This is a genomic window from Streptomyces sp. NPDC101181 (assembly GCF_044767975.1).
In the GTDB taxonomy this organism is placed as follows: domain Bacteria; phylum Actinomycetota; class Actinomycetes; order Streptomycetales; family Streptomycetaceae; genus Streptomyces.
On record NZ_JBIWOX010000020.1, the window covers coordinates 57,672 to 114,479 of the forward strand.

Annotated in this window: 45 protein-coding genes, 1 tRNA gene and 2 pseudogenes (1 of these 48 cut by a window edge); 22 read left to right on the forward strand and 26 right to left on the reverse strand. The window is 72.6% G+C overall.

From position 1 onward, the window contains the following. A protein-coding gene (gene rpsA, locus ACIRRU_RS25390; protein ID WP_018512105.1) for a 30S ribosomal protein S1 crosses the window boundary here: on the reverse strand, window positions 1–105 show its 5' end (the start). It extends 1,407 nt beyond the left edge of the window; 105 of the gene's 1,512 nt are visible here — the first part of the coding sequence; it begins with the start codon at window positions 103–105; its stop codon lies off the left edge, out of view. A 410-nt stretch (window positions 106–515) separates the two neighbouring features. Here rpsA and ACIRRU_RS25395 point away from each other — a divergent pair, with 410 nt between their 5' ends. Both ACIRRU_RS25395 and hrpB read left to right on the forward strand, forming a co-directional pair. Beyond that, complete coding sequence (locus ACIRRU_RS25395) at window positions 516–1,355, forward strand: class I SAM-dependent methyltransferase (RefSeq protein ID WP_403684177.1); 840 nt, start codon at window positions 516–518, stop codon at window positions 1,353–1,355. 58 nt (window positions 1,356–1,413) lie between these two features. Further along, window positions 1,414–3,924 carry an ATP-dependent helicase HrpB gene (gene hrpB, locus ACIRRU_RS25400; protein ID WP_403684179.1) on the forward strand — a complete coding sequence of 837 codons (2,511 nt, stop codon included), beginning with the start codon at window positions 1,414–1,416 and terminating at the stop codon, window positions 3,922–3,924. Window positions 3,925–3,990: 66 nt separating this feature from the next. Here the strand turns inward: hrpB and ACIRRU_RS25405 are convergent, their stop codons facing one another. The 3 genes from ACIRRU_RS25405 to ACIRRU_RS25415 form a co-directional block, all read right to left on the reverse strand. Next, on the reverse strand, window positions 3,991–4,947 hold the full coding sequence (locus ACIRRU_RS25405) for a DUF3068 domain-containing protein (RefSeq protein ID WP_403684181.1): 957 nt from the start codon (window positions 4,945–4,947) through the stop codon (window positions 3,991–3,993). 25 nt (window positions 4,948–4,972) lie between these two features. Next, window positions 4,973–5,110, reverse strand: a complete 138-nt coding sequence (locus ACIRRU_RS25410; protein WP_403684183.1) for an SPW_0924 family protein — start codon at window positions 5,108–5,110, stop codon at window positions 4,973–4,975. 160 nt (window positions 5,111–5,270) lie between these two features. Beyond that, on the reverse strand, window positions 5,271–6,995 hold the full coding sequence (locus ACIRRU_RS25415; RefSeq protein ID WP_403684184.1) for a lytic murein transglycosylase: 1,725 nt from the start codon (window positions 6,993–6,995) through the stop codon (window positions 5,271–5,273). Window positions 6,996–7,181: 186 nt separating this feature from the next. Here ACIRRU_RS25415 and ACIRRU_RS25420 point away from each other — a divergent pair, with 186 nt between their 5' ends. Next, window positions 7,182–8,054 carry a DUF4184 family protein gene (locus ACIRRU_RS25420; protein WP_403684186.1) on the forward strand — a complete coding sequence of 291 codons (873 nt, stop codon included), beginning with the start codon at window positions 7,182–7,184 and terminating at the stop codon, window positions 8,052–8,054. A gap of 96 nt (window positions 8,055–8,150) precedes the next feature. Here ACIRRU_RS25420 and polA read toward each other — a convergent pair whose 3' ends face one another. Next, window positions 8,151–10,862: a DNA polymerase I gene (gene polA / locus ACIRRU_RS25425; protein WP_363203195.1), complete on the reverse strand. Its 2,712-nt coding sequence runs from the start codon at window positions 10,860–10,862 to the stop codon at window positions 8,151–8,153. A gap of 118 nt (window positions 10,863–10,980) precedes the next feature. Between polA and ACIRRU_RS25430 the strand changes: the two genes are divergently transcribed. The 7 genes from ACIRRU_RS25430 to ACIRRU_RS25460 all read left to right on the forward strand — a co-directional run bounded on the left by ACIRRU_RS25430 (window position 10,981) and on the right by ACIRRU_RS25460 (window position 20,439). Continuing rightward, window positions 10,981–13,260 (forward strand): FdhF/YdeP family oxidoreductase, encoded by a 2,280-nt coding sequence (locus ACIRRU_RS25430; protein WP_403684188.1) that lies wholly within the window; start codon window positions 10,981–10,983, stop codon window positions 13,258–13,260. Window positions 13,261–13,349: 89 nt separating this feature from the next. Beyond that, window positions 13,350–13,820 carry a hotdog fold thioesterase gene (locus tag ACIRRU_RS25435; RefSeq protein WP_403684189.1) on the forward strand — a complete coding sequence of 157 codons (471 nt, stop codon included), beginning with the start codon at window positions 13,350–13,352 and terminating at the stop codon, window positions 13,818–13,820. An 855-nt stretch (window positions 13,821–14,675) separates the two neighbouring features. Further along, entirely contained in the window at window positions 14,676–15,911 is a 1,236-nt protein-coding gene (locus tag ACIRRU_RS25440) for a branched-chain amino acid ABC transporter substrate-binding protein (RefSeq protein ID WP_363203192.1), read from the forward strand. A 100-nt stretch (window positions 15,912–16,011) separates the two neighbouring features. Then, window positions 16,012–16,941 (forward strand): branched-chain amino acid ABC transporter permease, encoded by a 930-nt coding sequence (locus ACIRRU_RS25445; protein ID WP_403684190.1) that lies wholly within the window; start codon window positions 16,012–16,014, stop codon window positions 16,939–16,941. Next, window positions 16,938–18,776, forward strand: a complete 1,839-nt coding sequence (locus ACIRRU_RS25450) for a branched-chain amino acid ABC transporter permease (RefSeq protein ID WP_403684192.1) — start codon at window positions 16,938–16,940, stop codon at window positions 18,774–18,776. The genes ACIRRU_RS25445 and ACIRRU_RS25450 overlap by 4 nt, the downstream gene beginning before the upstream one ends. A gap of 2 nt (window positions 18,777–18,778) precedes the next feature. Beyond that, window positions 18,779–19,726 carry an ABC transporter ATP-binding protein gene (locus ACIRRU_RS25455; RefSeq protein WP_403684194.1) on the forward strand — a complete coding sequence of 316 codons (948 nt, stop codon included), beginning with the start codon at window positions 18,779–18,781 and terminating at the stop codon, window positions 19,724–19,726. Continuing rightward, window positions 19,723–20,439 (forward strand): ABC transporter ATP-binding protein, encoded by a 717-nt coding sequence (locus tag ACIRRU_RS25460; RefSeq protein ID WP_403684195.1) that lies wholly within the window; start codon window positions 19,723–19,725, stop codon window positions 20,437–20,439. The genes ACIRRU_RS25455 and ACIRRU_RS25460 overlap by 4 nt, the downstream gene beginning before the upstream one ends. 101 nt (window positions 20,440–20,540) lie before the next feature. Here the strand turns inward: ACIRRU_RS25460 and ACIRRU_RS25465 are convergent, their stop codons facing one another. Further along, window positions 20,541–21,197, reverse strand: a complete 657-nt coding sequence (locus tag ACIRRU_RS25465; RefSeq protein ID WP_403684197.1) for an ANTAR domain-containing response regulator — start codon at window positions 21,195–21,197, stop codon at window positions 20,541–20,543. Window positions 21,198–21,296: 99 nt separating this feature from the next. On the opposite strand from ACIRRU_RS25465, the gene ACIRRU_RS25470 reads away from it, so the two are divergent. After that, window positions 21,297–21,371: transfer RNA gene (locus ACIRRU_RS25470), tRNA-Leu, on the forward strand. 107 nt (window positions 21,372–21,478) lie between these two features. Further along, window positions 21,479–22,255, forward strand: coding sequence for a transcriptional regulator (locus ACIRRU_RS25475; RefSeq protein ID WP_403684199.1), 777 nt, complete (start codon window positions 21,479–21,481; stop codon window positions 22,253–22,255). A 6-nt stretch (window positions 22,256–22,261) separates the two neighbouring features. Here the strand turns inward: ACIRRU_RS25475 and pyk are convergent, their stop codons facing one another. Together pyk and ACIRRU_RS25485 are read right to left on the reverse strand one after the other, a co-directional pair. Next, window positions 22,262–23,701: a pyruvate kinase gene (gene pyk / locus ACIRRU_RS25480; protein ID WP_403684200.1), complete on the reverse strand. Its 1,440-nt coding sequence runs from the start codon at window positions 23,699–23,701 to the stop codon at window positions 22,262–22,264. Window positions 23,702–23,821: 120 nt separating this feature from the next. After that, window positions 23,822–24,526 carry an SIMPL domain-containing protein gene (locus tag ACIRRU_RS25485; RefSeq protein WP_403684202.1) on the reverse strand — a complete coding sequence of 235 codons (705 nt, stop codon included), beginning with the start codon at window positions 24,524–24,526 and terminating at the stop codon, window positions 23,822–23,824. Window positions 24,527–24,666: 140 nt separating this feature from the next. Between ACIRRU_RS25485 and ACIRRU_RS25490 the strand changes: the two genes are divergently transcribed. After that, window positions 24,667–26,481, forward strand: coding sequence for a bifunctional metallophosphatase/5'-nucleotidase (locus tag ACIRRU_RS25490; protein WP_403684204.1), 1,815 nt, complete (start codon window positions 24,667–24,669; stop codon window positions 26,479–26,481). A gap of 204 nt (window positions 26,482–26,685) precedes the next feature. Here the strand turns inward: ACIRRU_RS25490 and ACIRRU_RS25495 are convergent, their stop codons facing one another. The 5 genes and pseudogenes from ACIRRU_RS25495 to ACIRRU_RS25515 form a co-directional block, all read right to left on the reverse strand. Continuing rightward, window positions 26,686–28,113 (reverse strand): lysine N(6)-hydroxylase/L-ornithine N(5)-oxygenase family protein, encoded by a 1,428-nt coding sequence (locus ACIRRU_RS25495; protein WP_403684205.1) that lies wholly within the window; start codon window positions 28,111–28,113, stop codon window positions 26,686–26,688. Then, the gene (locus ACIRRU_RS25500; RefSeq protein WP_403684207.1) at window positions 28,110–29,657 is read right to left on the reverse strand and encodes a pyridoxal phosphate-dependent decarboxylase family protein; all 1,548 of its coding nucleotides are present in this window, start codon (window positions 29,655–29,657) and stop codon (window positions 28,110–28,112) included. Before ACIRRU_RS25500 ends, ACIRRU_RS25495 begins: the two co-directional genes overlap by 4 nt. A gap of 652 nt (window positions 29,658–30,309) precedes the next feature. Further along, the gene (pepN, locus tag ACIRRU_RS25505; RefSeq protein ID WP_403684208.1) at window positions 30,310–32,955 is read right to left on the reverse strand and encodes an aminopeptidase N; all 2,646 of its coding nucleotides are present in this window, start codon (window positions 32,953–32,955) and stop codon (window positions 30,310–30,312) included. A 370-nt stretch (window positions 32,956–33,325) separates the two neighbouring features. Beyond that, window positions 33,326–33,658: pseudogene (locus ACIRRU_RS25510) on the reverse strand (chorismate mutase); the annotation flags it as partial. Window positions 33,659–33,703: 45 nt separating this feature from the next. After that, the gene (locus ACIRRU_RS25515; protein WP_363203178.1) at window positions 33,704–34,582 is read right to left on the reverse strand and encodes an AraC family transcriptional regulator; all 879 of its coding nucleotides are present in this window, start codon (window positions 34,580–34,582) and stop codon (window positions 33,704–33,706) included. Between the two features lie 148 nt (window positions 34,583–34,730). Here ACIRRU_RS25515 and ACIRRU_RS25520 point away from each other — a divergent pair, with 148 nt between their 5' ends. Next, on the forward strand, window positions 34,731–36,638 hold the full coding sequence (locus ACIRRU_RS25520) for a beta-galactosidase family protein (RefSeq protein WP_403684210.1): 1,908 nt from the start codon (window positions 34,731–34,733) through the stop codon (window positions 36,636–36,638). A gap of 40 nt (window positions 36,639–36,678) precedes the next feature. Here ACIRRU_RS25520 and ACIRRU_RS25525 read toward each other — a convergent pair whose 3' ends face one another. The 3 genes from ACIRRU_RS25525 to ACIRRU_RS25535 form a co-directional block, all read right to left on the reverse strand. Further along, window positions 36,679–37,458, reverse strand: a complete 780-nt coding sequence (locus ACIRRU_RS25525; protein WP_363203176.1) for a serine protease — start codon at window positions 37,456–37,458, stop codon at window positions 36,679–36,681. Between the two features lie 496 nt (window positions 37,459–37,954). Then, window positions 37,955–38,383 (reverse strand): hypothetical protein, encoded by a 429-nt coding sequence (locus ACIRRU_RS25530; protein WP_403684212.1) that lies wholly within the window; start codon window positions 38,381–38,383, stop codon window positions 37,955–37,957. A gap of 65 nt (window positions 38,384–38,448) precedes the next feature. Then, window positions 38,449–39,720, reverse strand: coding sequence for a hypothetical protein (locus ACIRRU_RS25535; RefSeq protein WP_403684213.1), 1,272 nt, complete (start codon window positions 39,718–39,720; stop codon window positions 38,449–38,451). Between the two features lie 654 nt (window positions 39,721–40,374). Here ACIRRU_RS25535 and ACIRRU_RS25540 point away from each other — a divergent pair. Further along, a complete protein-coding gene (locus ACIRRU_RS25540) occupies window positions 40,375–41,280 on the forward strand; it encodes a hypothetical protein (protein WP_403684215.1) in 906 nt (301 codons plus the stop codon). Between the two features lie 30 nt (window positions 41,281–41,310). After that, on the forward strand, window positions 41,311–42,096 hold the full coding sequence (locus tag ACIRRU_RS25545) for an ankyrin repeat domain-containing protein (RefSeq protein ID WP_403684217.1): 786 nt from the start codon (window positions 41,311–41,313) through the stop codon (window positions 42,094–42,096). Here ACIRRU_RS25545 and ACIRRU_RS25550 read toward each other — a convergent pair. The 3 genes and pseudogenes from ACIRRU_RS25550 to ACIRRU_RS25560 all read right to left on the reverse strand — a co-directional run bounded on the left by ACIRRU_RS25550 (window position 42,062) and on the right by ACIRRU_RS25560 (window position 44,676). Next, window positions 42,062–42,640, reverse strand: a complete 579-nt coding sequence (locus tag ACIRRU_RS25550; RefSeq protein WP_403684265.1) for a GNAT family N-acetyltransferase — start codon at window positions 42,638–42,640, stop codon at window positions 42,062–42,064. The two genes, ACIRRU_RS25545 and ACIRRU_RS25550, sit on opposite strands and share 35 nt — an antisense overlap. A 453-nt stretch (window positions 42,641–43,093) precedes the next feature. Then, window positions 43,094–43,546: pseudogene (locus ACIRRU_RS25555) on the reverse strand (VOC family protein); the annotation flags it as partial. Between the two features lie 206 nt (window positions 43,547–43,752). Then, complete coding sequence (locus tag ACIRRU_RS25560; RefSeq protein ID WP_403684218.1) at window positions 43,753–44,676, reverse strand: SDR family oxidoreductase; 924 nt, start codon at window positions 44,674–44,676, stop codon at window positions 43,753–43,755. A 96-nt stretch (window positions 44,677–44,772) separates the two neighbouring features. Here ACIRRU_RS25560 and ACIRRU_RS25565 point away from each other — a divergent pair, with 96 nt between their 5' ends. The 4 genes from ACIRRU_RS25565 to ACIRRU_RS25580 are packed head-to-tail and all read left to right on the forward strand — an operon-like array spanning window position 44,773 to window position 48,249. Then, window positions 44,773–45,528, forward strand: coding sequence for an enoyl-CoA hydratase family protein (locus tag ACIRRU_RS25565; protein ID WP_403684220.1), 756 nt, complete (start codon window positions 44,773–44,775; stop codon window positions 45,526–45,528). Between the two features lie 35 nt (window positions 45,529–45,563). After that, window positions 45,564–46,421: a CoA transferase subunit A gene (locus ACIRRU_RS25570; protein ID WP_403684267.1), complete on the forward strand. Its 858-nt coding sequence runs from the start codon at window positions 45,564–45,566 to the stop codon at window positions 46,419–46,421. Beyond that, the gene (locus ACIRRU_RS25575; RefSeq protein WP_403684222.1) at window positions 46,418–47,167 is read left to right on the forward strand and encodes a CoA-transferase subunit beta; all 750 of its coding nucleotides are present in this window, start codon (window positions 46,418–46,420) and stop codon (window positions 47,165–47,167) included. Before ACIRRU_RS25570 ends, ACIRRU_RS25575 begins: the two co-directional genes overlap by 4 nt. Then, on the forward strand, window positions 47,167–48,249 hold the full coding sequence (locus ACIRRU_RS25580; RefSeq protein ID WP_403684224.1) for an NAD(P)H-dependent flavin oxidoreductase: 1,083 nt from the start codon (window positions 47,167–47,169) through the stop codon (window positions 48,247–48,249). Before ACIRRU_RS25575 ends, ACIRRU_RS25580 begins: the two co-directional genes overlap by 1 nt. A 120-nt stretch (window positions 48,250–48,369) precedes the next feature. On the opposite strand, the gene ACIRRU_RS25585 is transcribed toward ACIRRU_RS25580, so the two are convergent. The 5 genes from ACIRRU_RS25585 to ACIRRU_RS25605 all read right to left on the reverse strand — a co-directional run bounded on the left by ACIRRU_RS25585 (window position 48,370) and on the right by ACIRRU_RS25605 (window position 53,227). Beyond that, a complete protein-coding gene (locus ACIRRU_RS25585) occupies window positions 48,370–49,989 on the reverse strand; it encodes a DEAD/DEAH box helicase (protein ID WP_403684226.1) in 1,620 nt (539 codons plus the stop codon). Between the two features lie 195 nt (window positions 49,990–50,184). After that, complete coding sequence (locus ACIRRU_RS25590; protein WP_030583235.1) at window positions 50,185–50,388, reverse strand: cold-shock protein; 204 nt, start codon at window positions 50,386–50,388, stop codon at window positions 50,185–50,187. Window positions 50,389–50,615: 227 nt separating this feature from the next. Beyond that, window positions 50,616–51,773 (reverse strand): acetyl-CoA C-acetyltransferase, encoded by a 1,158-nt coding sequence (locus ACIRRU_RS25595; RefSeq protein ID WP_403684228.1) that lies wholly within the window; start codon window positions 51,771–51,773, stop codon window positions 50,616–50,618. Between the two features lie 29 nt (window positions 51,774–51,802). Beyond that, complete coding sequence (locus ACIRRU_RS25600) at window positions 51,803–52,414, reverse strand: TetR/AcrR family transcriptional regulator (RefSeq protein WP_403684229.1); 612 nt, start codon at window positions 52,412–52,414, stop codon at window positions 51,803–51,805. Between the two features lie 30 nt (window positions 52,415–52,444). Continuing rightward, on the reverse strand, window positions 52,445–53,227 hold the full coding sequence (locus ACIRRU_RS25605) for an SDR family oxidoreductase (RefSeq protein WP_403684231.1): 783 nt from the start codon (window positions 53,225–53,227) through the stop codon (window positions 52,445–52,447). Window positions 53,228–53,337: 110 nt separating this feature from the next. On the opposite strand from ACIRRU_RS25605, the gene ACIRRU_RS25610 reads away from it, so the two are divergent. Both ACIRRU_RS25610 and ACIRRU_RS25615 read left to right on the forward strand, forming a co-directional pair. Next, the gene (locus tag ACIRRU_RS25610) at window positions 53,338–54,483 is read left to right on the forward strand and encodes an acyl-CoA dehydrogenase family protein (protein ID WP_403684233.1); all 1,146 of its coding nucleotides are present in this window, start codon (window positions 53,338–53,340) and stop codon (window positions 54,481–54,483) included. Further along, window positions 54,483–55,469 carry an acyl-CoA dehydrogenase family protein gene (locus ACIRRU_RS25615; RefSeq protein WP_403684235.1) on the forward strand — a complete coding sequence of 329 codons (987 nt, stop codon included), beginning with the start codon at window positions 54,483–54,485 and terminating at the stop codon, window positions 55,467–55,469. Before ACIRRU_RS25610 ends, ACIRRU_RS25615 begins: the two co-directional genes overlap by 1 nt. A gap of 18 nt (window positions 55,470–55,487) precedes the next feature. Here ACIRRU_RS25615 and ACIRRU_RS25620 read toward each other — a convergent pair whose 3' ends face one another. Further along, window positions 55,488–56,009 (reverse strand): pyridoxamine 5'-phosphate oxidase family protein, encoded by a 522-nt coding sequence (locus tag ACIRRU_RS25620; RefSeq protein WP_403684269.1) that lies wholly within the window; start codon window positions 56,007–56,009, stop codon window positions 55,488–55,490. A 55-nt stretch (window positions 56,010–56,064) separates the two neighbouring features. Further along, entirely contained in the window at window positions 56,065–56,637 is a 573-nt protein-coding gene (locus ACIRRU_RS25625) for a HutD family protein (RefSeq protein WP_403684237.1), read from the reverse strand. Between the last annotated feature and the right edge of the window lie 171 nt (window positions 56,638–56,808).

Sequence of the window (56,808 nt, forward strand, 5' to 3'; positions counted from 1 at the left end):
GTACTTGATCGTCTCGTCGATCGCCGCGAGGAACGCGTCCGCGTCGCCGATGTCGTTGACCGCAACCTGCGGAGTGGTGGCGGTGGTCTCGGTGCTGCTCGTCATGTGGGAAAGGGCTCCGGTACGGACAGAGAGTCGTAGGTACTGCTACGCCGAAAGCCCGTATCGCCTCTGCAGAAGCCGGACAGCCAGGAAAGCGCGCTATCCGATCACCGGAGAGGCGCCTCGACAACCGAGGGGACATGCAACAGACGCGAGCGCGGCCTGCTAGGTCTGAGGAGCGCAGGCTCGCGGCGCAACTTGTAGCATACGGGGGCAGCCGGACACGGTCAATGCGCGAAGGCGCACACCCGGGGCGCATCGCCCCATTCCCGGCACAACTCATGTTCTGCGAGGCCACATCGGCCTCGGAACACTACGGCACAGCACCACGGACGCGCTGCCGTACCCCCGGGGCACGTCCCTTGGTACGTACCGCGCGCGGCGGGTGAAGGCAAACTACAACGACGGGCACGATGAGCCAAGAGATCCACGGGACCTACTCCTCACCGGCCGGCCCGTCCGCCGAGCCGGAGGCCACCCGCCGGGCCGCGGACGAGGCGGAAAGCAGCCGGGCCAGCCGCGGCTGGTGGAACCGCAACGCCGACGAGTACCAGATGGACCACGGCGGTTTCCTGGGCGACGACCGCTTCGTCTGGGGCCCCGAGGGGCTCGACGAGGAGGAGGCCGCCCTGCTGGGGCCCGCGGCCGCGCTCGCGGGCCGCGACGTCCTGGAGATCGGGGCCGGGGCCGCCCAGTGCTCGCGCTGGCTGGCCGCCCAGGGCGCCCGCCCGGTGGCGCTCGACCTCTCCCACCGCCAGCTCCAGCACGCTCTGCGCATCGGCGGGGACGTCCCGCTCGTCGAGGCGGACGCCGGAGCGCTGCCGTTCAGGGACGGCTCCTTCGACCTCGCCTGTTCCGCGTACGGGGCGGTGCCGTTCGTCGCCGACCCCGTGCGGGTCTTCCGGGAGGTGCGCCGGGTGCTGCGGCCCGGCGGGCGGTGGGTGTTCTCCGTGACGCACCCGGTCCGCTGGGCGTTCCCGGACGAGCCGGGGCCCGAGGGGCTGTCCGTCGCCGCCTCCTACTTCGACCGGGTCCCCTACGTCGAGCAGGACGAGAACGGTGACGCGGTCTACGTGGAGCACCACCGCACGCTGGGCGACCGGGTGCGGGACGTGGTGGCGGGAGGGTTCCGGCTGGTCGACCTGGTGGAACCGGAGTGGCCCGCGTGGAACGACCAGGAGTGGGGCGGCTGGTCACCGCTGCGCGGCAACCTGATCCCGGGCACGGCGATCTTCGTGTGCGAGCGGGACTGACCTCGTCGACGGGCGGACCGGCCTGCCCCGGCCGCCCGGCGGGTACGACACTGGGAGCGTGATCCGCACCGATGCCCTGGAACGCCTGCCCGTCCGCACCGCCGTGCCCGCCCTGGAGCGTGCCCTCGACGACCGGGGCGTCGCCGTGCTGTGCGCCCCGCCGGGGACCGGCAAGACGACCCTCGTACCGCTGGTCCTGGCCGGGCTGGCCGGGCTGACCGGCAACGGGCCGGTGCGCCGGGTGGTGGTCGCCGAGCCGCGCCGGATCGCCGCGCGGGCGGCGGCGCGCCGGATGGCCTGGCTGCTGGGCGAGCGGCCGGGCGGGCGGGTCGGGTTCACGGTGCGCGGCGAACGCGTGGCGGGGCCGGGGACGGTGGTGGAGGTCGTGACCACCGGGGTGCTGCTCCAGCGGCTCCAGCGGGACCAGGAGCTGGCCGGGGTCGACGCGGTGATCATCGACGAGTGTCACGAACGGCATCTGGACGCGGACACGGCGGCGGCCTTCCTGCTGGACGTCCGCGGGACGATCCGGCCGGATCTGCGGCTGGTGGCGGCCTCCGCGACGACGGACGCGGAGGGGTGGGCGCGGCTGCTGGGCGATGCCCCGGTCGTCGAGGCGCAGGGGGTCGCGCATCCGGTGGAGGTGGTCTGGGCGCCGCCCGCGCGGCCGGTGCGCCCGCCGCACGGGATGCGGGTGGACCCCGCCCTGCTGGCGCACGTGGCGGCCACCGTGCGGCGGGCGCTCGGTGAACGGGAGGGGGACGTCCTGTGCTTCCTGCCCGGGGTCGGCGAGATCTCGCGGGTGGCGGGGCAGTTGGCCGGGGTCGACGCGGAGGTGCTCCAGGTGCACGGGCGCGCCCCGGCCGCCGTGCAGGACGCGGTGCTGGCCGGATCGACGGGGGCGCGGCGGGTGGTGCTGGCGACCTCGGTGGCGGAGTCGTCGCTGACGGTGCCGGGCGTGCGGGTCGTCGTGGACTCGGGCCTCGCCCGGGAGCCCCGTACGGACCACGCCCGCGGCCTGAGCGCCCTGGCGACCGTACGCGCCTCGCGGGCGGCCGGGCGGCAGCGGGCCGGGCGGGCGGGGCGGGAGGCGCCGGGGTGGGTGTACCGGTGCTGGGAGGAGGCCGAGGACGGGCGGCTCGCGCGCTTCCCGGCCCCGGAGATCATGGTGGCCGACCTCGCGGCGTTCGCGCTCCAGGCGGCGTGCTGGGGCGATCCGGACGCCTCCTCGCTCGCCCTGCTGGACGCGCCGCCCGCCGGGGCGATGGGCGCGGCCCGGGAGGTGCTGGCGGCGGTCGGCGCGGTGGGCGGCGGCGGCCGGGTGACCGGGCGCGGTGTCCGGATGTCCCGGCTCGGGCTGCACCCGCGGCTGGCGCGGGCGCTGCTGGACGGAGCGGCGGAGGCCGGGGCGCGGCGGGCCGCGGAGGTGGTGGCGCTGCTGAGCGAGGAGCCGCCGCGGGAGTACGGGGACGATCTGGCGGCGGCGCTGCGGACCGCCCGCCGGGGCCAGGACGCGTATGCGGCGCGCTGGAAGCAGGAGGTACGGCGGCTGTCGGCCCAGGTGGAGGGGGTGGGCACCGGTGCGGCGCGCTCCGACGACGCCGTCGCCGGTCTCGTCGCCGCCCTGGCCTTTCCGGAGCGGGTCGCGCGGGCCCGGGGCGAGGGGGCGTTCCTGATGGTGTCGGGTACGGGCGCGGAGCTGCGGGAGGGGTCGGGGCTGCGCGCCGCGCCGTGGCTGGCGGTCGCCGTCGCGGACCGGCCCGCGCACGCGCCCTCGGCGCGGGTGCGGCTGGCGGCGGTGGTCGACGAGGGGACCGCGCTGCTGGCGGCCGGGCATCTGCGGGTGCGCGGCGAGGAGGTCCGCTGGTCGGACGGTGATGTGGTGGCCCGCTCGGTGGACCGGGTGGGGGCGGTGGAGCTGGCGGTGCGGCCGCTGCGGGAGCCCGGTCCGGGGCTGGTGCGTGACGCCCTGCTGGACGGGCTCGGGCGGGACGGTCTCGGGCTGCTGCGGTGGACCGGGGACGGTGAGCGGTTGCGCTCGCGCCTCGCGTTCCTCCACCGGGTGCTGGGGGCGCCGTGGCCGGACGTGTCGGACGGGGCGCTGCTGGCCGCGCCGGAGGACTGGCTGGAGCCGGAGCTGTCGCGGGCCCGGCGGCGGGCGGACCTCGGGCGGATCGACGCGAGCCAGGCGTTGCGCCGGCTGCTGCCGTGGGCGACGGGTGAGGCCGCCCGGCTGGAGGAGCTGGCGCCGGAGCGGATCGAGGTGCCGAGCGGGTCGCGGGTCCGGGTGGAGTACGGCGGTGAGCAGCCCGTACTGGCGGTGAAGCTCCAGGAGTTGTTCGGGCTGGCCGAGACGCCCCGGGTGGCCGGGGTGCCGGTCCTGGTCCATCTGCTGTCCCCCGCCGGGCGGCCCGCCGCCGTCACCGCCGACCTGGCGTCGTTCTGGCGCGGCGGCTACCAGGCCGTACGGGCGGAGCTGCGCGGCCGGTACCCGAAGCACCCGTGGCCGCAGGACCCGGCGACCGCGGCGGCGACGCGGTACACCTCGGCGCGGCTCAGGCGGTCGTAGGGCCTGTCGTGACACTGCTTCCGTCGCCCAGGCGTCGCGCGGCAGACGGCAGTTCGACAACAGCCCCTAGGCGGCCGGTGAGGTCCGCGAGCGCGCTTCCAGCCACAGGGCGAGCGCGAGGAGTCCGACGCCGAGGCCCAGGAAGCCCCAGGGCAGGTAGGAGGTGAGGAGGAGGACCAGGACGCGCTGGGACTTCACCAGCTCGACGGTGTCGGCGATGTAGTCCTCGCGCATCTTCACATGGCCGTCGAACGCGGTGACCGTGTCCTTCGGCATGCCCATCTTCTTCGCGTCGCGCAGCTCCTCCGTGTGGATCTCCTCGCCGTTGACGGGGGCGCCGGTGACCGGCTCGACCCAGAACATGCGCCGGCTGGTGTACCAGCGGGTCAGGCCGGTCCGCGCGATCTGCTCGGCGGTGACGCCCGCGATGGGCATCTTCCTGGGGATCGGGACCCTGGTCCACGGGATGGTCTGCTCGAAGTAGTAGACCTCCAGGCCGCGGAAGGTGCGGGTGCCCCGGTAGTGGATGGGTGCGCTGGTGCGGGTCTGGGCGTCGAAGTAGGCGTAGTCCCGCTTCTCGGTGAGGAAGGGCCACTTGAACTCGATGCCCTCGCGCCGGACCGGGTCCCCGTCGACCATCTCGCCGGTGGCGTTGACGGGGGCCTGGGTGTGGGCGTCGAAGATGTAGCGCTCGGGGATCTGGGAGACCATCGCGCCGTCGGGGCCCTGGACGTGGGAGAGCGCGTCCCAGACGACGACGTCGCGTCCGGCGCTGCGTTCGATCTTCTCGGACTCCTCGACGTTGCCCTTGAGGGTCTGGACGATGGTGATCTTCTCGACCCTCTCGGCCCTGAGGGTGGAGTAGTCGAGGAGGACGGCGGGCTTCGCCTCCAGGACGACCTCCTGGTACTGGTTGGGCGGGACCTTGGCCAGCCGGGGGAACGCGTACCAGCGCAGCAGCGGCGCCAGGGCGGCGAAGAAGACGGCGAAGGCCAGGAGGACGAGTCCGGCTCGGCGGCGCATGGCGGTGACCTCTCCGTCCGCGGTGCTACCTCTTGGGGCCCGGGACCGTGGTGAGCAGGGGTTTCGGCGAGGTCTCACCCGACGGGGAGCCGACGGCGGAGAGGGCGGACACGAGCGCGAAGGCGGCGGCCAGTCCGATGGCGGCGGCGAGAAGGGCGCGCATGCTCGGCCTTTCGGGGCGGTGTGCCGACGATGACGGCCTGATCGACCCGAACTGATGGGTCGTCAGAGATGGGGCACCGTAGCAACCCGGGCGCGAGATGAGAACAGAGCCGACAGCCCCCGCGCCGGGTGGGCGCGGGGGCTGTCGGAGAGGTGCGTGCTCAGGCTTCGGGGGTCGCCGTCTCCTCCGGGGCCTTCACGGTCAGCTTCACCGTGACCGAGGCGCCGCCCTCGGTGGTGAGGCGCAGCGTATACGTGCCCGGGTTCTCGTCGGCGTGGATCGCCGGGAGCAGCAGCATCCCCTCGGCGTCGGTGGTGAGTTCCAGGGTGCGCAGCGGCTTGCCCTGCGCGTCCTTGAAGTACGGGCCCTTGTCGTTGTCGACGACACCCAGCGGGTCCTTGACCATCCTGGCGGTGACGGCAACGCCTCCGGCGGCCGCGTCCTTGTAGGTGGCCTTGAGGCTCACGGGGTCGGTGAACTTCTCGCCGGGCGCGGCGACAAGTTCCTTCTCGTCGGTCCGGACGATGGCGTCGGCCTGGCGGGCGGTGACGGTCGCCGCGTAGGTCAGGGTGCGCTGGCGGGGGCTGCCCGCGACGGCGGTCACGGTGAAGTCCCCGGGCTTCTCGCCCGCCTGGAGCGCGGGGGCGGTGGCGGTCCCGTCGGCCCCCGTCTTCACGGTCACCGTCTTCCTGCCGCCCGCGAAGAGCGTGCCGGTGTCCCCGGTGACGGTGAAGGTGACCGGGACCTTGGCGAGCGGGGCGCCGAGCGCGTTGCGGGCGCGGACGCCGATCCGCTCCTCGAACGGGGTGCCCGCGGTGGCGCGCAGCGGTCCGGTGCCCGCGTTCTCCAGCGAGCCGAAGGTCTCCGACGGGCTCGGGGTGGGGGTCGGTGTGGGGGTCGGTGTGGGCTTCGGGCTGGTGGAGCCTGTGCCGCCGGGCTTGGAGGGGCCCGGGGTCGGCTTCGTGGCGCCCGGCTTGGACGGGGAGGGCGCCGGGCCGGGGGTGCCGCTCGGGCGAGGGGTGGGGCGGGGGCCCGGGATGGAGCCGACGGGGGTGCTCGGGGCGGTGGGCAGCACGCCGGTGCCGTCGGGGACCTCGTGGGTGCCGCGCTGGTAGAAGGAGTACCAGGAGCGCACCGTCCGCAGGTACTCCGTCGAGCGGTTGTAGCTGAGCACGGCCCGGTCGAGGTCGGCGGCGAGCGCCAGATCGCGGTCGTTGGCGCAGAGGTAGCGTCCGGCTGCCAGGGCGGCGTCGTAGATGTTGTTGGGGTCCTTGCGGCCGTCGCCGTTGGCGTCCTGGCCCCAGGCGGCCCACGTCGACGGGATGAACTGCATCGGGCCGACCGCGCGGTCGTGGACCGCGTCGCCGTCGAAGGCCCCGCCGTCGGTGTCCTTGATCAGCGCGAACCCCTGGCCGTTGAGGGCCGGGCCGAGGATCGGGGACAGCGTGGTGCCCTCGGCGTCGACCCGCCCGCCGCGGGCCTGGCCGGACTCGACCTTCCCGATCGCCGCGAGGAGTTGCCAGGGCAGCCGGCAGGACGGGTCGGTGGTGGCGACGGTCTGCTCGGCCTGCCGGTAAGCGGCCAGGATCGACGCCGGAATGCCCGATTCCGAACCGCCGGCCACCGGGAGGTTGCTCGACGATCCGGGCTTGTCGGGCGTCACGAGGGGCGGAAGGTCCGTGAAGTAGGGCGAGTTGCCGGTCGCCGCGCCGTCCTCGGCGCCCCCGGTGTCCTCACCGGCCGCCGCCGGGTCCCCACCGCCCGTGGAGCCGTCGGCCAGCGGTGCCGCGGGGGCCTGCGAGGCCGCGAGCGCGGCCACGGCGGCCGCCGCCACCGCGGTGGTCGTGGCCCCCTTGCGCAGACGTCGGCGAATGTGCGCTCCCATACGTTCCGGTCCCTCCCCCTCGACGGCTGCCCGCGCTCCCCAGCGCCAGGCTCAGACGACCCTACGACACCGGCGGACGCCCAGGTACCGGGCGCTGACCGCTTCTTACGGTTTTCTCACGTTCCCCCGCGAACGTTGTCCGGCAGGTCACGGAAGGCTGCCCCGGGAGTCCCGCATACTGCCGCCATGCCGTTCACACTCAGCCACGCCGCCGCGGTGCTCCCGGCGATCCGCCGGGACGGGACGGCACGGTGGCCGCTGTACCCCTCGGCCCTGGTCGCCGGTTCGTTCGCGCCCGACGTCACCTACTTCGCGGACACCGTGGTCCCGGGGGCGATGGAGTTCGGCGCCTTCACCCATACCTTCCTGGGCGTCGTCACGGTGAACGTGCTGATCGCCGCCGTGCTGGTGGCGGTGTGGGCGGCGCTGCGCGAGCCGCTGGTGGCACTGCTTCCGGTACGGGCCCGGGGCCGCGTCCACACCTTCGTACGGGGGCGGCGCTGTGGCCGCGGGTCCTTCGGGCCGTCCGCCTGGCTGTGGTTCGGAGGGTCCGCCGCGCTCGGCGCGGCCACGCACGTGGTGGCGGACGCCTTCACCCATCACGGCCGCTGGGGGACGGAGGTGCTGCCCCTGCTGAACCGGAGCGTCGGCGGTGTCCCGCTCCACCAGGTCGCGCAGTACGGCAGTTCGGCCCTGGCGATGGTGGTGCTCGGCTGGTTCCTCGTCACGGGTCTGCGGCGCACGGTCGCCGCCCCGGTGCCCGAGGCGCTCCCGACGCTCTCCCTGGGCGAGAGGAGGGGCGCGTTCGCCCTGCTGGGCGGCTGTGTGCTGGTGGGCCTGATCCACCGGTGCGCCCGGTGGTACGCCCACTTCGGCGGGGTCGACAGTTTGCTCGACATCATCCCGACCGCCTGCTTCGGCGCGGGTGCCGGGCTGGGCGCGGGGCTCCTGCTGTACGGGGTGTGGATGCGGCTGCTGCGGAGGCGGCGCCCCCGGAGTGGCCCGGGGCCGGTGCCCGTGACCGGTCAACGCCCGACGGAGAACGCCGGGCGGAAGTGAGAGGCACGGAGAGGGGCCCGGACCACGGTGTGGTCCGGGCCCCTCCTCCTGACGGGCCGGCTCGGCGAGCAGGCCGGGCGATGCGCGTTGGGCCGTTCAGTGGGCCGCGGACTCCCAGTCCTTGCCGACGCCGACCGAGACGTCCAGCGGGGCGCGCAGTTCGACCGCGTTCGCCATTTCGTGGCGCAGGATCTCCTCGACCTGCTTCCGCTCGCCCCCGGCGATCTCCAGGACGATTTCGTCGTGGACCTGGAGCAGCATCCGCGAGGTCAGCTCCGCCTCGCGCAGCGCCTTGTCCACCCGCAGCATCGCCACCTTCACGATGTCCGCGGCGGTGCCCTGGATCGGGGCGTTGAGCGCCATCCGCTCGGCGGCCTCGCGGCGCTGGCGGTTGTCGCTGTTGAGGTCGGGGAGATAGCGGCGGCGGCCCAGGATGGTCTCCGTGTAGCCGGTGGCCCTGGCCTCCTCGACGACCCGGTGGAGATAGTCCCGTACGCCGCCGAACCGCTCGAAGTAGGTGTCCATCAGCACCCGGGCCTCGGCGGGGTCGATGTTCAGCTGCTGGGAGAGGCCGAACGCGGAGAGTCCGTAGGCCAGGCCGTAGGACATGGCCTTGATCTTGCGGCGCATCTCGGCGTCGACGGCGTCCTTGCCGACGGAGAAGACCTGGGAGGCGACCGTGGTGTGCAGGTCCTCGCCGGAGGTGAACGCCTCGATGAGCCCGGCGTCCTCGGAGAGGTGCGCCATCACCCGCAGCTCGATCTGGCTGTAGTCCGCCGTCATCAGCGTCTCGAAGCCCTCGCCGACGACGAAGCCGCGGCGGATCGCCCGGCCCTCGTCCGTACGGACGGGGATGTTCTGCAAATTGGGGTCGGTGGAGGAGAGACGGCCGGTCGCGGCGACCGTCTGGTTGAACGTGGTGTGGATGCGGCCGTCGGCGGCGATCGTCTTGATCAGGCCTTCGACCGTCACCCTCAGCTTGGCCTGCTCGCGGTGGCGCAGCATCAGCACCGGCAGCTCGTGCTCGGTCTGCGCGGCCAGCCAGGCCAGCGCGTCCGCGTCCGTGGTGTATCCGGTCTTGGTCTTCTTCGTCTTCGGCAGGCCCAGCTCGCCGAAGAGGATCTCCTGGAGCTGCTTGGGCGACCCGAGGTTGAACTCGCGGCCGACCGCGGCGTGCGCCTCCTTGACCGCCTGCTGCACGGTCCCGGCGAACTGCTGCTCCATGGACTCCAGATGGGCCCGGTCCGCGGCGATGCCGTGCCGCTCCAGCCGGGCCAGGAGGATGGAGGTCGGCAGCTCCATGTCGTGCAGCAGCTCCGCCGCGCCCACCTCCTTCAGCCGGGTGGTGAACGCCTCGCCCAGGTCGAGCACGGCGCGGGCCTGCGCCATCAGGGCGTCTTGCTCGGCCCGGTCGTCCGCGCCGAAGGCCAGCTGCCCGTCCGACGCGGCGGCGGGGGCCAGCTCCCGGCCCAGATACTCCACGGCCAGCGCGTCCAGGGCGAAGGAGCGGCGCCCCGGCTTCACCAGATACGCGGCGAGCGCGGTGTCCATGGTGACGCCTTCGAGGTGCCAGCCCATCTCCGGGAAGACCCGCATCACGTTCTTGGCGTTGTGCAGGACCTTGGGGCGGGCCGGGTCCGCCACCCAGGCGGCGAACGCCCGCTCGTCGGCCTCCTCCAGCTGGGCCGGGTCCAGCCAGGCGGCGCTCCCGTCGGCCGCGGCGAGCGCGACCTCGGTGACCGTGCCCGCGCCCAGCGACCAGGTGTCGACCGTCATCAGCCCGAGGGGCCGCTCGCCGTGGGCCTCCAGCCAGGGGGCGACCTCGCCGGAGCCGAGGACGGCCCCGTCCAGCTCGATCCCGGCGGCGGGGGCGGGCGGCTCGGCCTCGGCGGCGCCCGGGTCGACGGCGAGGAGACGCTCGCGCAGGCTCGGGTTGCGAATCTCCAGTATGTCCAGGATGCCGGTGACCGCCGAACGGTCGTAGGGGGCCCGCTCCAGGTCGGCCGGGGCCTTCGCCAGCTCCACGTCCCGGACCATCTCGGTCAGGACCCGGTTCATCTTCACCGCGTCCAGGTGGTCGCGGAGATTCTGCCCGGCCTTGCCCTTGACCTCCTCCGCCCGCTCCATCAGCTCGTCGAACGAACCGAACTGGTTGATCCACTTCGCGGCCGTCTTCTCGCCGACGCCGGGGATGCTCGGAAGGTTGTCCGACGGGTCGCCGCGCAGGGCCGCGAAGTCCGGGTACTGCCGGGGGGTGAGCCCGTACTTCTCGACGATCTTCTCCGGGGTGAACCGGGTCAGCTCCGAGACCCCCTTGGTGGGGTAGAGCACCGTCACGTTCTCCGTGATCAGCTGGAAGGAGTCCCGGTCGCCCGTCACGATCAGCACCTCGAACCCGGCCGCCTCGGCCTGGGTCGCCAGCGTCGCGATGACGTCGTCCGCCTCGAATCCGTCGACCGCGAACCGGTCCGCGCGCATCGCGTCCAGCAGCTCGCCGATCAGCTCGACCTGCCCCCTGAACTCGTCGGGGGTGGTCGAGCGGTTCGCCTTGTACTCGGGGAACTCCTTGGACCGCCAGGTCTTGCGGGACACGTCGAACGCGACCGCGAAGTGCGTGGGGGACTCGTCACGCAGGGTGTTCGCCAGCATCGACATGAAGCCGTACACGGCGTTCGTCGGCTGCCCCACCGCCGTCGTGAAATTCTCCGCGGGCAGGGCGAAGAACGCCCGGTACGCCAGGGAGTGCCCGTCCATGAGGAGCAGGCGCGGTCGGTTGTCTGCCGTCTTCTTCGATGCCGTCTCAGCCACGCCCCCGATCCTGCCACGGCCCGCTGACAATCCGGACCGGCGCGGCCTTGCCCACCCGTGACAGGATCGATGGTGAGGACACACGACCGCGCGGAAGCGTTCGAAGGGGAGCAGCATCATGGCCAGCAAACCGCCCACCGGTGACCCGGTCCAGGACGCCCCGCAGGTGGAGGCCGCACCGCACGCCGCCGCCGGGCTCCCCGCCGTCGCCCACTCCCTGCGCATGTCCCAGCAGCAGATGGGTGTGCGCCGCACCGCGCGGACCCTCCTCAAGGTCAACCAGAAGGACGGCTTCGACTGTCCCGGCTGCGCCTGGCCCGAGGGCGAGAAGCGGCACATCGCCGAGTTCTGCGAGAACGGGGCGAAGGCCGTCGCCGAGGAGGCGACCCTGCGCCGCGTCACCCCCGAGTTCTTCGCCGCGCACCCGGTCGCCGACCTCGCCGAACGCAGCGGCTACTGGCTGGGCCAGCAGGGCAGGATCACCCAGCCGGTCCTCCTCCCCGAGGGCGGCGACCGCTACGAGCCGGTGACCTGGGAGCGCGCGTTCGCGATCATCGCCGAGGAGCTGACCGCCCTCGACTCCCCCGACGAGTCCGTCTTCTACACCTCGGGGCGCACCAGCAACGAGGCGGCGTTCCTGCTTCAGCTCTTCGCCCGCGAGTTCGGCACCAACAACCTTCCCGACTGCTCCAACATGTGCCACGAGTCGTCCGGCTCCGCGCTCGGCGAGACCATCGGCGTCGGCAAGGGCAGCGTCTCCCTGGAGGACGTCCACCAGGCCGACCTGATCATCGTCGCCGGGCAGAACCCCGGGACGAACCACCCCCGGATGCTCTCCGCCCTGGAGAAGGCCAAGAAGGCCGGAGCGAAGATCATCTCGGTGAACCCGCTGCCCGAAGCCGGCCTGGAGCGGTTCAAGAACCCCCAGACCCCGCAGGGCATGGTCCGGGGCACCCCCCTCAACGACCTCTTCCTCCAGATCCGCATCGGCGGCGACCAGGCCCTCTTCCGCCTCCTCAACAAGCTGATCCTGGCCTCCGAGGGCGCCGTCGACACCGCGTTCGTGGCCGAACACACCCACGGCTACGAGGAGTTCGCCCAGGCCGCCGAGGCCGCTGACTGGGACGAGACCCTCACCGCCACCGGGCTCACCCGTGCCGAGATCGAGCAGGCGCTCGCCCTCGTCCTCGCCTCCGAGCGCACCATCGTCTGCTGGGCCATGGGCCTCACCCAGCACAAGCACTCCGTGGCGACCATCCGCGAGGTCGTCAACTTCCTCCTGCTGCGCGGCAACATCGGCCGCCCCGGCGCCGGGGTCTGCCCGGTGCGCGGCCACTCCAACGTCCAGGGCGACCGCACCATGGGCATCTTCGAACGCCCCGCACCGGCGTTCCTGGACGCCCTGGACGAGGAGTTCGGCATCACCTCGCCCCGCCACCACGGCTACGACGTGGTGCGCGCCATCCGGGCCCTGCGGGACGGCGAGGCGAAGGTGTTCCTCGCGATGGGCGGCAACTTCGTCGCCGCCACCCCCGACACCGCCGTCACCGAGGCCGCGATGCGCCGCGCCCGCCTCACCGTGCACGTCTCGACCAAGCTGAACCGCTCCCACGCGGTCACCGGGACCCGGGCCCTGATCCTGCCGACGCTCGGCCGCACCGACAAGGACGTCCAGGCGGGCGGCAAACAGGTCGTCACCGTCGAGGACTCCATGGGCATGGTCCACGCCTCGCGCGGCAACCTCACCCCCGCGAGCCCCCATCTGCTCTCCGAACCGGCCATCGTCGCCCGCCTGGCCCGCGCGGTCCTCGGCGCCTCCTCACACACCGACTGGGAGGGTTTCGAACGGGACTACGCCACCATCCGCGACCGGATCTCCCGCGTGGTCCCCGGCTTCCAGGACTTCAACGCCCGCATCGCCCGCCCCGGCGGCTTCGCCCTGCCGCACGCGCCCCGCGACGAACGCCGCTTCCCGACCGCCACCGGACGCGCCAACTTCACCGCCGCCCCCGTCGAGTTCCCCGAACTCCCCGACGGCAGGCTCCTGTTGCAGACCCTGCGCTCGCACGACCAGTACAACACCACCATCTACGGCCTGGACGACCGCTACCGGGGCATCAAGGGCGGCCGCCGCGTCGTCCTGGTCCACCCCGAGGACGCGGCGGCCTTGGACCTCGCCGACGGCGCGTACACCGACCTCGTCAGCGAGTGGAAGGACGGCGTCGAGCGCCGGGCGGAGGGCTTCCGCGTCGTCCACTACCCCACCGCCCGCGGCTGCGCCGCCGCCTACTACCCGGAGACCAACGTCCTGGTGCCGCTGGACTCCACGGCGGACACCAGCAACACCCCGGCCAGCAAGTCGGTGGTCGTGCGCTTCGAGAACACCCGGGGCGACTGAAAACCGCCACCCCCTAAGCGTTCGCTCAGCCGTCTGATAAGAACAGTGCGGACAGCGACGAACCAGCGCAGCCGAACGGAGCCGGATCCATGGGCGAGCACACCGCACCCCTCTTCCCGCAGGAAGTCCTCGACGAGTACGCGGCACTCGGCGTCGACCTGCCCGCCCTCTTCTCCGCCGGCCACCTGGGCGAGCGCATGGGGGTGACCATCGTGGAGGCCGCCGCCGACCGGGTCGTCGGCACCATGCCCGTCGAGGGCAACACCCAGCCCTACGGCCTGCTGCACGGCGGCGCCTCCGCCGTGCTCGCCGAGACCCTCGGCTCCATCGGCTCCATGCTGCACGGCGGGGCCGCCAAGCTGGCCGTCGGCGTGGACCTGAACTGCACCCACCACCGGGGCGTCCGCGACGGCCTGGTGACCGGCGTCGCCACCCCCGTCCACCGGGGGCGCTCCACCGCCACGTACGAGATCGTGATCAGCGACGAGCAGGACCGGCGGGTCTGCACCGCCCGTCTGACCTGTCTGCTCCGCGACGTCCCCCGGCCCGAGGCGGGCTGACCCTCCGCCTCACGGCCCCGCCCCGTTACGGGCCGCCCCCTCCTGAGCCGCCCCCGTCCGCAGCGCCCGGACGGGGGCGGCCGCGCGCCGGACCCGCCCCGGAAGCCGGCCGGGCACGGCACCCACCGGACACGGCCGGAGCAGACCCCTTGACGTCACCACGAGTGACGCCCCGTCCCCTGCCGCCCGGCCGCACCGCGTCCCGGCCAAGGCCGCCGTGGGGCAGCCGAGTTGGGGCCGCGCCCCGCACGGCCGGCGCCCGGAGACGGCGGCGGGACCCCTCCGTACCGGCCTCACGAGGAATGACGTACCGGTCCCGCCTCCCCCGCACCGGACGCGCCCGCCGCGCGATCACCAAAGGACCCCCGGGCGGTGCCGTCGGCCCCACCGCACACCAGGGGAGGCAGCGGCCGCCGGGGGGACGAAAACGCCAGCAATCCGACGCCGGGAGTAACCCAGCGTGATGACGAGGAGGAAGAGCGGCCGATCCCGCTCCGCCGCCGCCACCGCATAACGAACCCGCGGCATCACAGTACGCACACACACGGGGCCGTCAGTACCGTGATCCCCTCAAGCCCCTTAGCAGAGCTGCGCGTTCTCACCATGTGGTCATTCCGCGCACCCGCACAAAACGCCACATAAACCCACGTCAATCTCAAGCCTTGCTCAAGGGCATAACAAGAGCGTCACATCCGAGGCCGACCCGTGCCGCACCCCCTCAGCTGCGCTTAGAGTCACGGCCAGTCACCGCGCCGCCGGGCGCCTCTGCTGCACGGCCTCTGTACCACCCAGTACGGCCCGGCGACCGACACGGCACCTCAAGCAGAGGAGGCCGCGCCAGGGAAAGGACTTTTCGTGCGACACCGTTCTTTGCTCATACTCACCGCCGTACTCACCACCGGAGCACTGACCCTCACCGCCTGCGGTTCGCGCGACGACAGCAACGGCGGCAGCAGCGGCGACGGCGGCACCCAGACCGTCGTCATCGGCATCGACGCCCCGCTCACCGGTGACCTCTCCGCCCTCGGCCTCGGCATCAAGAACTCCGTCGACCTCGCCGCCAAGCAGGCCAACGCCACCAAGCACGTCGACGGCATCACCTTCAAGGTCGAGGCCCTCGACGACCAGGCCCAGCCGTCCTCCGGCCAGCAGAACGCGAGCAAGTTCGTCGCCAACAAGGAAGTCCTCGGCGTCGTCGGCCCGCTGAACTCCTCCGTCGGCGAGTCCATGCAGAAGGTCCTCGCCGACGCCAAGCTCGTCCAGATCTCCCCCGCCAACACCTCGCCCTCCCTCACCCAGGGCCAGGACTGGAACGGCGGCAAGAAGGTCCGCCCCTTCGCGTCCTACTTCCGCACCGCGACCACCGACGCCGTCCAGGGCCCGTTCGCCGCGCAGTACCTCTTCAACGACGCCAAGAAGAAGAAGGTCTTCGTCATCGACGACAAGAAGACCTACGGCGCCGGCCTCGCCGGCACCTTCAAGGCCGAGTTCACCAAGCTCGGCGGCGAGGTCGTCGGCACCGAGCACATCGACCCCGAGACCAAGGACTTCTCCTCGGTCGCCACCAAGGTCAAGAGCGCCGGCGCCGACGTCGTCTACTACGGCGGCGAGTACCCCGCGGCCGGCCCGCTCAGCAAGCAGATCAAGAAGGCCGGAGCCAAGATCCCGCTCGTCGGCGGCGACGGCATCTACAGCGCCGAGTACATCAAGCTCTCCGGCGCGGAAGGCGCGGGCGACCTCGCCACCTCCGTCGGCGCCCCGCTCGACACCCTGCCCTCCGCCAAGGACTTCGTCGCCAACTACGACAAGGGCGGCTACAAGGAGCCCTTCGAGGCGTACGGCGGCTACTCCTACGACGCCGCCTGGTCCATCGTCGAGGCCGTCAAGGCCGTCGTCGAGGCCAACGACGGCAAGCTCCCGGACGACGCCCGCGAGAAGGTCGCCGAGGCCACCGCCAAGGTCGACTTCGACGGCGTCACCGGCAAGGTCTCCTTCGACGAGTACGGCGACACCACCAACAAGCAGCTCACCGTCTACGAGTACAAGGGCAACGCCTGGGCCCCCGTCAAGTCCGGCGAGCTCGCCAGCTGACCAGCTGAGCACACCAGCCTGAACCACCACCGCTGCGCGGGGCGCCGCACCAAGCGCCCCGCGCAGTTCTATATCCGGCGAAAGACACGGAGGACCCGCGGTGAACGAACTGCCGCAACAGCTGGTCAACGGCCTGCTACTCGGATCGATGTACGGGCTCGTCGCCATCGGCTACACGATGGTCTACGGCATCGTCCAGCTCATCAACTTCGCCCACGGCGAGATCTTCATGACCGGCGGCTTCGGGGCCCTCACGGTCTGGCTCATACTTCCCAGCGGCACCAGCGTGCTGCTCGCACTGCCCCTCATGCTCATCGGCGCCGTCGTCGTCGCCACCACCATCGCCGTCGGAGCGGAACGATTCGCCTACCGGCCCCTGCGCGGCGGACCACGCCTCGCACCCCTCATCACCGCCATCGGCCTGTCCCTGGCACTCCAGCAGGCCGTCTGGGCCTGGTACCCCGGCGCCAAGTCCGCCCGCACCTTCCCCGAGATCCCCGGCGGCCCCTTCGAACTCGGCCCCGTCACCATCCAGACCGGTGACGTCTTCCTGCTCATCGCCGCCCCCCTGTCCATGGCCTTCCTCGGCTACTTCGTCATGAAGACCCGCACCGGCCGCGGCATGCAGGCCACCGCGCAGGACCCCGACACCGCCAAGCTCATGGGCATCAACACCGACCGCATCATCGTGGTCGCCTTCGCCCTCGGCGCCACCTTCGCCGCCATCGGCGCCGTCGCCTACGGCCTCAAGTACGGCGAAGTCCAGTTCCGCATGGGCTTCCTCCTCGGCCTCAAGGCGTTCACCGCGGCCGTCCTCGGCGGCATCGGCAACATCTACGGAGCCATGATCGGCGGCCTCACCCTCGGCGTCGCCGAAACCATGGCCGCCGCCTACATCTCCGAAGTCCCCGGCCTCGAACAGCTCGGCGGCCAGTCCTGGGCCAACGCCTGGGCGTTCGTACTCCTCATCCTCGTGCTCCTCTTCCGGCCCCAAGGCATCCTGGGCGAGCGCGTCGCGGACAGGGCGTGACCACCATGACCACCACACAGAACACCGCCACGGCCACCGCACCCACGCAGGCCGCCCCCGCCCACCGCGGCCCCCTCACCCTCCCGCACAACGCCGCGCGAGCCACCGCCACCGCGGGCGGCGCGCTCACCGTCGTCTCCGCCTTCCTCGCCTGGACCTGGACCTCCGCCTTCCCCGGCGACCTCACCGTCTACGGCTACCCCGGCGGCCTCCAGTGGCTCGTCCTCGTCAGCGGCGCACTCCTCACCCTCTTCGCCCTCTCCTCCTACGGCATCAAAGGGCTGACCTGGCTCACCCCCCAGGGCGCCAACGCCGCCATGCGGCTCGCCGCCTACGCGGGACTCGCCACCGCCTGGTTCACGATGATCGCCATCAGCGTCCAGCTCGGCGGCTTCGTCAACCTCGAACCCGGCGCCTACGTCGCCCTCGCCGCCACCCTCATCGGCTGGATCGGCACCCGCTCCCTGCCCTACGAGCGGCCCGAAACCACCCCCGCCGACCCCGAGGACACCGCCTTCGGGCAGTTCAAGCACCGCCTCGGCAACCGCTGGGAGACCTACAAGGGCGCCTTCGCCACCGGCCCCGCGCGCCCCGCCAGGACCCTCCCCTCCTACGTCGAGATCGTGATCGTCGCCGTCGTCCTCGCCCTCGGCCTGGTCGTCTTCACCTACGGCATCACCACCGAGTACGACGAACTGTTCGTCGGCTTCCTGATCACCGCGGGCCTCGGCTTCAGCGCCATCAACAAAGCCGGACTCCTCCAGCGCGTCGCCACCCTCACGGCACGCCACCGCAACGTGACCCTCGTCGGCGCCTTCGCCGCCGCCGCGGCCTTCCCGTTCACCCAGTCCGACGACCAGTACGCCACCATCGGCGTCAACATCCTCATCTTCGCCACCGTCGCCCTCGGCCTCAACATCGTCGTCGGCCTCGCCGGACTCCTCGACCTCGGCTACGTCGCCTTCCTCGGCGTCGGCGCCTACGCCGCCGCCCTCGTCTCCGGCTCCCCCACCTCGCCCTTCGGCATCCACCTGCCCTTCTGGCAGGCCATCCTCGTCGGCGCCGTCGCCTCGATGGTCTTCGGCGTCCTCATCGGCGCCCCCACCCTCCGGCTCCGCGGCGACTACCTCGCCATCGTGACCCTCGGCTTCGGTGAGATCTTCCGCATCGCCGTCCTCAACCTCGACGGCACCTCCGGCCCCGACGTCACCAACGGCTCCAACGGCATCTCCTCGATCCCGAACCTCAACCTGTTCGGCTTCGACTTCGGCGCCACCCACACCATCGCCGGATTCACCATCGGCCGCTTCGCGAACTACTTCTTCCTGATGCTGCTCGTCACGCTCATCGTGGTCGTCGTCTTCCGCCGCAGCGCCGAATCCCGCATCGGCCGCGCCTGGGTCGCCATCCGCGAGGACGAGACAGCCGCCGAAGCCATGGGCATCAACGGCTTCCGCACCAAACTCATCGCCTTCGCCCTCGGCGCCACCCTCGCCGGACTCGCCGGAGCCGTCCAGGCCCACGTCACCTACACCGTGACACCCGAGCAGTACCAGTTCGCCCACGCCGTCCCGCCCAACTCCGCCTTCCTCCTCGCAGCCGTCGTCCTCGGCGGCATGGGCACCATCAGCGGACCCCTCGTCGGCGGCGCACTCCTCTTCCTCATCCCGGCGAAACTCCAGTTCATGAGCGACTACCAGCTCTTCGCCTTCGGACTCGCCCTCGTCCTCCTCATGCGCTTCCGCCCCGAAGGCCTCATCGCCAACCGGCGCCAGCAGCTCGAATTCCACGAGAAGGACGAAGCACCCGCCACTCTCACCAAGGCAGGGGCCTGACGATGACCACCGACACCACCACCGCCGGGCCCGCCACCGTGAGCACCCCCGGCGAAACCGTCCTCGACGCCCGCGGCGTCACCATGCGGTTCGGCGGCCTCACCGCCGTCCGGTCGGTCGACCTCACCGTCAACTCCGGAGAGATCGTCGGCCTCATCGGCCCCAACGGCGCCGGCAAGACCACCTTCTTCAACTGCCTCACCGGCCTCTACACCCCCACCGAAGGCGAAGTCCGCTACAAGGGCACCGTCCTCCCCGCCAAATCCTTCAAGATCACGGCGACCGGCATCGCCCGCACCTTCCAGAACATCCGGCTCTTCTCCAACATGACCGTCCTGGAGAACGTCCTCGTCGGACGCCACACCCGCACCAAGGAAGGCCTCTGGTCGGCCCTCCTGCGCGGCCCCCGCTTCCACCGCGCCGAAACCGAGTCCAAGGCCCGCGCCATGGAGCTGCTGGAATTCGTCGGCCTCCACCACAAGGCCGAACACCTCTCCCGCAACCTCCCCTACGGCGAACAGCGCAAGCTCGAAATCGCCCGCGCACTCGCCAGCGAACCCGGCCTCCTCCTGCTCGACGAACCCACCGCCGGTATGAACCCCCAGGAGACCCGCGCGGCCGAAGAACTCATCTTCGCCATCCGCGACAAAGGCATCGCCGTCCTCGTCATCGAGCACGACATGCGCTTCATCTTCAACCTCTGCGACCGCGTCGCCTGCCTCGTCCAGGGCGAAAAACTCGTCGAAGGCACCGCCCCCGAAGTCCAGGGCGACGAACGCGTCATCGCCGCCTACCTCGGCGAACCCTTCGAAGGCGACCCCGGCGCGGAGGAAGCCGCCGAGGTCGAAGCAGCCGAAGCCGCCGCATCGAACCCCACCCAGGCCCCACCGGCACCACCGGCCACCCCGGCCACCCCCGGTGAGAGCACCAGCAAGGAGAACGACCGATGACCGCACTACTCGAAGTCGAGGACCTGCGCGTCGCCTACGGCAAGATCGAGGCCGTCAAGGGAATCTCGTTCACGGTCGACGAAGGCGAAGTCGTCACCCTCATCGGCACCAACGGCGCCGGCAAGACCACCACGCTGCGCACCCTCTCCGGACTGATCAAACCGCTCACCGGCCACATCAAGTTCAACGGCAAGTCCCTCCGCAGGATCCCGGCCCACCAGGTCGTCTCCCTCGGACTCGCCCACTCCCCCGAAGGCCGCCACATCTTCCCCCGCATGACCATCGAGGACAACCTGCGCCTCGGCGCGTTCCTCCGCAAGGACGGCGAGGGGATCAACAAGGACATCAAGCGCGCCTACGACCTCTTCCCCATCCTCGGAGAACGCCGCAAGCAGGCCGCGGGCACCCTCTCCGGCGGCGAACAGCAGATGCTCGCCATGGGCCGCGCCCTGATGTCCCAGCCCAAACTGCTCATGCTCGACGAACCCTCCATGGGCCTGTCCCCGATCATGATGCAGAAGATCATGGCGACCATCGCCGAACTCCGCGAACAGGGCACCACCATCCTGCTCGTCGAGCAGAACGCCCAGGCGGCACTCTCCCTCGCCAACCACGCCCACGTGATGGAGATCGGCAACATCGTCCTCTCCGGCACCGGCCAGGACCTGCTGCACGACGACTCCGTCCGCAAGGCCTACCTCGGCGAGGACTGAACCCCGCCCCGCACCACGCGGAGAGGCCCGCCCCGGAACCTTTGAGTTCCGGGGCGGGCCTCCCCGCTGCGTACGGCGCGTACGACCGCGTACGACCGGACCTACTCGGCCGCCTTCTTCTTCTCCTCGGCGTCCGCGATCAGCGCCTCCGCCAACTGCTGCATCGACATCCGCCGGTCCATCGACGTCTTCTGGATCCACCGGAACGCGGCCGGCTCGGAGAGCCCGTAGTCCGTCTGGAGAATGCTCTTCGCCCGGTCCACCAGCTTCCGGGTCTCCAGCCGCTGCGAGAGGTCCGCGATCTCACTCTCCAGCGCCCTCAGCTCCGCGAACCGGGACACCGCCATCTCGATGGCCGGCACCACGTCGCTCTTGCTGAACGGCTTCACCAGATACGCCATGGCCCCGGCGTCCCGGGCCCGCTCGACCAGATCGCGCTGCGAGAACGCGGTGAGCATGAGGACCGGGGCGATGGACTCCTCGGCGATCTTCTCGGCGGCGGAGATCCCGTCGAGGACCGGCATCTTCACATCCAGGATGACCAGATCCGGCTTGTGCTCCCGGGCCAGCTCGACGGCCTGCTGCCCGTCGCCCGCCTCCCCGACGACGGAGTAGCCCTCCTCCTCCAGCATCTCCTTGAGGTCCAGGCGGATGAGTGCCTCGTCCTCGGCGATGACGACGCGGGTCGTCAGCGGCGGGACGTGCGACGTGTCGTCGTCGACGGCGTCTACGGGCTGGGGCGACTCGGGGGTGGTCACGGGGCTCCTCGATCGGGGGCAGGCGCTGCTTCCCCTGAGCCTACCCAGCTGCGGTATGGTGGTCGCGCAGCGGGTTGAAGGGAACCTTCGATCCTGGGAGCCCCGGTAGCCCAATTGGCAGCAGGCAATGGATTCAAAACCCATACAGTGTCGGTTCGAGTCCGACTCGGGGCACTCTTCCTTCGATTCCAAGGTCACCTGAGAATCGCAGGGTTTCACGTGATCGTGTGATCACTCCGCGTTCACGCCGAGGGCCGACGGAATTCGGCCAGCCTGTTCGTGTGTACGACCTCGAAACTCGCAAGCGAACGCTCGCCCTGCTGGGCCAGGGCTTCAGTCAGAACTCCGTCAGCAGGCGGACCGGTATCTCGCGTGCGGCGATCCGCTCCTGGCAGACGCGTCTCGAACCGCTGGACACACACCGGGGCGAGCCGTGCCCGAGGTGCTCCGAGGAGCCTACGGCCATCGGGAACCCGTCGGCGTACGCCTACCTGCTGGGGCTCTACCTCGGAGACGGCTGCATCAGCGCCGCGAAGCGCGGCGTGTACGCGCTCCGTATCGCGTGCGCCGACGCCTGGCCGGGCCTCGTCGACGCCTGCGCCGAGGCCGTCCGGATCGCGCGACCGCACAACAAGGTCTCCCGGGTGACCAGTGCGGGCTGCCAGTACGTCACGTCCTTCAGCAAGCACTGGCCCTGCCTCTTCCCCCAGCACGGCCCCGGCAAGAAGCACGAACGGCGAATCGTCCTCGAACCCTGGCAGCGGCGGATCGTGGACGCGCACCCCTGGGAATTCGTCCGGGGTCTCATCCACTCCGACGGCTGCCGCATCACCAACTGGGCGACGCGTGTGGTCCGCGGCGAACGCAAGCGCTACGAATACCCCCGGTACTTCTTCACCAACAAGTCCGACGACATCCGGCAGCTCTACACCGACACCCTCGACGCGCTCGGTGTGGCCTGGACGCACTGCACCCGGGCCGGCAAGCCGTACAACATCTCCGTAGCCCGACGGGCATCCGTCGCCCTCATGGATGCGCACGTCGGGCCGAAATACTGAGCCGCCCTACTTCGGGCTGTCGTCCTCGCCGATGTGGTGGACGCGCACCAGGTTCGTGGAGCCCGAGACGCCGGGCGGGGAGCCGGCGGTGATGACCACCACGTCGCCCTTGGCGCAGCGGCCGATGCGCAGGAGTTCCTCGTCGACCTGGGCGACCATCGCGTCGGTGGAGTCGACCTGGGGGCCGAGGAAGGTTTCGACGCCCCAGGTGAGGTTGAGCTGGGCGCGGGTGGCTTCGTCGGGGGTGAAGGCGAGGAGGGGGATGGGCGAGCGGTAGCGGGAGAGGCGTTTGACGGTGTCGCCGCTCTGGGTGAAGGCGACGAGGAACTTCGCGCCGAGGAAGTCGCCCATCTCGGCGGCCGCTCGGGCCACGGCGCCGCCCTGGGTGCGGGGCTTGCTGCGTTCGGTGAGGGGCGGGAGGCCCTTGGCGAGGAGGTCTTCCTCGGCGGCTTCGACGATGCGGGACATGGTGCGCACGGTCTCGATGGGGTACTTGCCGACGCTGGTCTCGCCGGAGAGCATCACCGCGTCGGTGCCGTCGATGATCGCGTTGGCGACGTCGGAGGCTTCGGCGCGGGTGGGGCGGGAGTTGTCGATCATCGAGTCGAGCATCTGGGTGGCGACGATGACGGGTTTGGCGTTGCGCTTGGCGAGCTTGATGGCGCGCTTCTGGACGATGGGGACCTGTTCCAGGGGCATCTCGACGCCGAGGTCGCCGCGGGCGACCATGATGCCGTCGAAGGCGGCGACGATGTCGTCGATGTTCTGGACGGCCTGGGGCTTTTCGACTTTGGCGATGACGGGGAGGCGGCGGTTCTCCTCGTCCATGATGCGGTGGACGTCCTCGATGTCGCGTCCGGTGCGGACGAAGGAGAGGGCGATGATGTCGGCGCCGGTGCGCAGGGCCCAGCGGAGGTCGTCGATGTCCTTGTCGGAGAGGGCGGGGACGGAGACGGCGACGCCGGGGAGGTTGAGGCCTTTGTGGTCGGAGACCATGCCGCCTTCGATGACGGTGGTGTGGACGCGGGGGCCGTCGACGTCGGTGACTTCGAGGGTGACGCGGCCGTCGTCGATGAGGATGTGTTCGCCGGTGGTGACGTCGGAGGCGAGGCCGTCGTAGGTGGTGCCGCAGATGTCGCCGTCGCCTTCGTTCTCCAGGGGTTCGACGGTGATGGTGAAGGTGTCGCCGCGTTCAAGGAGTACGGGGCCTTCGCGGAAGCGTCCGAGGCGGATCTTCGGGCCTTGAAGGTCGGCGAGGATGCCGACGCTGCGGCCGGTTTCCTCGGACGCCTTGCGGACGTGGTGGTAGCGCTCTTCGTGTTCGGCGTAGGTGCCGTGGCTGAGGTTGAGGCGGGCGATGTCCATTCCCGCTTCGACCAGGGCTTTGATCTGGTCGTATGTGTCGGTGGCGGGTCCCAGGGTGCAAACGATTTTCGCTCGGCGCATGTATCGAGCCTAAGCCTTACCTACGGGTAGGTAAGTGGCCCTTCGTGACACCTCAACCAGCTGCGGGTGAAGGGTTGTTGACAAGTGTTGAATTGTGCGGCGGGGTGCTCGGATGAGCGTTTATCCCAGGTCGGGGGGTGTGAGGGTGAAGGAGGCTTCGACCTGGGCGTCGACGCTCTGGCGTACGGGTTCGAGGTCGACGGGGGCGGGGTCGTCGGCGGTTTCGGCGCGGGCGGCGCGGAAGGGCATGGCGGCGCCGTAGGAGGTGAGGGGGGCTCCGCCGAAGGCGCCGGTGTCGCTGAGTTCGAGGAGGGCGTCGATGCGGGTGTCGAGGGCTTCGGCGTATTCGCGGGCGCGCTGGAGGGCTTCCTGGACGGCTTGGCGGCGGGCGGCGGCGTGGTGGGGTGAGGTGGGGCGCAGGGCCCACCAGGGGCCGTCGACGCGGGTGAGGTCCTGGTCGGCGAGGCGGGCGACGATCTCTCCGAGGACGGTGAAGTCGGTGAGGGTGGCGGTGAGGTGGATGGTGCCGTGGTAGGCGCGGATGCGTTCGCCGCGGCCGTGGCGGGTGAGTTCGGGGCGGATGGCGAGGGAGCCGGTTTCGAGTTTTTCGACGGCGTCGCCGTAGCTCTTGATGAGGTCGAGGGTGGCGGTGTTGCGGTGGTTGAGGTCGTCGAGGGTGGCGCGGCGGTCGGTGTTGCGGGCGGTGAGGGTGATGGTGATGCGGGCGATCTCGGGGTCGGCTTCGAGGTGGGCTTCGCCGCGGACGGTGACGCGGGGGGCGTTGGGGGTGCCGTGGGCCGTCGGGGGTGTGGGGGTTTCGGTCATGTGTTCACTGTGGCACGGCGGGTGGTGGTCCGGGGTGTGTGTCGGGTGGTCATCGGATCGAAACCTGCGCGGGGTGTTGCGGGGGGTGGGCGCCGGGTCAGAATCTACGCGCGTTGCCCTACTGAACGAGGAGTGAAGAGATGCCGTTGGACCGCAGGACGTTTCTGGGCCGTTCGGCCGCCGCGGGTGCGGGTGTGGCGATGGCGGGCGGGGCGGTGGTGGGTTCGGCCGGTGCGGCGGAGGCCGCGGGACACGGTCACGGCCGGCCGCCGAGGCGGTACGCGTTCACGGTGATGGGTACGACGGACCTGCACGGGAACGTCTTCAACTGGGACTACTTCACGGACGCGGAGTACGACGACGCCGCGCACAACGATGTCGGTCTGGCGAAGATCTCGACGCTGGTGGATCAGGTGCGGCGGGAGAAGGGGCGGCGCAACACTCTGTTGATCGACGCGGGTGACACGATCCAGGGGACGCAGCTGTCGTACTACTACGCGAAGGTCGATCCGATCACGGCCCGGCGTGGTCCGGTGCATCCGATGGCGCAGGCGATGAACGCGATCGGCTACGACGCGGCGGCGCTCGGGAATCACGAGTTCAACTACGGGATTCCGGTGCTGCGGAAGTTCGAGGAGCAGTGCGATTTCCCGTTGCTGGGGGCGAACGCGCTGGATGCGAAGACGTTGCGGCCCGCCTTCGCCCCGTATGTCGTCAAGCGGCTGCGGACGCCGTGCGGGCGTGATGTGCGGGTGGCGGTGCTGGGGCTGACGAACCCGGGGATCGCGATCTGGGACAAAGCGCATGTGGGCGGGAAGATGGTGTTTCCCGGTCTGGAGGAGCAGGCGGCGAAGTGGGTGCCGAAGCTGCGTTCGATGGGTGCGGACGTGGTGATCGTGTCGGCGCATTCGGGTTCGTCGGGGACGTCGTCGTACGGGGACCAGCTGCCGCATGTGGAGAACGCGGCGGCGTTGGTGGCGGAGCAGGTGCCGGGGATCGACGCGATTTTGGTGGGCCATGCCCATGTGGAGATCGCGGAGCACTTCGTGACTAACAAGGAGACGGGGAAGCGGGTCGTGCTGTCGGAGCCCGCGAAGTGGGGGCAGCGGCTGACGTTGTTCGACTTCGACGTGGTGTGGGAGAAGGGCCGCTGGGTGGTGGAGCGGGCCGGTTCGCGGGTGCTGAACTCCAACACGGTGCCGGAGGACCGGAAGGTGACGTCGCTGTTGCGGGACGAGCACCGCAAGGTCGTGGCGTACGTCAACCAGGTGATCGGTACGTCGGTGGTGGCGATGTCGACGGCGGAGGCGCCGTGGAAGGACGAGCCGATCATCGACCTGATCAACCAGGTGCAGACGGACACGGTGCGGGCGGCGCTGGCGGGCGGGGAGTTCGCGGCGCTGCCGGTGCTGTCGCAGGCGTCGTGCTTCTCGCGGGCGGCGGGGATTCCGGCCGGTGATGTGACGATCCGGGACGCAGCGGGGCTGTATCCGTTCGAGAACACGCTGGAGGCGCGGCTGCTCACGGGTGCGCAGCTGAAGGACTACCTGGAGTATTCGGCGCGGTACTACGTGCGCACGCCCGCGGGTGGTCCGGTGGACACGGCGAAGCTGACGAACGCGGACGGGATTCCGGACTACAACTACGACGCGGTGTCGGGGGTGACGTACGACATCGACATCGCGAAGCCGGTGGGTTCGCGGATCGCGGGGTTGTCGTTCGAGGGGAAGCCGGTGGATCCGGCGGCGCGGTTCGTGTTCGCGGTGAACAACTACCGGGCGAGTGGCGGGGGCAATTTCCCGCATGTACCGGGGGCGCGGCAGCTGTGGGCGAATTCGGACGAGATCCGGAACACGATCATCGGGTGGGTGCGGGAGAAGGGGTCGGTCGATCCGGCCGCGTTCGCTTCGGTGGGGTGGCGGCTGACCCGTGAGGGGACGCCGGTGTTCCCGTAACCACGCGGAGTGGGGTGGTGGCGCGGCCCGGGGTTCCGTGGGTGGAGCCCCGGGCCGCGCGCGTGTACGGCGGCGGTGCGGTGCGCCGGTGGCCCGGTGCCATGGCCATGGGTGCTGGGGTGGGCCGGTGGGCCGGTGGGCCGGTGGGCCGGTGGGCCGGTGCGGTGGGCCGGGCCGGTGGTGGGTCCGGGGCCGGGCCGGTGGTCAGACGGACTGGCTGAGGGGGATGAGTTCGGGGGCCTGGGTGGGGATCTTCGGTGCTTGGGGGGTGAGGCCGAAGGTGGTGAACGCGGTGCGGTCGGGGAGGGGGTAGGGGGTGGCCCCGGTGAGGTTGTTGAGGATGGTTGCGCTGCGCCAGGCGGCGAGACCGAGGTCGGGGGCGCCGACTCCGTGGGTGTGGCGCTCGGCGTTCTGTACGTAGACGTGTCCGGTGACGGCGGGGTCGAGGACCAGGCGGTACTGGTCGTCGATGCGGGGGCGGTGGGAGGCGTCGCGGCTGAGGTAGGGGCCGAGGCCCCCGAGGACGGCGTCGAGGGGGCGTTCGCGGTAGCCGGTGGCGAGGATGACGGCGTCGGTGGTGAGGCGGGAGCGGGTGCCCTGCTGGGTGTGTTCGAGGTGGAGTTCGACGCGGGTGTTGGCGAGGCGGCCCGCGGTACGGACGTGGACGCCGGGGGTGAGGGTGGCGTCGGGCCAGCCGCCGTGGAGGGTGCGGCGGTAGAGCTCGTCGTGGATGGCGGCGATGGTGTCGGCGTCGATGCCCTTGTGGAGCTGCCACTGGCGGGGGACGAGCTCGTCGCGGGCGGATTCGGGCAGCGCGTGGAAGTAGCGGCTGTAGTCGGGGGTGAAGTGTTCCAGGCCGAGCTTGGAGTACTCCATCGGTGCGAAGGCCTGGGTGCGGGCCAGCCAGTGGATCTTCTCGGCGCCTTCGGGGCGGGCGCGCAGGAGGTCGAGGAAGATCTCGGCGCCGGACTGCCCCGAGCCGATGACGGTGATGTGCTCGGCGCTCAGGAGCCGTTCGCGGTGGCGGAGGTAGTCGGCGGAGTGGAGTACGGGGACGGAGGGGGCTTCGGCGAGGGGTTTGAGGGGTTCGGGGACGAAGGGTTCGGTGCCGATGCCGAGGGCGATGTGGCGGGCGTGGGCGCGGCCGAGTGCTTCGGCTTCGCCGTCGCTGTCGAGTTGGGTGAAGTCGACTTCGAACAGGGCGCGTTCGGCGTTCCAGCGGACGGCGTCGACCTGGTGGCCGAAGTGGAGGCCGGGGAGTTGTTCGCTGACCCAGCGGCAGTAGGCGTCGTACTCGGCGCGCTGGATGTGGAAGCGCTCGGCGAAGTAGAAGGGGAAGAGCCGGTCGCGGGTGCGGAGGTAGCTGAGGAAGCTCCAGGGGCTGGACGGGTCGGCGAGAGTCACGAGGTCGGCGAGGAAGGGGACTTGGAGGCTGGCGCCGTCGAGGAGGAGACCGGGGTGCCAGTGGAAGGCGGGGCGCTGTTCGTAGAAGGTCGCGGCGAGGGGGCGGGGGTCGCCGGGGGCGGCGGGGATGTTGTGGGCGAGGGCGGCGAGGGAGAGGTTGAAGGGGCCGATGCCGATGCCGACGAGGTCGTGTGGCTGGTCGGGTTCGGGGGCGGGCCGGTCGGTCATCGCGGGGTGTCGCCTTCTGTGGGGTGGATCGCCTCGGCACGGTGGCCGGTGGGCGGTGGGGTGGCGGGGCGGGTGGTCGGGTACGCGGGGGCGTCGGCCGGGTGGGTGGAGGCCGTCGGCGCGAGGGGCGTGGCGGTGCGGGGCGCCGTGGGTGGGTGGGCGGGCGGGGCGGTGTCGGTGGCGGTGCGGGTGACGAGGTCCAGGAGGGACCGGAGGTCGTCGGGTGTGGTGTGCGGGTTCAGGAGGGTCGCCTTGAGCCAGAGGCGCCCTTCGGCGTGGGCGCGGCCGAGGACGGCGTGGCCGCGGTCGAGCAGGGTGCGGCGGACGGTCGCGATGGTGTGGTCGTCGGCGCCGGTGGGGCGGAAGAGGACGGTGCTGATGGTGGGGCGGTCGTAGAGGTCGAGCGTGGGGGTCCGGTCGACGAGGTCGGCCAGGTGGTGGGCGGAGGCGACGGTGCGGTCGATGAGGTCGGCGAGTCCGTCGCGGCCGAGGGCCTGGAGGGTGACGGCGATCTTCAGGGCGTCGGGGCGGCGGGTGGTGCGCAGGGAGCGCCCGAGGAGGTCGGGCAGGCCGGCCTCGGTGTCGTCGTCGGCGTTGAGGTAGGGGGCGTGGTGGTGGAGGGGGGCGAGGTGGCGGCGGTCGGGGACCGCGAGGATTCCGGCGGATGCGGGCTGCCAGCCGAGTTTGTGCAGGTCGAGCGTGGTGCTGTGGGCCCGCTGGAGGCCCCGGAGAAGGCCTCGGTGGGTGGGGCTGAGGAGGAGGGGGCCGCCGTAGGCGGCGTCGATGTGGAGTTCCGCGCCGTGGGTGGTGCAGAGGTCGGCGATGGCGTCCAGGGGGTCGATCTCGCCGGTGTCGGTGGTCCCGGCGGTGGCGACGACGAGGAGCGGGCGGTGGAGTTCGGTGAGGGCCGTGTCGAGGGCGGCGAGGTCCACGGTGCCGGTGGGGGCGGGGACGACGACGGGTTCGGGCAGGCCGAGGAGCCAGGCGGCGCGGGCGATGCTGTGGTGGGCGTTGGCCCCGCAGACGGCCTGGACGGGTCCGTGGCGTTCCCGGGCCAGGAGCAGGGCGAGCTGGTTGGCCTCGGTCCCGCCGGAGGTGATCACGGCGTCGGGCGCGGGGGCGTCCGGGTAGACCTCGGCGGCCAGGGCGGTGGTGAGGTCGGCCTCGATCGCGGAGGCGGCGGGGGCCTGGTCCCAGGAGTCCATGGAGGGGTTGAGAGCGCTGGCGGCGAGGTCGGCGGCGGCCGCGAGCGCGAGGGGCGGGGTGTGGAGGTGGGCGGCGCAGTGGGGGTGGGCGGGGTCCGCGGCGCCTTCGGCGAGGGCGGTGACGAGGCCGCGCAGCGCGTGCTCGGCGCCGGTGCCGTGGTCGGGGATGAGGGGGTGGAGGGTGCCGCGGGTGCGGGAGGTGACGGTGTCGGGTCCACCGGCCGGGAGGGGCCCGCCGCGACGGGCCGCGCCGTCGTGGAGTGCGGCCAGGACGGTGTCGAGGAGGGGGCGCAGTGCGGCGGGGCCTGCGGCGCCTCCGGCGAGGGGCGGGGTGGGCATGGGCGGGGTGGTCCTTCGGGAGCGCGGGGGGTGGACATGCCAGCTTGTCCCGGGTTCGGGGTGGCTCGACCGAAGAGCCCAACGATCTCAACCCGAAAGGGGTACTGCCCACCGGTCCGGCCGGGCCGGGGAGCGGCGAAGTGGTAGGCGCGCGTGCGGCTCGGAGGCGGGAGGGGGCGTGGGTACGCCACGGGCTGCGGGGCGTACGCCATGGCCGGTGCCGGTGCCGGTGCCGGTGGATCACCAGAGGGCGACGGGGTTACGGCGAGCGGCGCGGACGCGCTCGTGCGGGGTGCCGAGGGAGCGGGCGTGGCCGCTGGGCGGTCTGCGGTACGGCGGGCGGTCCGGCGGTCGGGCGGCCGGGCGGTCGGGCGGCCCGGCGGTCGTGCAGCCGGGCGGCCGGGCAGAGCCGCTGGCAGGTCTACGGTCCGGCGGTCGGGCGGTCTACGGGCAGCCGGTCCGCGGGCGGCCGGTTTACGGGCAACCGATCCAGGCGGGCAACCGGTCTACGGACGGCAGGTCCGCGGACGGCCGGTATACGGGCGGCTGGCGGTGGCCCGGGCGGCGATCCTCCGGGCCGAGGCCGGGGCCGGGCCGGGCCGAGGCCTGCTGGGTGCTGGGGAGGCCGGTCGGTGGCCGGCCTCCCCGTAGGTCAGTCGGTGGCTGACGCCGTCCGTACGGCCAGGGCGCGGCGCAGGTCGTCGAGCTGGTCGACGAGCTTGCGGCGCAGGGCGGGGATGAGGTCGGGGTCCTCCAGGGCGCGGGTGCCGATGGCGAGGCTCTGGGCGTCGACGGCGTAAGCGGGGAAGGCGTAGCGTCCGGCGGCCTCGGCGATGGCGGGGCCGCGGCGGGCGGCGAGGGCGGTGGCGTCGGGGTAGAAGCGGGGCACGTAGGCGGCGAGCAGTTCGTCCTGGCCGGGCTGCCAGAAGCCCTGGGCGGTGGCGGTGAAGAGGTAGTTGGACAGGGTGTCGTCGGTGAACAGGGTGTCCCAGGCGGTGGCTTTGGCCTCGGGGGTGGGCAGGGCGGCACGGCAGCGGGCGGCGCCTTCGCGGCCGGTGGCGCTGGGGTCCGCGGCGAGTTCGGCGTCGATGGCGGTCTCGTCGGTGGCGCCGAGGACGGCGAGGCGGGTGAGGATGCGCCAGCGCAGCTCGGGGTCGAGTTCCGGGCCGCCGTGGACGGTGCCGTCCTCCAGCCAGCTCTGGAGGGTGTCGGGCTGGGTAGCGGCGTCGATGAAGTGGCGTACGGCGATGAGGCGGAGGCCGGGGTGGGAGCCGTCCTCGGTGCGGCGGATGAGGTCACGGCAGAGGCCGGCGAGGGTGGCGAGGGCGCGCGGGCGGTCCTCGGGGGCGGTGTAGCGGTCGGTGATCTGCCCGGCGGCGAAGGACAGGACGCCCTGGACGAGCGCGAGGTCGGTCTCGTACGGGAGGTGGGTGCGGGCGGTCGTGAGGTAGGTGGCGGGGGCCAGTTCGCCGTCGCGGACCATGTCGCGGGCGGTGTTCCAGAGGACGGCCCTGGTCAGCGGGTCGGGGATGGCGGAGAGGCTGGTGAGCGCGGTGTCCCAGGAGGCGCCGTCGAGCCGGACCTTGGCGTAGGTGAGGTCGCCGTCGTTGAGGACGACGAGGGCGGGGCGGCGACCGGGACGGACCGTGGGTGTGCCGTCGCCCGGTACGTCGGTCTCGAAGCGGTCGCGGAGGGTGAGGAGGCCGGGGCCCGTCTCGGCGCCCAGGGCGTGGTCGAAGGCGGCGACGGCGACGCGGTGCGGTCGGCTGCCGTCGCGGGTGACCGTCAGGCACCACGACTGGCCGTTGCTCTGGGCCGGGGTCTGGCCGGTGTCCTCGCCCTGGGCGTGGCCGGTGCCCTGAGGCTGGGTCTGGGTCTGGCTCCGGGCGTGTGCGGCGGGTTCGGTGACCACGGCGGTGAGGGTGTCGATGCCGGTGGTGCGGAGCCACTGTTCGGCCCAGGCGTGGACGTCCCGGTCGGTGGCGGAGGCCAGGTTGTCGATGAAGTCGGTGAGGGTCGCGTTGCCGAACTTGTGCCGGGCGAAATGGGCGTTGATGCCCGCGAGGAAGTCCTTCTCACCGAGCCAGGCGACGAGTTGGCGGAGCGCGGAGGCGCCCTTGGCGTAGCTGATGCCGTCGAAGTTGAGGAGCGCGGAGGCGGTGTCGGGGACGGCGTCCGGGTCGGGTGCCACGGGGTGGGTGGAGGGCCGCTGGTCGGCGTCGTAGCCCCAGCCCTTGCGGGCGACGCCGAAGTCGACCCAGGTGTCGGGGAACGGGGTCTGCCCCGCTGCGACGGAATGGAGAGCCTGGGGAAGGGCGATCTCGGTGAGGGTCTGGTAGCCCATGTACTCGGCGAAGGACTCGTTCAGCCAGATGTCGTCCCACCAGGTCAGCGTCACGAGGTCGCCGAACCACATGTGGGCCATCTCGTGGGCGATCACCATGGCGCGGGTCTGGCGCTCGGTGTCGGTGACGGCGGAGCGGTAGACGAACTCGTCGCGGAAGGTGACCAGTCCGGGGTTCTCCATGGCACCGGCGTTGAACTCGGGGACGAAGGCCTGGTCGTAGGAGTCGAACGGGTAGGGCTCGTCGAACTTCTCGTGGTAGCGGTCGTAGCAGGCGCGGGTGATGCCGAGGATCTCGTCGGCGTCGGCGTCCAGGTACGGGGCGAGGGAGCGGCGGCAGTGGATGCCGAAGGGCAGTCCGGCGTGCTCGGTGGTGACCGAGTGCCAGGGGCCCGCGGCGACGGCGACGAGGTAGGTGGAGACGAGCGGGGTGGGGGCGATGGTCCAGTGGCCCTCCCCCGTGTGCTCGGCGATGCCGTTGCCGAGGACGCTCCAGCCCTCGGGGGCGGTGACGTCGATGGCGAAGACGGACTTCAGGTCGGGCTGGTCGAAGGCGGCGAAGACCCGCTGGACGTCCTCCATGAACAGTTGGGTGTAGAGGTAGGTCTCGCCGTCCGTGGGGTCGGTGAAGCGGTGCATGCCCTCGCCGGTGCGCGAGTAGTGCATGGCGGCGTCGACGCGCAGTTCGTGGGGGCCCGCGGCGAGGCCGGTGAGGGGGTAGCGGTTGCCGTCGAGGAGGGCGGGGTCCAGGGGCTGTCCGTCGAGACTGACCGAGCGCAGGGTGGCGGGCTTGACCTCGACGAAGGTGTCTCCGGCCGCGTGGGCGGTGAACCGGATGACGGTACGGGAGTCGAAGGTCTCCGCACCCGTCGTGAGGTCGAGGGCGATCGTGTACCGCTCCACGTCGAGGAACCGGGCTCGGGTCTGCGCTTCGTCGCGCGTCAGTACGGACATGGACCCATGCTGCCGTACGGGGGACAGCGGGCGCAGGCGGGTTCTCCCTCGGCGGACGCGTGGGGCGGGACGGCCGGGCGGAGCCGTGGCGTCCGGTTCCGGTTGCCCCGGGAACGCGGGCGAAGCACCGGCGGCCAGGAGCGGCGGCCACGAGGCGGTGGCGTAGAGGCGGCCAGGGGACGCCAGGGGACAGTGGCCGGGGGTGGCGGCCGCGAGGACGGTGGCCGGGAGCGGCGGCCACGGGGGATGGCAGCCGCGAGGACGGTGGTGGCGGCGCTCAGCCGTCCGTCGCCCGCTCCTCGCCCGCCCGGTCCCCCGTCGCCCGCTCGTCGCCCGCCGCCCGCTCGTTCTCCGCCCCGCCGTCTCGCGCCCCGGCGTCCTGCGTCCCGACGTTCTCCGTCTCGTCCGCGATGCGCTCGTGGTGGCGGATCACCTCGGCGATGATGAAGGTCAGCAGCTTCTCGGCGAAGGCCGGGTCCAGGTTGGCGCTCTGCGCCAGGTGCCGGAGCCGGGCGATCTGGCGGGTCTCGCGGGCGGGGTCGGCGGGGGGCAGCCGGTGGTCGGCCTTGAGACGGCCGACCTGCTGGGTGGCCTTGAAGCGCTCGGCCAGCATGTGGACGACGGCCGCGTCGATGTTGTCGATGCTCTCGCGCAGCCGGTTCAGTTCCGCCTGGACGGACGCGTCGATCTCGCTCGTGCTCATGGTCAGCGAGCTTAGGGCCTCGCGGAGGACGCCGGACGCCCGCCCTCAGGACCCGATCGTGGGCGGGTCGTCCGGGTCGGGCACCCGGTCGCTCCAGCCGCCGGGCACGCTGCGGCCCTGCTGTTCACGGAAGCGGACGGGGGCGGTCCCGACCCGGCGGGCGAAGAGGCGGGAGAAGTAGGCCGGGTCGTCGTAGCCGACCCGGCGGGCGACGGCGGCGACCGGGAGGTCGGTGGCGGCGAGGAGTTCCTTGGCCCGGCCGAGGCGGATGCCGAGCAGGTAGTCCTTGGGGCTGCACCCGGCTCCGCGCCGTACGGCGGTGCGCAGTTCGGCGGGGGTCATGCCGTGCCGGGCGGCGTGCTCGGCGACGGTGAGCGGCTGGAAGGCGTCGCGGGCCAGCGCCTGGAGCACCGGGTCGCCGTCGCGCCCGATGTCAGCGCGGGCACGGCGCAGGGAGACCAGGAGTTCGTGGACGGCGGCCCCGGTCTCGACCTCCAGGAGGGGGTTGCCGCGCCGGGCGGCGCGCACGATACGGCCGACGGCGGCGCGGGGGGCGGCGGTGTCGGTGAGGGGGACGAGGGGGCGGTCGGGCTCGATGTAGCCGAGTTCGGTGTAGGTGGCGGTGGCGGGGCCGGTGAAGTCGACGAAGCTCTCGTCCCAGCCGGCGCCGGGGTCGGCGCCGTAGTGGTGGGGGGTGCCGGGGGTCAGCCAGATCAGGCTGGGGCCGGTGACGGGGGTGCGGCGGCCGTCGGGTCCCTTGAACCAGCCGGTGCCGGAGTTGACGATCACGGCGACGTGGTGGTCCAGGGTGCGGGGTCCGACGGTGGGCAGCGCGCCGTGCTGGAGGCCGACGCCGAGGCAGGCGAGGCCGAGGCGGTGGTGGAGCGGGCTGGGGGTGAAGAAGCGCATCCAGGTGTGGTACATCGCGGCCTTCCTCTCCCGGGGTGCATCGCTGCGTCCAACCAGCAGCGATCTTTGTCCATGGACCGGGCGTGCGCCAGAGGTGAGAGTGGTCGGACCAATCCGCCCGGGGGCCGCCGGGCGCGGCCGAGCACAGGAGCGTACGTACCCGATGTCCGACTTCACCGTGGACGACGACCACTTCCGGCTCGACGGGAGGCCGGTACGGCTGCTGTCGGGCGCCCTGCACTACGCCCGGGTGCACGAGGGGCAGTGGGACCACCGGCTGGCGATGCTCGCGGCGATGGGCCTGAACTGCGTGGAGACGTACGTCCCGTGGAATCTCCACGAGCCCCGCGAGGGCGACTACCGGGACGTGGCGGCGCTCGGCCGGTTCCTGGACGCGGTGGAGCGGGCCGGGCTGTGGGCGATCGTGCGGCCGGGCCCGTACATCTGCGCCGAGTGGGAGAACGGCGGGTTGCCGGCCTGGGTGACGGGGCGGTTCGGGCGGCGGGTGCGGACCCGGGACGGGGAGTACCGGGCGGCGGTGGATCGGTGGTTCCGGGAGCTGCTGCCGCAGGTGGTGGAGCGGCAGATCGGCCGCGGCGGTCCGGTGGTGCTGGTGCAGGTGGAGAACGAGTACGGGAGCTACGGCACCGACGCGGTCTATCTGGAGTGGCTGGCGGGGCTGCTGCGGGAGTGCGGGGTGACGGTGGCGCTGTTCACCTCGGACGGCCCGGAGGATCACATGCTGACCGGGGGGTCGGTGCCGGGGCTGCTGGCGACGGTCAACTTCGGTTCGGGGGCGCGGGAGAGCTTCGAGGTGCTGCGGCGTCACCAGCCCCGGGGGCCGCTGATGTGCATGGAGTTCTGGTGCGGCTGGTTCGACCACTGGGGGGCCGAGCCGGTGGTGCGTGATCCGCTGGAGGCGGCGGGGGCGTTGCGGGAGATCCTGGAGTGCGGGGCGTCGGTGAACGTCTACATGGCGCACGGGGGGACGAGTTTCGGGGGGTGGGCGGGGGCGAACCGCTCGGGTCCCCTCCAGGACAGGGCGTTCGAGGCGACGGTGACCTCCTACGACTACGACGCGCCGGTCGACGAGTACGGGCGGGCCACGGAGAAGTTCCACCTGTTCCGGAAGGTCCTGGCGGATTACGCGCAGGGTCCGTTGCCCGCGCCGCCACCGGAGCCGAGGGGGCTGGCGGGGCCGGTGCGGGCGGAGCTGACCGGGTGGGCCGGGCTCGGGGAGGTGCTGGAGGCGCTGGGTGATCCGGAGTCGCCGGAGTCGGGGGTGGCGCCGACGTTCGAGGAGCTGGGGGTGGACCGGGGGCTGGTGCGCTACCGGGTGGCGGTGCCGGGGCCGCGCCAGGCGTATCCGCTGGGGGTGTCGGGGCTGCGGGACCGGGCGGTGGTCTACGTGGACGGGGTGCGGGCGGGGGTGCTGACCGAGGAGAGCGGGACGCTGCCGGAGCCGGTGTCGGGTCCGGCGGAGGTCGAGCTGTGGGTGGAGTCGCTGGGCCGGGTCAACTACGGGCCGCGGCTGGCCGAGCCGAAGGGCGTCACCGGCGGGGTACTGCACGAGCGGCAGTATCTGCACGGGGTACGGGCCCGGGGGCTGCGGCTGGACGCCTTCGACGACGCGGCCGCGGTGGCGGCGGTCCCGTTCGGACCGCTGCCCGAAGGGCCGGGGACGGCTGCCGTGGGCGCGACGGGGTTGTTCCGGGGGGAGTTCACCGTGGCGGGCGCGGAAGCAGGACCGGCGGAGGCGGCAGGACCGGCAGACGGGGCGGGAGCGACACACGGGGCAGGACCGGCAGACGGGGCGGGAGCGGGCGGCGTGGACCACGCGGGGCTCGAACTGCCCGGCTGGACACGGGGGTTCGTGTGGGTGAACGGCTTCTGCCTGGGCCGGTACTGGTCGGCGGGCCCGCAGCGCACCCTGTACGTACCGGGGCCGGTGCTCCGCGAGGGCGTCAACGAGGTGTGGGTCCTGGAGCTGGAGGGCGCGGGGGCGGCGTACGTGGAGCTGGGCCCGGGGGCACCCGTACGGACGGGCACCCCCGGGGTGGTTCAGCCGTGATCACCCGGGGGCGGCCCGAGCGCGGTGGCGGTGTGCGGCGTCAGAGGGTGCGGGCCGCGGAGGCGATGGCGGAGGCGAAGGTCGAGACCTCGGCGTAGACGCCCGGGTAGCCGGGCCGGGCGCAGCCGTAACCCCAGCTGACGATGCCGACCTGGATCCACTCGCCCGCGTTGTCCCTGCGGAACATCGGACCGCCGGAGTCACCCTGGCAGGTGTCGACGCCACCGGTGTCGGGGTATCCGGCGCAGATCTCCTCGTTGGCGACCAGTTCGTTGCCGTAGGCGGAGCGGCAGGCGGCGTCGGAGACGAACGGGACGTCGGCCTTGAGCAGGTAGCGCTGCTGGCTGCCGCCCTCGCGGTTGGCGCCCCAGCCGGCGACGGTGAAGGTGCCCTGGTTGTAGGCGGTGGTGGTGGCGATCTTCAGGGTGGGCTGGTTGATGGGCTGGGCCAGCTTGATGAGCGCCCAGTCCTTGCCCGTGCCGTTGTAGCCGGGGGCCTGGAGGACCTTGGTGGAGCGGACCTTGACCGCGTTGGACGACTGGAGGTCGACGACGCCGCCGGTGGCGGTGATCGAGGTGTTGTTGCCCGATCCGCTCACGCAGTGCGCGGCGGTCAGGACGATGTCCTTAGCGTAGAGGGCGCCGCCGCAGCCCATGGAGAGCCGGACCATGAAGGGGAACTCGCCCTGGGCGGCGCGGGTTCCGCCGACGACGGGGTTGGGGGCGGCCGAGGCGGTGACGGGCTGGAGGCCGACGACCGCGATGGCGACGGTGGCCACGGCTACGGAACATCTCTTCAGCGCACGCAGAAGTTGCTTCACTGACTGCCTTCTTTCGTGGGGGGTCGCTGGGAACCGGGACAGGGCACGGCGGCGCGTCGCGATGCGACGAGATCGTCATGCACCCGTCAAGGCGATCCGATTATCGGGAGCGGGTGACCGGCGCCACAAGGCGCAGTTTTCGGCCAAGCCCAGGGGGGCAGCACCGCCACCAAAGCCACTGAGCGCGTCAGTTGGACCTTGAGCACTGCGGCTGGCCCGACTGAGCGTTCCAGTTGCCCCGCAGGTCGGCCGACCACTGCAGTTCTTCCGTGCCTGGCACCGTGATGACGGATCGAAGTGCCTGCTGGAGACGGCTCCGGCCTACGAGCTGGCCGCCGACCTCGTGGAGGCGCTGGAGGATGCTCCCAGACTGACAGCGGCCGCCCGGCAGTACGTCCCCGAGCGGCCGGGGCGACCAGGGGGCGGTGAATCGGTCACACGCTCTGATCGGAGCGGCGCGATGCCCGCCCGGCCCGGCGATCGGCCACCGGAAGGATCACAGCGCCGGCCACAAGATGCGCAGCGCGCTACCTGTCATCAGAGCCAGGGACAGGACTTCCAGCAGGAGCGCCCCGAAGAGCCACCGCGCGCACCCGCGGTTGTGCTGGCGCAGAGCCACCAGCAGCGTGCAGTTGAACGCCAACTCGGTCTGCGTCACTGTGGCATCGCGCTGCCCGATCAGGTCGTGAAGTTCCACGACCGGCAGAGGCCTGGGGAGATTGATGAGCAGCCCCAGCGCGGAGGCAGCGATCAGCGAGACCAAGGCCCCGATGAGCAGGCCCAGCGCCACCGACGGCATGTGCTCGGCGTCGCCGAGGCTGGTGAGGGACAGGAATCCAAGGACGATGGCGACGAGGGTTCCCGCACTGGAGATGACGGCGATCCCGCGCTGCTCGAGCGAGGCCTTCCGGGCGCGTTCGTCCACAACTTGCGCACCTAACAAAGATGCGAACCCTGCTGCGGGCACCGGTGGCTGGGAGGCGGAAGCCGTCATGAGCGCGCGCGGCCGAAGACCGGCAGGTTCTGCCCCGGCCGCCTCCAGACCGTGACCGGCCAGGTAAGGCACCGCCAGGACAGTAGCCCGTGCTCTCCGGCTGGCTGCAGTCCGAGGCCCTGGCTCGCGGCCGCCACGGCGGCCGCGAGCCAGGGCCCGTCGACAGCGTCGGCTCGTTGCGTTTTGAGGCTTTCTATCCGGTTCTCGAAAGAGGCCAGGGCGTGCCTAGCGGCATTCTCGGCTGCATTCAATCGCCCATTGGCCTCGCGATGGGCCTGCTGCTTTTCGAGGTACTCCTCGCGGAGTTCCTGAATACGCGGGATCTTGCTCGACAGTCTGAGGAACGCTACGTTCGGCGAATCAAACAAACGTATGACTTCCTGCACTGCGTCCTGGTCATCGTCAGTGAGTAGTCCTTCGCTGGCCAGCACCTCACTTACCCGGCGGCACAACTGTCCGTTGTGGTCAGTCCGCGTCCCGCCGAAGCGGGCCAGGACGTCTACGGCCTCACCCCGCTCGTCGTGCCAGGCCCTGCGCGCCGAATCCGCGCCGCGAATTGCCGCCGTCGCGGCGCGGCGGGCCTCCGCCATGTTGGAGTCGAAGGGCGCCCTGGCGGTCCGCAGCTCGCCTTCGGCCGTCGTGATATCCGCGTCGTAGCGCCGAAGTTCGGCCAGGTGACCCTCCGCCTGGGATTTCGCCTGCTTGAGTAGCCCGTACACGCTGTCGTCGTCCTCGAGGGCGACGGCGATGACCTGTTGCTCGCTCAGGCAGACCACCACCGCACACGGGAGCAGCACCTCAGAGATCCCGAAGAATGCCTGCATGTCACTGACGGTGCGGGTGAGGTCGCCCTGATGGTCAGCCGTTCTCCCCGGCAGGAAGTCCACGGCCGCGGTGTGCACGCGCACGTGAGTCGGCCACTCCGCCTCTGGACGCAGCCCGTCCGGATACCAGGAACTCGTCGGATCGGGGCCATCCCGGCCACCGACCTGTCGCACTCCGCGCACGCGGACCTGCACTCGCCCGTTGCCCGCGCGGGCCAGTTGCCCCAGCCACAGATCCTCCCGCGGGTTCGGGATGACCACCCCCACGTGGCGCGCGGTGACATCGTGGATGTCAGCCCACTCCCTGAAAAACCTTTCCTGCAACAGCGGTGCGTCAGCCGTCCGGGAGATCAAGAAGACCAGGCCGGCGTAGCCGCCGACGGAGGGGACCGGAAAGGGCAGGCTGAGGAATTCCTCGATGGAGAGAGAAGTGATCAAGCCCATGGCAACCCCCTTGTAACCGTTTCCTGTTGACCATAGATGAGGTAGTCGTGCATCCGCAGAAAATCCTTCTTCATGTTCCGCTGCCTGCGGCAGGATCAGCGGGCAGCGGGGGCTCAGACGCCCGCCACTGATCCGCTTCCGGAAGACAGCGATGACACGACTGGCACAGGTCATCGTCCACGAACGCCTCCACTGATTCGAGGCTCCGGACAGGCGGGCCAACCTCGAAAACCGCAGCTCAGTGAGATCGCTCCCCTCCCGCAGGCCGATCACAACGCTCACTCGGGCCAACTAAGGGCTGTCCCGCAATCCCTGGCGGGCGCACGACGACAGCTACGGCACCGCGCCGCGTTGTCGGAACGCCGGAATACATCCAGTATTCGGACGTCCCTCCGCCTTGCGATGCACCGCATCCGACGCCGCACGCTGATCCACCAGGGATGACGGGACAGCCCTTAGAGCGTTAAGTCTCAGCCGATGCCCCAGCCCGACACCGCAGACCGGCCCCGACACCGCACGCAGACCCGGACCCAACACGGCGACCGGACCCGACGCCGGTGCTCGACCCCGGCGTCCGCGGCCTCTCCCCCGCGCCCCGGCCTACAGTGGAAGGGACGGCCGGACCGGGCGGCCGGGGCGGACGGGGGTACGGACGTGAGGGACAACAGCGCGCCGGGCACACCGGTTGTCCACGGCTTTCCGCATCTGGACACGGTCCGGTCCGCGATCACCGCGCTCTACCGGCGGCTCTCTCCGGACGGCGTCCACCGCTACGGCACCAGTCTGGTCCCCGCCGACGCCGCTTTCCTCGACACCGACGATCTCCATCTCGGCGCCCAGCGGGTGGCCCGTGCCCTGGTCCAGCACCTGCGGCTGCCCGAGGCCCGCATGATCGTCGGCTTCCGGACGATGGAGCACGCGGCGAGCGTCGAACTGACGGCGGGGCCGGAGTACTTCATCGAGCTGAACGACCGCTTCCGCACCCACCGCAGGGACATCGGCGCGGCGCTCGCCCACGAGATCACCCATGTCCTGCTGCACCGGCTCGGCCTGGAGTTCCCCGGCACCCGGGCCAACGAGATCCTGACCGACACCGTGACCGCCTACCTCGGCGCGGGCTGGCTGCTGCTGGACGCCTTCCGGGAGGACGCCACCTCCCGGCAGAAGCTGGGCTACCTCACCCCGGAGGAGTTCGGCTACGTCCTGGCCAAGCGGGCCCTGGCCTTCGACGAGGACCCCTCGCCGTGGTTCACCAGCCCGCAGGCGTACACCGCCTACACCAGAGGGCGGGACCAGGCCCTGCACGACCTGCGCCGCCCCCCGCTGACGGCGGCCGGATGGGCGGGGCGACGGCGCTACGCCAAGGACCGGCGGTACGCGCAGGACCATCCCGGCACGGTCGCGGACCCGGGCGTTCCGTACGCCTTCGAGACCGGCGGCGCGGGGCCGCGGGTCTCCTTCCCCTGCCCCACCTGCCACCAGCGCGTCCGGCTCCCCGTCCGGGGCCGGGTCGCCGCGCGGTGCGGACTGTGCCGCACCCGCCTGGAGTGCGACACGTAGGAACGGTTTCGGCCACCGTAGGGTCGAAGCATGACGAACGAGCCGATCAGGGACGAACCAAGCCTGTTCGACGCGCTCCACGAGGACGAGAACGCTGTCGTACGGGCGCTGCGCGCGGGCGCGCGCGCCGAGTCGAGCGACGAGGAGGGGACGACGGCGCTGTATCTGGCCACGGTCCTCGACCGGCCGGGAGCGGTCAGGCTGCTGCTCGCGGCGGGTGCCGACCCGGACCGGGCGAGCGGCCCCGAGGCGGGAGACCTGCCCCTGTGCGGGGCGGCGTGCGGCGGCCACACCGAGGTGGTCCGGGCGCTGCTGTCCGCCGGGGCGCGGCCGGACCTGCGCGAGGAGTTCGGGTTCACGGCGCTGCGCTGGGCGGTGGGCCTGGGGCACGCCCCGACGGTCGAGGCGCTGCTCGCCGGGGGCGCCGACCCGCTGCTGCCCGGCCCCGAGGGGGAGCCGATGCTGGTCCTGGCGGCGCGGCGCGGGTCGGCGCGGACGGTACGGGCGCTGCTCGCGCACGGCGCGGGGGCGATACCGGGCCAGGCGGACGTGGTGGCCCGCGCGCTGGCCGAGGCACTGCGGCTGGCCGCCCTCGACCCGGAGCGGGAGCTGCTGGGTCGGCTGGAGGAGGCGTACGGCCCGGGGCTGGACGCGGTGGTGCGGCGCGAGGGGCGGGACGGCGAGGAGACGGTGACGGTCGAACTGCTGCGGGACGGGGTGCCGTCGGCGGGGGCGGACCAGCACACCGGACACGCGGAGATCGCGGCGCTGCTCCACGGGCTCACGCCTGGCGCGCCTCCCACCGCTCCCGGGTGAGGACGTACTCCACCTCGCCGTGTTCGGACCCCTCGATGGTGTCCGGCCAGTCCTCGGCGTAGGCGCGGAGGAAGGTCAGCCCGGCCTTCTCCATCACCCGCCGCGACGCCGTGTTGACGGCCATGGTGGTGGCGGTCACCCGCCGGGCCCCGAGGTCGGTGAACCCCTTGCGGACCAGGGCCCGCGCGCCCTCGGAGGCGTAACCACGCCCCCAGGCGGCCCTGGCCAGCCGGTAGCCGAGTTCCACCACGGAGGGGTCGTCCTCGGCCAGGGGGCGGAGTTCGAACCAGCCGAGGAAGGCGCCGGTCGCCTTCTCCCGCGCGGCCCAGAACCCGCGCGTCCCGGTGCACGGGTGGTCGTGGAGGAGCCGCGGCAGGGTCCGCTCGCGGATCTCCTCGGCGGTGACCGGGCGGCCGCCGTTGATGTACCGCATCACCTCGGGATCGTTGTCGAGCGCGAGCAGGGCGGGGGCGTCGGCGTCCGTGAAGGGGCGCAGCACCAGCCGGGCGGTCTCCAGGAGGACCGGCGGAACCGGTGAGGTCAGGGAGGCCGGGGGAACCGGTGAGGCCGGGGAGCCCGACGGGCTCGGGGCGTCCGGGGACGGGGACGTCGGGGCGACGAGGACCGATGCGACCGGGGAGACCGGAGCAACCTCCGGCGTCCCGGTCCGGACGCGGAAGGTCAGCCCCTCCGGGCTCCGCAGCCGGGCCAGGCCCTCGGGGCCGTCGGTGAACGCGCCGCCGAGGGCGCGAGCCCGTGCGGCGACGCCGTCGGCGTCGTCCACCGCCAGGGCCAGCTCCCACTGCGGCACGGCGGCGGTGGGAGCCTCGCGGAACTCGGCCCGGCTCGGCGGTGCGCCGAAGGTCCGGGTGTAGAACTGCCGGGCCCGCTCCGGGTCTTGGCAGGCCAGGACCATGCGATGGGTGGGGCCCCCGTCCGGGGCCCGCACCGGCCAGCCGGCGAACCCCCGGGGCCGCCAGAGGCGGAGAGCCGCACCCGTCGGGTCGGTCAGGGCGGCGATCCGGCCCCGGTCCCCCGCGTCGACGGGCGGCAGCAGGACGTGCGCCCCGTTCGCGGCCGCCTCGGCCGCCCGGTGGTCCACGTCGTCGACCGCCAGGTAGTAGACGACATGGGCGGGGGTCTCCGGCGGGCCGGCCTGCCGGGGACCCCCACCACCGGCCTGCCGCACGAAACCGGTGACCCCGCCGAGCGGATCGCCCCCGGCGAAGACCGTGAGAGCCCGGCGCCCGTCGGCCTCGCCCCGGCCGTCGCCCCCGTCCCGCCCACCGACCTCGCCACGGCTTTCGTCCAGGACCCCGCCCACGTCTCCGGCCTCCGCCTCGACGACGTGCCAGCCCAGTACGGCGGAGAAGAAGGCGGCGGTGCCGGACGGGTCGTGGGTCCGCAGATCCATCCAGCAGAACTCGTTCAGGGGGCCGTGCCGCGTCATCGTGCGCTCCTCGGTGTCCTGAGCTGGATACCGGGCACCGGGCGCCTCCGCAACTCGATAACGCCCCGGGACCGCACGGGAGCACCGCGCGAGAACGCCATACGAGAGCACCGCGCGAGGCACCCGCGGGCGGGCGGCCGCGCTCACGGGATCCGGTCGCGGGTCCGCCGACCGGCTCCGGCCGCGCGGTCCGCCCACGGCCCCGGCTACCGCGCCCCGTACACCGGCCGCGGCTGCTCCGCGGCCGCCAGCAGGCGGCGGGCCGTCTCGCCCGCGTCCGCCGGGGACCTGCGCGCGCCCCGGTCGTCGGTGGGGCCGGGGCGCCAGCCCTCCATCACGGTGATGCGGCCCGCCTCGGCCTCGAAAACGCGGCCGGTCACGCCCTCGCTGGCGGCGGAGCCGAGCCAGACCACGAGGGGTGAGACGTTCTCGGGGGCCATCGCGTCGAACGCCCCCTCCCCCGGGGCCGCCATCGCCTCGGCGAAGGTGTGCTCGGTCATCCGGGTCCGGGCGGCCGGGGCGAGGGCGTTGACGTGGACCCCGTACCGCCCCAGTTCGGCGGCCGCGACCAGGGTGAGGGCGGCGATCCCCGCCTTGGCGGTCGCGTAGTTCCCCTGGCCCACGCTGCCGTGGAGACCGGCCCCGGAGCTGGTGTTGATCACGCGGGCGACCGGCGGGCGGCCCGCCTTCGTCTCGGTCCGCCAGTGGGCGGCGGCGTGCTTGAGGGGCAGGAAGTGGCCCTTGAGGTGGACGCGTGTCACCGCGTCCCAGTCGTCCTCGTCCAGGTTGACGAGCATCCGGTCCCGCAGGAAGCCCGCGTTGTTGACCAGGGTGTCGAGCCGGCCGTAGGCGTCCAGGGCGGTGGTGACCAGGGAGGCGGCACCCCCGGGGGTCGTGATGTCCCCGTCGTGGACGACCGCCTCGCCGCCCGCCGCGAGGATCTCCTCCACCACCCGGCGGGCCGGCGCGGTGGAGGTGCCGTCCCCGTCCGGTCCGACGCCCAGGTCGTTGACGACGACCCGGGCGCCCTCGGCGGCGAAGGCGAGCGCGTGGGCCCGGCCGAGCCCGCGCCCGGCTCCGGTGACGGCGACGACCCGGTCCGCGCAGAGGCCGGTGGGGGGTGTGGTCATCTCATCTCCCGTTCGCGTGGGCCTGGTTGGCGGACCGGGAGGCGACTGCTACCGTCCACCTAACAAACGTTTGGTGGAAAGGTAGCTGATCGTCCGATGACTGTCTCCACCACATCCCCCACCGGCGCCCCCGGCGTCCGCCTCGTCACCGTCGACCATCCGCCCGTCAACGCCCTGCCCGTGCGGGGCTGGTACGAACTGGCCGATGCCGTACGGGCGGCGGGCCGCGACCCGCGGGTGCGCTGCGTCGTCCTGGCCGCCGCCGGGCGCGGCTTCAACGCGGGCGTCGACATCAAGGAGCTCCAGCGCGACCCGGGCAACGACGCGCTGGTCGGGGTCAACCGGGGCTGCGCCGAGGCGTTCGCGGCGGTGTACGGCTGCGAGGTGCCGGTGGTCGCGGCGGTGCAGGGGTTCTGCCTGGGCGGGGGCGTGGGGCTCGCCGGGAACGCCGACGCGATCGTCGCGAGCGAGGACGCGGTCTTCGGCCTGCCGGAGCTGGACCGGGGGGCGCTGGGGGCGGCGACGCATCTGGCGCGGCTGGTCCCGCAGCATCTGATGCGCACGCTCTACTACACCTCGCGGACGGTCACGGCCGCCGAACTGCACGCCCACGGCTCGGTGTGGCGGGTGGTCCCGAAGACCGCTCTGCGCGACGCGGCGATCGGCCTGGCCGCGGAGATCGCCGCCAAGGACGGGCAGTTGCTGCGGCTGGCCAAGGAGGCGGTCAACGGCATCGACCCGGTCGACGTGCGGCGCGGTTACCGCTTCGAGCAGGGGTTCACCTTCGAGGCGAACCTCACCGGGACAGCCGCCCGGGTCCGCGACACCTTCGGCACGGAGGCCCGGCCGTGACCGGCGCCCCGTCCCCGCACCGGCGCGACAAGACGATGACGCCGCAGGAGGTGGTGGGTGAGCTGCGCAGCGGCATGACGGTCGGGATCGGCGGCTGGGGGTCACGCCGCAAGCCGATGGCGCTGGTCAGGGCGCTGCTACGGTCCCCGGTCACCGATCTGACGGTGGTCTCCTACGGCGGCCCGGACGTCGGTCTGCTCGCGGCGGCGGGCCGGATCTCCCGGCTGGTCACGGCGTTCGTGACACTCGACTCGATCCCGTTGGAGCCGCACTACCGGGCGGCCCGGCAGCGGGGGGACTTCACGCTGACGGAGATCGACGAGGCGATGTTCATGTGGGGGCTGCACGCGGCGGCGAACCGGCTGCCGTTCCTGCCGGTGCGGGCGGGGCTCGGTTCGGACGTGATGCGGGTCAACACCGGGCTGCGGACGGTGACATCGCCGTACGAGGACGGGGAGGAGTTCGTGGCGATGCCCGCGCTGCGGATGGACGCGGCGCTGGTCCACCTCAACCGGGCGGACCGCTGGGGCAACGGCCAGTACCTGGGCCCCGACCCGTACTTCGACGACCTGTTCTGCGAGGCGGCGGACACGGCGTACGTCTCCTGCGAACGGCTCGTGGAGACGGCGGAGCTGACGGGAACGGGCGCCGCGCCGCAGACGCTGCTGGTGCGGCGGCACGCGGTCACCGGGGTGGTGGAGACCCCGGGCGGGGCGCACTTCACCTCGTGCGCCCCCGACCACCCGCGCGACGAGGCGTTCCAGCGGGCGTACGCGGCCGCCGCGGCGGACCCCGTCACCTGGGCGGAGTTCGGCGCGCGGTTCCTGCCGCCCGACGGCGACGAGCGGCGCTACCGGGAAGCGGTCCGCCTCTGGCACGGGGAGCGGCGATGAACCCGTCCGCCACCGGGCCGGTCACCCGCGCCGAGCACTGCGTGATCGCCTGCGCGGAGGCCTGGCGCTGCGACGGCGAGGTGCTGGCCAGTCCGATGGGCGCGGTACCGTCCGTGGGCGCTCGGCTGGCCCGCCTCACCTTCGCCCCTGACCTGCTGCTCACGGACGGTGAGGCGACGCTCGTCGGCCCGGACGGCGAGGCGGAGGGCTGGCTGCCCTACCGCGCGCATCTGGCGCTGGTGACCGGTGGGCGGCGCCACGTGATGATGGGCGCGAGCCAGATCGACCGCTTCGGCAACCAGAACATCTCCTGCGTCGGCGACTGGGAGCGGCCTTCCCGGCAACTGCTGGGGGTCCGCGGCGCTCCCGTCAACACCTTGAACAACCCGGTCAGTTACTGGATCCCCCGGCACTCGGCCCGGGTCTTCGTGGAGCGGGTGGACATGGTCTGCGGAGTGGGCTACGACCGGGCACGGTCGGCGGGCCCCTCCGCCGCCCGCTTCCACCGCATCCCCCGGGTGGTCAGCGATCTGGGGGTCTTCGACTTCGCGACCCCGGACCGCTCCATGCGGCTCGCCGCCCTCCACCCGGGCGTCACGGTGGCCGAGGTCCGCGAGGCGACGGGCTTCGCGCTCACGGTCCCCGCCGGACTCCCGTACACCCGGGACCCGACCCCCGCCGAACTCGCCCTGATCCGCGAGGTCATCGACCCCTCGGGCACCCGGGACCGGGAGGTGCGGCGCTGATGCGCACCGCTCTGACCGACCTCACCGGCGTCCGTCACCCGGTCGTCCAGACGGGGATGGGCTGGGTGTCGGGCCCCCGTCTGGTCACCGCGACCGCACGGGCCGGGGCGCTCGGCATCCTGGCGTCGGCGACCATGGCTCCGGACCGGCTGCGGTCGGCGGTACGGGAGGTTAAGTCGCGGACCGACGCCCCGTTCGGGGTGAACCTGCGGGCGGACGCGGCGGACGCGCCCGAGCGGGTCCGGATCATCGTCGAGGAGGGCGTACGGGTGGCGTCGTTCGCGCTCGCCCCGTCCAGGGAGCTGATCGCGGAGCTGAAGGACGCGGGCGTGGTCGTCGTCCCGTCGGTCGGGGCCCGGCGGCACGCGGAGAAGGTCGCGGCGTGGGGCGCGGACGCGGTGATCGTGCAGGGCGGCGAGGGCGGCGGTCACACGGGCGAGGTCGCCACCTCGGTGCTGCTGCCGCAGGTGGTGGACGCGGTGGACATCCCGGTGGTGGCGGCGGGCGGCTTCCACGACGGCCGGGGCCTGGTGGCGGCGCTGGCGTACGGGGCGGCGGGCGTGGCGATGGGCACGCGTTTCCTCCTCACGTCCGACTCGACGGTCCCGGACGCGGTGAAGGCTTGCTATCTGGCGGCGACGGTCCACGACATCACCCGGACGACCGCCGTGGACGGGGTGCCGCACCGGATGCTCCGTACGGACCTGGTGAGCGCGCTGGAAGGGGCGGGACGGGTGCGCTCCCTGGCGCGGGCGGCGGGCCGGGCGTCCCGTTTCCGCCGGATCTCCGGGCTGAGCCGCAGGAGCATGGTGCGCGACGGCTTCGCGCTGCGGCACGGCAAGGACCTGAGCTGGAGCCAGTTGCTGCTGGCGGCGAACACCCCGATGCTGCTGCGGGCGGCCATGGTCGAGGGCCGTACGGACGCCGGTGTCATGGCGTCGGGCCAGGTGGCGGCCCTGATCGAGGACCTGCCGAGCGTGGCGGACCTGGTCGCCCGGATCATGACGGAGGCGGAGGAGACCCTGGAGGGACTGCGCCGGTTCGGCCACCGGCCGCCCGAACCGGGCCCGCCCGGCGCCTGAGGGGTGCGGGGCAGGGTTCAGAGGCCGAACAGGAGCCGGGCCAGGGGCCGGGACGGTGTCCCGGAGGACCGCGGCCCCGAACCCCGCAAGGCCGCGGCCCGGCCCCGTACGGTCAGCGTGCTACGCCGCCCGGCGGCCCCGCGCGGGCGCACCGGAGCGGCCCGCGCCGCCGGAGCGTGCTCCCCCGGCCGAGCGCCCCGCGCCGCCGGTGCGGGTGCCGCCCTGGGCGGCGCCCCCGGCGGCACCCGCACCGGCGCCCCGGCGGCCCCGGCCCCGGCTCCCGGAGCGCGGCGCGCCCCCGCCGGAGCCGGCCGAACCGCCCGACCGGGTCCGCTGCTTCGGCGGGGTCGGCTGCGGCACCTCGATGACGATCGCGACGCCGGACGGCTCGCGCGCCCCGGTGATCCGGCTCAGCTCCTCGTCGCCGGAGGTGACCCGCGTGGTGCGCGGCGCGATGCCGGCGTCCTGCATCAGCCGGGTCATCTCGCGCTTCTCGTCGGGCAGGACCAGGGTGACGACGCTGCCGGACTCCCCGGCGCGTGCCGTGCGGCCGCCGCGGTGGAGGTAGTCCTTGTGGTCGGTGGGCGGATCGACGTTCACGACCAGGTCCAGGTCGTCGATGTGGATGCCGCGGGCCGCGACGTTCGTCGCGACGAGCGCGGTGACCTGGCCGTTCTTGAACTGGTCCAGCGTCCGGTTGCGCTGCGGCTGGGAGCGCCCGCCGTGCAGGGCGGCGGCCCGTACGCCGCTGGCGAGCAGCCGCTTGGCGAAGCGGTCGGCGGCGCGCTTGGTGTCCACGAACATGATCACGCGACCGTCCCGGGCGGCGATCTTCGTGGCGACGGCCTTCTTGTCGGTCTCGTCCAGGACGTGGAGCACGTGGTGCTCCATCGTGGTGACCGCACCGGCGGAGGGGTCGACGGAGTGGACGACCGGGTCGGTGAGGAACATCTTGACGAGCCGGTCGATGTTCTTGTCCAGGGTCGCGGAGAACAGCATCCGCTGGCCGTCCGGCTCGACCTGCTTGAGGAGGGCGACGACCTGCGGCATGAAGCCCATGTCGGCCATCTGGTCGGCCTCGTCGAGGACGGTGATGGCGACCTCGTCCAGGCGGCAGTCGCCGCGCTCGATGAGGTCCTTCAGCCGCCCCGGGGTGGCGACGAGGACTTCCGCGCCGCGCCGCAGGGTGGCGGACTGCCGGGTGATCGACATGCCGCCGACGACGGTGGCGAGCCGCAGGTTCACCGAGGTCGCGTACGGGGTGAGCGCGTCGGTGACCTGCTGGGCCAGTTCACGTGTGGGCACCAGGACCATGGCGAGCGGGGCGCGCGGTTCGCTGCGGCGTCCGGCGGTGCGGGCCAGCAGGGCCAGGCCGAAGGCGAGGGTCTTGCCGGAGCCGGTGCGGCCGCGGCCGAGGATGTCCCGGCCCGCCAGGGAGTTCGGCAGGGTCGCGCCCTGGATCGGGAACGGTTCGGTGACGCCCTGCGCGGCGAGGGTCTTCAGCAGCGCGGCGGGCATGTCCAGGTCCGCGAAGGCGCCGACGCCGGGCAGCGCGGGGGTCACGGTCTCCGGCAGGGCGAACTCGGCGGGCGCCGCGACGGCGGGCCGACGGCGGGCCGGGGCCTTGCCGCGGGGAGCGCCGCCCCGGGCCGGGGTCTGCGCGCCGGTGCCCTGGCTACGGCCGCGGCCGCGGGCCGGTCGGGAGCGGGGGGTGCGGTCCTGGCGTTCGGAGCTGGTCATGCGGAATTGCCCTCCTGGGGGATTCCTGGGCAACTGCCGAGTGGGTGTGGTGCGGTGTGCGTCCGGCCGTCCGGGTGCGCCCCCAGGATGTGCGCACAGAACGGATTGGTGCGACGGGTCGTCGCTCGGACAGCACAAACCGGGGCCCGCACCTTCACGGTGCGGGCCCCGGTCAGCGAGGTACGCGTCCGACGATCAGACCGGAACGATGTTCTCGGCCTGCGGGCCCTTCTGGCCCTGCGTGACGTCGAAGGAGACCTTCTGGCCCTCCTGGAGCTCACGGAAGCCGGAGGCGTTGATGTTGGAGTAGTGGGCGAAGACGTCGGCGCCGCCGCCGTCCTGCTCGATGAAGCCGAAGCCCTTTTCCGAGTTGAACCACTTCACGGTGCCGGTGGCCATGTCATTCTCCTAAAACAGGTGCAGTGCCGGAAATCCGCACTGTACGGATTTCAAGTCGCCGCATTGAGCCCCATCCGGAGAAAGCCGGAAACAATAAAGCGCCTGACGAAGCATTCCCGTCAGGCGCACATAAAGTTCATGGGTACCAAAACTGCAACGGGAGATACCGTAGCACGTCCTGCCCCGCCGCGGTGGATCACCTCGCCGCGCGTCCGGGCGGGCCGGGATCAGAGGCGTTCGACGATGGTGACGTTGGCCTGGCCGCCGCCCTCGCACATGGTCTGGAGCCCGTAGCGGCCGCCGGTCCGTTCCAGTTCGTGCAGGAGGGTCGTCATCAGTCTGGCCCCGGTCGCGCCCAGCGGGTGGCCCAGCGCGATGGCCCCGCCGTTGACATTGACGCGGGCGGGGTCGGCTCCGGTCTCCCTGAGCCAGGCGAGGACGACCGGTGCGAACGCCTCGTTGATCTCGACCAGGTCGATGGCGTCGATACCCAGGCCGGTCCTCCTGAGGGCGTGCGCGGTGGCGGGGATCGGTGCGGAGAGCATCCGGATCGGGTCCCCGCCCCGTACGGAGAGGTGGTGGACGCGGGCGCGCGGGGTGAGGCCGTGGTCGGCGACGGCCCGCTCGGAGGCGATGAGGAGGGCGGCGGCCCCGTCGGAGATCTGGGAGGAGCAGGCGGCGGTGATGGTGCCGCCCTCCAGGACGGGGCGCAGCGCGGCCATCTTCTCCGGGGTGGTGTCGCGGCGCGGGCCCTCGTCGGCGGTGACGTTCCCGTACGCGACGGTCTCGCGGGCGAAGCGGCCCTCGTCGAGGGCGCGGACGGCGCGGCGGTGGGAGGTGAGCGCGAACTCCTCCATGTCCCGGCGGCTGATGCCCCACTTCTCGGCGATCAGCTGGGCGCCGTGGAACTGGTTGACGGGGGCGTCGCCGTAGCGGGCGCGCCAGCCCTCGCTGCCCGCGTACGGGCCCTCGGTGAGGCCGAGGGGTTCGGTGGCCCGGCGGGCGGCGAAGGCGATGGGGATCTGGGTCATGTTCTGGGTGCCGCCCGCCACGACGAGGTCCTGCGTGCCGGAGAGGACGCCCTGGGCGGCGAAGTGGAGGGCCTGCTGGGAGGAGCCGCACTGGCGGTCGACGGTGACGCCGGGGACCTCCTCGGGCAGTCCGGCGGCGAGCCAGGAGGTGCGGGCGATGTCCCCGGCCTGCGGGCCGACGGCGTCCAGGCAGCCGAAGACGACATCGTCGACGGCCGCCGGGTCGACGCCCGCGCGGGCGACCAGCTCCTTGAGGACGTGCGCGCCGAGGTCGGCGGGGTGGACGGCCCCGAGTCCGCCGCCGCGCCGTCCGACGGGGGTGCGTACCGCTTCGACGATGTAGGCCTCGGCCATGGCTGGTGCTCCTCACGGTGGCAGGACGGCTAGGGGCGCGGGGTGATCCCGTCCAGCACCATCGAGAGGTACTGGCGGGCGATCTCCTCGGGGGTGTGGTGTCCGCCGGGCCGGTACCAGGAGGCGGCGACCCAGACGGTGTCGCGGACGAAGCGGTAGGCGAGGCGGATGTCGAGGTCGGCGCGGAAGGCGCCCGCGGTGACGCCGCGTTCCAGGGTGGCGAGCCAGACCTTCTCGAACCTGGTCTGCGAGTCGGCGAGGTAGGCGAAGCGCGGCTGGGTCGCGAGGTGCCGCGCCTCCTTCTGGTAGATCGCGACGGCGGGGCGGTGCCGGTCGATCTCCCGGAAGGACTCGGTGACCAGGGCCTCGATGGTCTCGCGGGGGCCGAGCCCGGCCGCGAGGACGGCGTCGTAGCCCTGCCACAGCTCGTCGAGGAAGGTGGCGAGGATTTCGTCGATCATCGATTCCTTGGAATCGAAGTGGTAGTAGAGGCTGCCCGCCAGCATGCCCGCCTCGTCCGCGATGCGGCGCACGGTGGTGGCGTTGTAGCCGTGGGCGGCGAAGACCTCGGCGGCGGTGGCGAGCAGGTCGCGGCGTCGCTCGGGCGTGGGGGTCACCTGGGGCTTCTTCTTGGTAGGCACCCGGCCATTGTCCGTCCGCGGCCGGTGTGTTCACGCATGCTGGCTGCTCACGGGGACGACCTCGCCGGTCATGTACGAGGAGTAGCCGCTGGCGAGGAAGACGATGACGTTGGCGACCTCCCAGGGCTCGGCGTACCGGCCGAAGGCCTCCTTGCCGGTGAGTTCGGCGAGGAGTTCGGCGGAGGTGACCTTGGCGAGGTGGGGGTGCATGGCGAGGCTGGGGGCGACGGCGTTGACGCGCACGCCGTAGTCGGCGGCCTCGGCGGCGGCGCAGCGGGTGAGGGCCATGACGCCCGCCTTGGCGGCGGCGTAGTGGGCCTGGCCGCGCTGGGCGCGCCAGCCGGCGACGGAGGCGTTGTTGACGATCACTCCCCCGTTCCCGGCGGCCTTGAGGGAGCGCAGGGCGGCACGGGTGCAGCGGAAGGTGCCGTTGAGGGTGGTGTCGAGGATCTTCGCCCACTGCTCGTCGGTCATCTCGGTGAGTTCGGCGGTGCCGCCGAGGCCCGCGTTGTTGACGACGACGTCGAGGCCGCCGTGGACGCGTTCGGCGTACGCGAAGAGGGCCCCGACCTGGTCCTCGTCGGTGACGTCGCAGGGCAGGGCGGAGACGCGGCCGGGGCCGAACTCGCCGGTGAGGGTGCGCGCGCTCGCCGCCAGCCGCCGGGCATGGGCGTCGCTGATGACGACGCGGGCGCCCTCCTCCAGGAGGCGGCGGGCGGTCGCGCCGCCGATCCCGGCTCCGGCGGCGGCGGTGACGACGGCGGAGCGGCCGGTCAGCAGTCCGTGTCCCGGCAGGTACGGCGGTGCGGTCATGGCCTCTCCCGCGACTCCTCGACGGCGTCTGGGCGGTTACGTTAACCTACCAAACACTTGTTAGGGAACAGGGGCGCGGTGCACCCGGACCACCGGAAGGCGGGCACGTCATGGATCTGGACCGGACGGCACGGACCGAGGCGCTCCGGTCCGAGGCCCGCGCCTGGCTGCGGGAGCACGTGCCGTCCCGGCCGCTGCCCTCCCTGGAGACCGCGGAGGGGTTCGCCGCGCACCGGGCGTGGGAGGCACAGCTGTACGGGGGCGGCTGGTCGGCGGTCTCCTGGCCCGAGGAGTACGGGGGCCGGGGCGCGGATCTCTTCGGATGGCTGGCGTTCGAGGAGGAGTACTGGGCGGCGGGCGCGCCGGGCCGGGTCGCGCAGAACGGGATCAGCCTGCTCGCCCCGACGCTGCTGGCCCACGGCACCGAGGGGCAGCGGGCCCGGGTGCTGCGCCCGATGGCGAGCGGCGAGACGGTCTGGGCGCAGGCCTGGTCGGAGCCGGAGGCCGGGTCGGACCTGGCGGCGCTGCGCTCCCGGGCGGTGCGCACCGAGGGCGGCTGGCTGCTGTCGGGGCAGAAGACGTGGTCCTCGCGGGCGGCGTTCGCGGACCGCGCGTTCGGGATCTTCCGCACGGACCCCGGGGCCGCCAAGCCGCACCAGGGGCTGACGTATCTGATGTTCGGGCTGCGGGAGCCCGGGGTCACGGTCCGGCCCGTGGGGCGGCTGGACGGCAAGCCCGCGTTCGCGGAGATCTTCCTCGACGAGGTCTTCGTCCCGGACGAGGACGTCATCGGGGAGCCGGGCCGGGGCTGGCGGATCGCGATGTCCGCCACCGGCGACGAGCGCGGGCTGACCCTGCGCTCCCCGGGGCGCTTCCTGGCCGCCGCCGGGCGGCTGGCCGAGCTGTGGCGCCGGGCCGGCGATCCGGCGGACACGGCCCTGCGGGACCGGGTGGCGGACGCGGTGATCGGCGCGCGGGCCTACCAGCTGTTCACGGCGGCCTCCGCGTCCCGTTTCGCCGCCGGGGCGGCGCTCGGCCCGGAGTCCAGCCTGAACAAGGTGTTCTGGTCGGAGTACGACATCGCGCTGCACGAGACGGCGCTCGATCTGCTGGGCCCGGAGGCGGAGCTGGCGGACACCGCGTGGGCGCAGGGGTACGTCTTCGCCCTGGCCGGGCCGGTCTACGCCGGGACGAACGAGATCCAGCGCGACATCATCGCCGAGCGGCTGCTCGGCCTGCCGAAGGGGCGGCGCTGATGGCTTTCCTCCTCACCGCGGAGCAGCGGGAGTTCGCCCGTTCGCTGGACGCGCTGCTGACTGCGGCGGACACACCGGCGGTCCTGCGGGCGTGGGCGGCCGGGGACCGGGGGCCGGGGCTGGCCCTGTGGCGGCGGCTGGCACGGGCCGGGGTGTTCGCGCTCGCGGTCCCGGAGGGTTACGGGGGCCTGGGCCCGCTGCCCGTGGAGGCGGTGGTCGCCGGGGTGGAGCTGGGCCGGCACGCGGTGCCCGGCCCGGTGGCGGAGACCCTGGCGGCCGGGGTGCTGCTGGGTGCGGCGGGCGGGCCGGTGGCCGGGGAGTGGCTGGCGGGGATCGCCTCCGGCGGGGCGGTGGTGTCGCTGGCGCTGGCGGGGCACGGGCCCTTCGCCCTGGACGCGGACGTGGCGGACGCGGTGTTCACGGTGGCCGGGGACGGGCTGCGGCTCGCGCCGGGGCCGGGCGCCGGGTCCCCGTCGACGGACCCGGCGCGGCGGCTGTTCCGGCCGGAGCCGGGCGGTGAGGTGCTGGCCGCCGGGGCGGGGGTGCGCGAGGCGGCACGGGCGGCGGGCGACTGGGCGTCCCTCGCCACGGCGGCCCAGGCCCTGGGCTGCGGGGAGGCCCTGCTGCGGGCGACCGTGGCGTATGTGAAGCGGCGCACCCAGTTCGGGGTGCCCGTCGGCTCCTTCCAGGCGGTGAAGCACCGCCTCGCGGACACCCTGCTCGGCCTGGAGTTCGCCCGCCCGCTGGTGTACGGGGCGGCGGTGGAGCTGGCCGCGGGGGCGCCCGGAGCGGGGGCGTCGGTCGCGGCGGCGAAGGTGGCGGCGGGCGAGGCGGGGTACGCGGCGGCCCTCACCGCGCTGCGCCTGCACGGCGCGGTCGGGTACACCGAGGAGCTGGAGCTGGCGTGGTGGCTGCGCCGGGCCCGGCCGCTACGGGACGCCTGGGGGTCGCCGTCGGCCTGCCGGGCCCGGGTGCTGGCGGGGTGAGGCCCCGGTCCCGGTGGGTCAGGGCATCTCGGTGGGCGGCGCGTCGTCGCCGGTGCGCCGGATGGTCCGCAGTGGCTGTCCGGGCCGCCAGGACCGGATGACCAGCGCCTCGCCGTCCAGTCCGACGCGTACCACCTCGGTCAGCTCCGCCCGGAAGAGGTGGAACGGCTCGGGCGGGGTGGCCTCCTCGATGAAGCGGGCGATGAGCGCCGGGTCGGTGATCTCCACCGCCCGTCCGCTGACCCGGACGTCGCCGTCGCCCATCTCGGCACCGGGTCCCGGGTTGGCGTGCAGGGCGAAGCGCGGATCGCCCCGCAGGTCCAGCGCCTTGCGGGAGTTCGGCATCATGCCGAGCAGCAGTTCACCGAAGCGGAAGTCTGTCTCCAGGCCGGTGACCCGGGGCGAGCCGTCCTTGCGCAGGGTGGCGAGAACATGGTGTTTGTAGAGGCCGAAGCGCTCGCGGACGGTGTCGGCGAAGGCGGGCTCGGCGGCGGAGAAGCCACCCCAGGAGAGCGGTGCGGAAGACGTCATGGCCGCCATCGAACACCCGATACCCGACACCTTCTGTCGGTATTGACGCGGGCGTGCGCCCCGCTCACACGTCCGAGAACGTGACCACCACCGCCTGGCCCATCGTCCGCAGCACCCCGGGCGACTCCCCCGCCGCGAGCACCGCGTCGTAGCGGTCCAGCCGTACGCCGCCCGTGCCCCCGCCCGCCACGGCCGCCCCGTCGTCCAGCGAGAGGGCCAGCACCGCACCGCCCGGGGGCGGCAGCAGACGGACGGTGCCGCAGACCACGGCGGTCTCCGCCCGGATACGGTCCCTGCGGTACATGACGTTGAGGTTGACGACGGGCCCGCCCAGCAGGAAGCCCTCGGTGGGCAGGTCGCCGGGCAAGTCGTGCGGCCACAGCGGCTCGTCCACGATGTGGTGCTCGCCCCCGACGACGAGGTCCATGCCCGCGCCCTCGACGACGGTCAGCGTGCGGTCGGCCCCCGGGAAGAGGGAGAACGGCCCGTCCGCGGTGACGTCCGCGAGACTGACCCGCCAGGTGAACCCGTCCGCCCCGGCGCCCTCGGGGCCGGTCGCGATCTCCCGGGTGAGCCCGCCGCCGTTCTTCCACGGCGCGGGGGTCAGGTCCGCGGCGCGCAGGACGCGGACGGTCACCGCCCGGCCCCCCGGGACCGGGGACCGGCCGGCCGGTCCGCCGCCGTGTCCACACCGCTCATGACGCTCCCTCGCTCGGTCCGCCGCACGCCCGGCCCCGGACGCGCCACGGCGCCCACTGAGTCCGGTCGGGGACAGGCGGGCGCCGCGTTCAGTTCCGTACGCCGTTGT

Excerpts from the sequence above, each read along its gene's own strand:
- ACIRRU_RS25395 (WP_403684177.1), top strand. The coding sequence starts at position 516 with ATGAGCCAAGAGATCCACGGGACCTACTCCTCACCGGCCGGCCCGTCC.
- ACIRRU_RS25405 (WP_403684181.1), bottom strand. The coding sequence starts at position 4,947 with ATGCGCCGCCGAGCCGGACTCGTCCTCCTGGCCTTCGCCGTCTTCTTC.
- ACIRRU_RS25410 (WP_403684183.1), bottom strand. The coding sequence starts at position 5,110 with ATGCGCGCCCTTCTCGCCGCCGCCATCGGACTGGCCGCCGCCTTCGCG.
- ACIRRU_RS25415 (WP_403684184.1), bottom strand. The coding sequence starts at position 6,995 with ATGGGAGCGCACATTCGCCGACGTCTGCGCAAGGGGGCCACGACCACC.
- ACIRRU_RS25420 (WP_403684186.1), top strand. The coding sequence starts at position 7,182 with ATGCCGTTCACACTCAGCCACGCCGCCGCGGTGCTCCCGGCGATCCGC.
- ACIRRU_RS25430 (WP_403684188.1), top strand. The coding sequence starts at position 10,981 with ATGGCCAGCAAACCGCCCACCGGTGACCCGGTCCAGGACGCCCCGCAG.
- ACIRRU_RS25435 (WP_403684189.1), top strand. The coding sequence starts at position 13,350 with ATGGGCGAGCACACCGCACCCCTCTTCCCGCAGGAAGTCCTCGACGAG.
- ACIRRU_RS25455 (WP_403684194.1), top strand. The coding sequence starts at position 18,779 with ATGACCACCGACACCACCACCGCCGGGCCCGCCACCGTGAGCACCCCC.
- ACIRRU_RS25460 (WP_403684195.1), top strand. The coding sequence starts at position 19,723 with ATGACCGCACTACTCGAAGTCGAGGACCTGCGCGTCGCCTACGGCAAG.
- pyk (WP_403684200.1), bottom strand. The coding sequence starts at position 23,701 with ATGCGCCGAGCGAAAATCGTTTGCACCCTGGGACCCGCCACCGACACA.
- ACIRRU_RS25485 (WP_403684202.1), bottom strand. The coding sequence starts at position 24,526 with ATGACCGAAACCCCCACACCCCCGACGGCCCACGGCACCCCCAACGCC.
- ACIRRU_RS25490 (WP_403684204.1), top strand. The coding sequence starts at position 24,667 with ATGCCGTTGGACCGCAGGACGTTTCTGGGCCGTTCGGCCGCCGCGGGT.
- ACIRRU_RS25495 (WP_403684205.1), bottom strand. The coding sequence starts at position 28,113 with ATGACCGACCGGCCCGCCCCCGAACCCGACCAGCCACACGACCTCGTC.
- ACIRRU_RS25500 (WP_403684207.1), bottom strand. The coding sequence starts at position 29,657 with ATGCCCACCCCGCCCCTCGCCGGAGGCGCCGCAGGCCCCGCCGCACTG.
- pepN (WP_403684208.1), bottom strand. The coding sequence starts at position 32,955 with ATGTCCGTACTGACGCGCGACGAAGCGCAGACCCGAGCCCGGTTCCTC.
- ACIRRU_RS25515 (WP_363203178.1), bottom strand. The coding sequence starts at position 34,582 with ATGTACCACACCTGGATGCGCTTCTTCACCCCCAGCCCGCTCCACCAC.
- ACIRRU_RS25520 (WP_403684210.1), top strand. The coding sequence starts at position 34,731 with ATGTCCGACTTCACCGTGGACGACGACCACTTCCGGCTCGACGGGAGG.
- ACIRRU_RS25535 (WP_403684213.1), bottom strand. The coding sequence starts at position 39,720 with ATGGGCTTGATCACTTCTCTCTCCATCGAGGAATTCCTCAGCCTGCCC.
- ACIRRU_RS25545 (WP_403684217.1), top strand. The coding sequence starts at position 41,311 with ATGACGAACGAGCCGATCAGGGACGAACCAAGCCTGTTCGACGCGCTC.
- ACIRRU_RS25560 (WP_403684218.1), bottom strand. The coding sequence starts at position 44,676 with ATGACCACACCCCCCACCGGCCTCTGCGCGGACCGGGTCGTCGCCGTC.
- ACIRRU_RS25565 (WP_403684220.1), top strand. The coding sequence starts at position 44,773 with ATGACTGTCTCCACCACATCCCCCACCGGCGCCCCCGGCGTCCGCCTC.
- ACIRRU_RS25570 (WP_403684267.1), top strand. The coding sequence starts at position 45,564 with ATGACGCCGCAGGAGGTGGTGGGTGAGCTGCGCAGCGGCATGACGGTC.
- ACIRRU_RS25575 (WP_403684222.1), top strand. The coding sequence starts at position 46,418 with ATGAACCCGTCCGCCACCGGGCCGGTCACCCGCGCCGAGCACTGCGTG.
- ACIRRU_RS25580 (WP_403684224.1), top strand. The coding sequence starts at position 47,167 with ATGCGCACCGCTCTGACCGACCTCACCGGCGTCCGTCACCCGGTCGTC.
- ACIRRU_RS25585 (WP_403684226.1), bottom strand. The coding sequence starts at position 49,989 with ATGACCAGCTCCGAACGCCAGGACCGCACCCCCCGCTCCCGACCGGCC.
- ACIRRU_RS25590 (WP_030583235.1), bottom strand. The coding sequence starts at position 50,388 with ATGGCCACCGGCACCGTGAAGTGGTTCAACTCGGAAAAGGGCTTCGGC.
- ACIRRU_RS25595 (WP_403684228.1), bottom strand. The coding sequence starts at position 51,773 with ATGGCCGAGGCCTACATCGTCGAAGCGGTACGCACCCCCGTCGGACGG.
- ACIRRU_RS25605 (WP_403684231.1), bottom strand. The coding sequence starts at position 53,227 with ATGACCGCACCGCCGTACCTGCCGGGACACGGACTGCTGACCGGCCGC.
- ACIRRU_RS25610 (WP_403684233.1), top strand. The coding sequence starts at position 53,338 with ATGGATCTGGACCGGACGGCACGGACCGAGGCGCTCCGGTCCGAGGCC.
- ACIRRU_RS25615 (WP_403684235.1), top strand. The coding sequence starts at position 54,483 with ATGGCTTTCCTCCTCACCGCGGAGCAGCGGGAGTTCGCCCGTTCGCTG.
- ACIRRU_RS25620 (WP_403684269.1), bottom strand. The coding sequence starts at position 56,009 with ATGGCGGCCATGACGTCTTCCGCACCGCTCTCCTGGGGTGGCTTCTCC.